At 60.2% G+C, this 55621-nt stretch carries 57 protein-coding genes and 1 tRNA gene (2 of these 58 only partly in view); 38 read left to right on the top strand and 20 right to left on the bottom strand.

The genetic code is table 11. The features are described from left to right. The 5 genes from uvrC to QYQ99_RS03300 all read left to right on the top strand — a co-directional run. On the top strand, positions 1-1685 hold the 3' portion of the coding sequence (gene uvrC / locus QYQ99_RS03320; RefSeq protein ID WP_302091416.1) for an excinuclease ABC subunit UvrC. Its footprint begins 268 nt before the window's first position; 1685 of the gene's 1953 nt are visible here — the last part of the coding sequence; its start codon lies off the left edge, out of view; it ends in the stop codon at positions 1683-1685. A 60-nt stretch (positions 1686-1745) separates the two neighbouring features. Beyond that, positions 1746-2309 (top strand): CDP-diacylglycerol--glycerol-3-phosphate 3-phosphatidyltransferase, encoded by a 564-nt coding sequence (pgsA, locus tag QYQ99_RS03315; RefSeq protein ID WP_003066269.1) that lies wholly within the window; start codon positions 1746-1748, stop codon positions 2307-2309. A 407-nt stretch (positions 2310-2716) separates the two neighbouring features. Next, a complete protein-coding gene (locus tag QYQ99_RS03310; protein ID WP_003056615.1) occupies positions 2717-2989 on the top strand; it encodes an HU family DNA-binding protein in 273 nt (90 codons plus the stop codon). Positions 2990-3003: 14 nt separating this feature from the next. Then, positions 3004-3079, top strand: a tRNA-Val gene (locus QYQ99_RS03305). Positions 3080-3239: 160 nt separating this feature from the next. Beyond that, positions 3240-4364, top strand: a complete 1125-nt coding sequence (locus QYQ99_RS03300) for a site-specific integrase (RefSeq protein ID WP_302091415.1) — start codon at positions 3240-3242, stop codon at positions 4362-4364. Here QYQ99_RS03300 and QYQ99_RS03295 read toward each other — a convergent pair. The 17 genes from QYQ99_RS03295 to QYQ99_RS03215 form a co-directional block, all read right to left on the bottom strand. Further along, on the bottom strand, positions 4312-4563 hold the full coding sequence (locus QYQ99_RS03295; RefSeq protein ID WP_080554151.1) for a helix-turn-helix domain-containing protein: 252 nt from the start codon (positions 4561-4563) through the stop codon (positions 4312-4314). The two genes, QYQ99_RS03300 and QYQ99_RS03295, sit on opposite strands and share 53 nt — an antisense overlap. 14 nt (positions 4564-4577) lie before the next feature. Continuing rightward, complete coding sequence (locus tag QYQ99_RS03290) at positions 4578-4808, bottom strand: hypothetical protein (protein WP_302091414.1); 231 nt, start codon at positions 4806-4808, stop codon at positions 4578-4580. Then, positions 4805-5029: a hypothetical protein gene (locus tag QYQ99_RS03285; protein WP_302091413.1), complete on the bottom strand. Its 225-nt coding sequence runs from the start codon at positions 5027-5029 to the stop codon at positions 4805-4807. Before QYQ99_RS03285 ends, QYQ99_RS03290 begins: the two co-directional genes overlap by 4 nt. A 308-nt stretch (positions 5030-5337) precedes the next feature. Continuing rightward, positions 5338-6117, bottom strand: a complete 780-nt coding sequence (locus QYQ99_RS03280) for a hypothetical protein (RefSeq protein WP_302091412.1) — start codon at positions 6115-6117, stop codon at positions 5338-5340. 65 nt (positions 6118-6182) lie between these two features. Next, positions 6183-6428, bottom strand: a complete 246-nt coding sequence (locus QYQ99_RS03275; protein ID WP_302091411.1) for a hypothetical protein — start codon at positions 6426-6428, stop codon at positions 6183-6185. A gap of 45 nt (positions 6429-6473) precedes the next feature. After that, a complete protein-coding gene (locus QYQ99_RS03270) occupies positions 6474-7442 on the bottom strand; it encodes a phage Gp37/Gp68 family protein (RefSeq protein ID WP_302091410.1) in 969 nt (322 codons plus the stop codon). A 92-nt stretch (positions 7443-7534) separates the two neighbouring features. Next, positions 7535-8119, bottom strand: coding sequence for a hypothetical protein (locus QYQ99_RS03265; protein WP_302091409.1), 585 nt, complete (start codon positions 8117-8119; stop codon positions 7535-7537). Beyond that, positions 8119-8637 (bottom strand): class I SAM-dependent methyltransferase, encoded by a 519-nt coding sequence (locus QYQ99_RS03260; RefSeq protein WP_302091408.1) that lies wholly within the window; start codon positions 8635-8637, stop codon positions 8119-8121. Before QYQ99_RS03260 ends, QYQ99_RS03265 begins: the two co-directional genes overlap by 1 nt. Continuing rightward, positions 8634-10040 (bottom strand): hypothetical protein, encoded by a 1407-nt coding sequence (locus QYQ99_RS03255; protein WP_302091407.1) that lies wholly within the window; start codon positions 10038-10040, stop codon positions 8634-8636. Before QYQ99_RS03255 ends, QYQ99_RS03260 begins: the two co-directional genes overlap by 4 nt. Before the next feature lie 407 nt (positions 10041-10447). Continuing rightward, on the bottom strand, positions 10448-12244 hold the full coding sequence (locus QYQ99_RS03250) for a DNA cytosine methyltransferase (protein WP_302091406.1): 1797 nt from the start codon (positions 12242-12244) through the stop codon (positions 10448-10450). Positions 12245-12359: 115 nt separating this feature from the next. After that, positions 12360-13553, bottom strand: coding sequence for a recombination-associated protein RdgC (locus tag QYQ99_RS03245; RefSeq protein WP_302091405.1), 1194 nt, complete (start codon positions 13551-13553; stop codon positions 12360-12362). Positions 13554-13583: 30 nt separating this feature from the next. Continuing rightward, positions 13584-13871 carry a hypothetical protein gene (locus tag QYQ99_RS03240; protein WP_302091404.1) on the bottom strand — a complete coding sequence of 96 codons (288 nt, stop codon included), beginning with the start codon at positions 13869-13871 and terminating at the stop codon, positions 13584-13586. Continuing rightward, positions 13868-14086: a hypothetical protein gene (locus QYQ99_RS03235; RefSeq protein WP_302091403.1), complete on the bottom strand. Its 219-nt coding sequence runs from the start codon at positions 14084-14086 to the stop codon at positions 13868-13870. The genes QYQ99_RS03240 and QYQ99_RS03235 overlap by 4 nt, the downstream gene beginning before the upstream one ends. After that, positions 14079-14417: a hypothetical protein gene (locus QYQ99_RS03230; protein ID WP_302091402.1), complete on the bottom strand. Its 339-nt coding sequence runs from the start codon at positions 14415-14417 to the stop codon at positions 14079-14081. The genes QYQ99_RS03235 and QYQ99_RS03230 overlap by 8 nt, the downstream gene beginning before the upstream one ends. Positions 14418-14480: 63 nt before the next feature. Beyond that, the gene (locus tag QYQ99_RS03225; protein ID WP_302091401.1) at positions 14481-14660 is read right to left on the bottom strand and encodes a hypothetical protein; all 180 of its coding nucleotides are present in this window, start codon (positions 14658-14660) and stop codon (positions 14481-14483) included. 1 nt (position 14661) lies between these two features. Beyond that, positions 14662-15231 carry a 3'-5' exonuclease gene (locus QYQ99_RS03220; protein ID WP_302091400.1) on the bottom strand — a complete coding sequence of 190 codons (570 nt, stop codon included), beginning with the start codon at positions 15229-15231 and terminating at the stop codon, positions 14662-14664. 791 nt (positions 15232-16022) lie between these two features. Continuing rightward, entirely contained in the window at positions 16023-16634 is a 612-nt protein-coding gene (locus QYQ99_RS03215; protein ID WP_302091399.1) for a VWA domain-containing protein, read from the bottom strand. A 666-nt stretch (positions 16635-17300) separates the two neighbouring features. Here QYQ99_RS03215 and QYQ99_RS28345 point away from each other — a divergent pair. Together QYQ99_RS28345 and QYQ99_RS03210 are read left to right on the top strand one after the other, a co-directional pair. After that, positions 17301-17621: a helix-turn-helix transcriptional regulator gene (locus QYQ99_RS28345; RefSeq protein WP_080758201.1), complete on the top strand. Its 321-nt coding sequence runs from the start codon at positions 17301-17303 to the stop codon at positions 17619-17621. After that, on the top strand, positions 17590-17835 hold the full coding sequence (locus QYQ99_RS03210; protein WP_302091398.1) for a hypothetical protein: 246 nt from the start codon (positions 17590-17592) through the stop codon (positions 17833-17835). The genes QYQ99_RS28345 and QYQ99_RS03210 overlap by 32 nt, the downstream gene beginning before the upstream one ends. A 6-nt stretch (positions 17836-17841) precedes the next feature. On the opposite strand, the gene QYQ99_RS03205 is transcribed toward QYQ99_RS03210, so the two are convergent. Then, entirely contained in the window at positions 17842-18390 is a 549-nt protein-coding gene (locus tag QYQ99_RS03205; RefSeq protein WP_302091397.1) for a helix-turn-helix domain-containing protein, read from the bottom strand. A gap of 85 nt (positions 18391-18475) precedes the next feature. Here QYQ99_RS03205 and QYQ99_RS03200 point away from each other — a divergent pair, with 85 nt between their 5' ends. The 16 genes from QYQ99_RS03200 to QYQ99_RS03125 all read left to right on the top strand — a co-directional run bounded on the left by QYQ99_RS03200 (position 18476) and on the right by QYQ99_RS03125 (position 34867). Then, positions 18476-18733 carry a helix-turn-helix transcriptional regulator gene (locus tag QYQ99_RS03200; RefSeq protein WP_302091396.1) on the top strand — a complete coding sequence of 86 codons (258 nt, stop codon included), beginning with the start codon at positions 18476-18478 and terminating at the stop codon, positions 18731-18733. Then, complete coding sequence (locus QYQ99_RS03195; RefSeq protein WP_302091395.1) at positions 18726-19169, top strand: hypothetical protein; 444 nt, start codon at positions 18726-18728, stop codon at positions 19167-19169. Before QYQ99_RS03200 ends, QYQ99_RS03195 begins: the two co-directional genes overlap by 8 nt. After that, positions 19166-19846: a phage antirepressor KilAC domain-containing protein gene (locus QYQ99_RS03190; RefSeq protein ID WP_302091394.1), complete on the top strand. Its 681-nt coding sequence runs from the start codon at positions 19166-19168 to the stop codon at positions 19844-19846. The genes QYQ99_RS03195 and QYQ99_RS03190 overlap by 4 nt, the downstream gene beginning before the upstream one ends. A gap of 67 nt (positions 19847-19913) precedes the next feature. Beyond that, entirely contained in the window at positions 19914-20921 is a 1008-nt protein-coding gene (locus QYQ99_RS03185) for a hypothetical protein (protein ID WP_302090070.1), read from the top strand. Continuing rightward, positions 20918-21478 carry a hypothetical protein gene (locus QYQ99_RS03180; protein ID WP_302091393.1) on the top strand — a complete coding sequence of 187 codons (561 nt, stop codon included), beginning with the start codon at positions 20918-20920 and terminating at the stop codon, positions 21476-21478. Before QYQ99_RS03185 ends, QYQ99_RS03180 begins: the two co-directional genes overlap by 4 nt. Before the next feature lie 143 nt (positions 21479-21621). Further along, positions 21622-22038: a DUF1064 domain-containing protein gene (locus QYQ99_RS03175; protein WP_302091392.1), complete on the top strand. Its 417-nt coding sequence runs from the start codon at positions 21622-21624 to the stop codon at positions 22036-22038. Further along, positions 22035-22292 carry a hypothetical protein gene (locus QYQ99_RS03170; RefSeq protein ID WP_302091391.1) on the top strand — a complete coding sequence of 86 codons (258 nt, stop codon included), beginning with the start codon at positions 22035-22037 and terminating at the stop codon, positions 22290-22292. Before QYQ99_RS03175 ends, QYQ99_RS03170 begins: the two co-directional genes overlap by 4 nt. After that, positions 22283-22618, top strand: a complete 336-nt coding sequence (locus QYQ99_RS03165; protein ID WP_302091390.1) for a hypothetical protein — start codon at positions 22283-22285, stop codon at positions 22616-22618. The genes QYQ99_RS03170 and QYQ99_RS03165 overlap by 10 nt, the downstream gene beginning before the upstream one ends. Further along, positions 22612-23208: a hypothetical protein gene (locus QYQ99_RS03160; protein WP_302091389.1), complete on the top strand. Its 597-nt coding sequence runs from the start codon at positions 22612-22614 to the stop codon at positions 23206-23208. The genes QYQ99_RS03165 and QYQ99_RS03160 overlap by 7 nt, the downstream gene beginning before the upstream one ends. Then, positions 23208-23399 (top strand): hypothetical protein, encoded by a 192-nt coding sequence (locus QYQ99_RS03155; RefSeq protein ID WP_302091388.1) that lies wholly within the window; start codon positions 23208-23210, stop codon positions 23397-23399. Before QYQ99_RS03160 ends, QYQ99_RS03155 begins: the two co-directional genes overlap by 1 nt. Then, complete coding sequence (locus QYQ99_RS03150) at positions 23399-23590, top strand: hypothetical protein (RefSeq protein ID WP_302091387.1); 192 nt, start codon at positions 23399-23401, stop codon at positions 23588-23590. The genes QYQ99_RS03155 and QYQ99_RS03150 overlap by 1 nt, the downstream gene beginning before the upstream one ends. A gap of 28 nt (positions 23591-23618) precedes the next feature. After that, on the top strand, positions 23619-24029 hold the full coding sequence (locus QYQ99_RS03145; RefSeq protein ID WP_302091386.1) for a hypothetical protein: 411 nt from the start codon (positions 23619-23621) through the stop codon (positions 24027-24029). Between the two features lie 108 nt (positions 24030-24137). Next, positions 24138-25736 (top strand): hypothetical protein, encoded by a 1599-nt coding sequence (locus QYQ99_RS03140; RefSeq protein ID WP_302091385.1) that lies wholly within the window; start codon positions 24138-24140, stop codon positions 25734-25736. Between the two features lie 9 nt (positions 25737-25745). Further along, on the top strand, positions 25746-33806 hold the full coding sequence (locus QYQ99_RS03135) for a PLxRFG domain-containing protein (RefSeq protein ID WP_302091384.1): 8061 nt from the start codon (positions 25746-25748) through the stop codon (positions 33804-33806). Positions 33807-33956: 150 nt separating this feature from the next. Next, the gene (locus QYQ99_RS03130; RefSeq protein WP_043009141.1) at positions 33957-34259 is read left to right on the top strand and encodes a hypothetical protein; all 303 of its coding nucleotides are present in this window, start codon (positions 33957-33959) and stop codon (positions 34257-34259) included. Further along, a complete protein-coding gene (locus QYQ99_RS03125; protein WP_317628159.1) occupies positions 34256-34867 on the top strand; it encodes a lysozyme in 612 nt (203 codons plus the stop codon). The genes QYQ99_RS03130 and QYQ99_RS03125 overlap by 4 nt, the downstream gene beginning before the upstream one ends. A 74-nt stretch (positions 34868-34941) precedes the next feature. Here QYQ99_RS03125 and QYQ99_RS03120 read toward each other — a convergent pair whose 3' ends face one another. After that, on the bottom strand, positions 34942-35289 hold the full coding sequence (locus QYQ99_RS03120; protein ID WP_302091383.1) for a hypothetical protein: 348 nt from the start codon (positions 35287-35289) through the stop codon (positions 34942-34944). 62 nt (positions 35290-35351) lie between these two features. On the opposite strand from QYQ99_RS03120, the gene QYQ99_RS03115 reads away from it, so the two are divergent. Then, positions 35352-35753 (top strand): crAss001_48 related protein, encoded by a 402-nt coding sequence (locus tag QYQ99_RS03115; RefSeq protein WP_302091382.1) that lies wholly within the window; start codon positions 35352-35354, stop codon positions 35751-35753. A 406-nt stretch (positions 35754-36159) separates the two neighbouring features. On the opposite strand, the gene QYQ99_RS03110 is transcribed toward QYQ99_RS03115, so the two are convergent. Further along, the gene (locus tag QYQ99_RS03110) at positions 36160-39351 is read right to left on the bottom strand and encodes a tetratricopeptide repeat protein (protein WP_302091381.1); all 3192 of its coding nucleotides are present in this window, start codon (positions 39349-39351) and stop codon (positions 36160-36162) included. Positions 39352-40538: 1187 nt separating this feature from the next. On the opposite strand from QYQ99_RS03110, the gene QYQ99_RS03105 reads away from it, so the two are divergent. The 14 genes from QYQ99_RS03105 to QYQ99_RS03040 form a co-directional block, all read left to right on the top strand. Continuing rightward, positions 40539-40967 (top strand): hypothetical protein, encoded by a 429-nt coding sequence (locus QYQ99_RS03105; protein WP_012838659.1) that lies wholly within the window; start codon positions 40539-40541, stop codon positions 40965-40967. After that, positions 40957-42405: a terminase large subunit domain-containing protein gene (locus tag QYQ99_RS03100; protein ID WP_302091380.1), complete on the top strand. Its 1449-nt coding sequence runs from the start codon at positions 40957-40959 to the stop codon at positions 42403-42405. Before QYQ99_RS03105 ends, QYQ99_RS03100 begins: the two co-directional genes overlap by 11 nt. Further along, positions 42402-42884 carry a hypothetical protein gene (locus tag QYQ99_RS03095; protein WP_302091379.1) on the top strand — a complete coding sequence of 161 codons (483 nt, stop codon included), beginning with the start codon at positions 42402-42404 and terminating at the stop codon, positions 42882-42884. The genes QYQ99_RS03100 and QYQ99_RS03095 overlap by 4 nt, the downstream gene beginning before the upstream one ends. Then, positions 42884-45145 carry a portal protein gene (locus QYQ99_RS03090; protein WP_302091378.1) on the top strand — a complete coding sequence of 754 codons (2262 nt, stop codon included), beginning with the start codon at positions 42884-42886 and terminating at the stop codon, positions 45143-45145. Before QYQ99_RS03095 ends, QYQ99_RS03090 begins: the two co-directional genes overlap by 1 nt. Positions 45146-45155: 10 nt before the next feature. After that, complete coding sequence (locus QYQ99_RS03085; protein ID WP_302091377.1) at positions 45156-46118, top strand: hypothetical protein; 963 nt, start codon at positions 45156-45158, stop codon at positions 46116-46118. After that, positions 46118-46342, top strand: a complete 225-nt coding sequence (locus QYQ99_RS03080) for a hypothetical protein (RefSeq protein ID WP_302091376.1) — start codon at positions 46118-46120, stop codon at positions 46340-46342. Before QYQ99_RS03085 ends, QYQ99_RS03080 begins: the two co-directional genes overlap by 1 nt. 143 nt (positions 46343-46485) lie before the next feature. Beyond that, the gene (locus QYQ99_RS03075) at positions 46486-47610 is read left to right on the top strand and encodes a N4-gp56 family major capsid protein (RefSeq protein ID WP_302091375.1); all 1125 of its coding nucleotides are present in this window, start codon (positions 46486-46488) and stop codon (positions 47608-47610) included. 70 nt (positions 47611-47680) lie between these two features. Next, on the top strand, positions 47681-48130 hold the full coding sequence (locus QYQ99_RS03070; RefSeq protein ID WP_302091374.1) for a hypothetical protein: 450 nt from the start codon (positions 47681-47683) through the stop codon (positions 48128-48130). Between the two features lie 85 nt (positions 48131-48215). After that, positions 48216-48845 (top strand): hypothetical protein, encoded by a 630-nt coding sequence (locus QYQ99_RS03065; RefSeq protein WP_302091373.1) that lies wholly within the window; start codon positions 48216-48218, stop codon positions 48843-48845. A 3-nt stretch (positions 48846-48848) separates the two neighbouring features. Then, entirely contained in the window at positions 48849-49565 is a 717-nt protein-coding gene (locus tag QYQ99_RS03060; protein WP_302091372.1) for a phage adaptor protein, read from the top strand. After that, positions 49565-50125, top strand: a complete 561-nt coding sequence (locus QYQ99_RS03055) for a hypothetical protein (protein WP_302091371.1) — start codon at positions 49565-49567, stop codon at positions 50123-50125. The genes QYQ99_RS03060 and QYQ99_RS03055 overlap by 1 nt, the downstream gene beginning before the upstream one ends. A gap of 9 nt (positions 50126-50134) precedes the next feature. Further along, positions 50135-51814, top strand: a complete 1680-nt coding sequence (locus QYQ99_RS03050) for a hypothetical protein (RefSeq protein ID WP_302091370.1) — start codon at positions 50135-50137, stop codon at positions 51812-51814. Beyond that, a complete protein-coding gene (locus QYQ99_RS03045) occupies positions 51814-54687 on the top strand; it encodes a phage tail tip fiber protein (RefSeq protein WP_302091369.1) in 2874 nt (957 codons plus the stop codon). The genes QYQ99_RS03050 and QYQ99_RS03045 overlap by 1 nt, the downstream gene beginning before the upstream one ends. A 17-nt stretch (positions 54688-54704) precedes the next feature. Further along, positions 54705-55621, top strand: the beginning of a protein-coding gene (locus QYQ99_RS03040; protein ID WP_302091368.1) for a pyocin knob domain-containing protein. It continues 928 nt past the right edge of the window; 917 of the gene's 1845 nt are visible here — the first part of the coding sequence; it begins with the start codon at positions 54705-54707; its stop codon lies off the right edge, out of view.

Genomic DNA, 55621 nt, shown 5'->3' with positions numbered 1-55621 from the left:
TGTACCCCAAGTACAACATCCTGTTCAGGGACGACAAAAGCTATCCCTATCTCAAGATCACCGGCGTGGCCCACCGTGACGGCAAGGAGGGCGAACCTGCGTTCCAGGAGTTTCCGCGCATTGCCTACTACCGCGGCGCCGTGGACAAGAAGCATCGCTACTTCGGCCCCTATCCCAGTGCCTGGGCGGTCAAGGAGAGCATTCAGCTGCTGCAGAAAGTCTTCCGGCTGCGCACCTGCGAGGACACGGTGTTTGCCAACCGCAGCCGCCCCTGTCTGCTCTATCAGATCAAGCGCTGCACCGGCCCCTGCGTGGATCTGATATCGCCCGAGGCCTATGCGCTGGATGTGCGCAACGCCGAGGCCATGCTGCGCGGCGAAACCAGCGAGCTGCTGCAGCAGCTCGAAGCGCGCATGATGGCGCATTCCGACAGGCTGGAGTTCGAGCAGGCGGCCGAGGTGCGCAACCAGCTCACGGCGCTGTCGCGCGTGCTGCACCAGCAGGCGATCGAAACCACGGACGACAAGGATGTGGACATCCTGGCCGTGCGTGTGCAGGGCGGCCGTGCCTGCGTGAACCTGGCCATGGTGCGCGGCGGCCGCCACCTGGGCGACAGGCCTTACTTCCCGGCGAATCTGGGCGATGCCGCGTCGGTCTACTCCAGCGAGGAAGAGGTGGACGCTGCAGCCGAAGCGCGAGCCGTGGAGGAGCTGGTGCTGGAGGCCTTTATCTCCCAGCACTATGTCGGCGTGGCGGTGCCGCCCACGCTCATCGTCAGCCACCCCGTGGAAAAGCGACTGGTGGAGCTGCTGACCGAGCAGAGCGGCGTGCGCATCACCGTGGTCCAGCAGCCGCGCGAGCAGCGCCGCATCTGGCTGGAGATGGCGCAGAAAAATGCCGACATCCAGCTGGCCCGGCTGCTGGCCGAAGAAGGCTCGCAACAGGCGCGCACGCGTGCGCTGGCCGAGGCGCTGGACCTGCCGGTCGAGAATCTCGACGAGCTGACCATCGAATGCTTCGATATCTCGCACACCAGCGGCGAAAGCACCAAGGCCTCCTGCGTGGTGTTTCATCACCACAAGATGCAGAGCAGCGATTACCGCCGCTTCAATATCGAAGGCATCACCGGCGGCGACGACTATGCGGCCATGCGCCAGGTGCTCACGCGCCGCTACAAGCCCGTGGCCGAGGCGCAGCGCGAGGCGGGCGGCGCCGAGCTGAGCGGCAAGCAGCCGCATCTGCCCGATCTGGTGCTGGTCGACGGCGGCAAGGGCCAGGTCAGCATGGCGCGCGAAGTGTTCACGGAACTGGGCCTCGATCTGTCGCGCATCGTGGGCGTGGAAAAAGGCGAGGGCCGCAAGGTCGGCCTCGAAGAGCTGGTGTTTGCCGATGGGCGCGACAAGGTCTACCTGGGCCATGACTCGGCGGCGCTGATGCTGGTGGCGCAGATCCGCGACGAGGCTCACCGTTTCGCCATCACCGGCATGCGCGCGGCCCGCGCCAAGGTGCGCACGGGCAGCAGCAGCCTGGAAGACATTGCCGGCGTGGGGCCCAAGAAGCGGGCGCGATTGCTGCAGCGCTTTGGCGGTGTGCGCGGCGTGGCCGATGCCAGCGTGGACGATCTGATGACCGTGGAGGGCATTTCCGCAACGCTGGCCGAAGAAATCTACAAGGCACTGCATTGATGCAGGCTGCGCGAGCGCGAATCTGCGCTGGCGCTGCGTGCTCGTGACACAATGACACCCATGTTCTTCACCATCCCTACTGTGCTGACCCTTACGCGGATCGTGGCGATTCCGCTCATCGTGGGGGTGTTTTACGCGCCGCTGGATCAGGCGACCCGCAATCTCATCGCCACCGTGATGTTCATTGTGTTCGCCGCAACCGACTGGTTTGACGGCTATCTGGCGCGCAAGCTCAATCAGACGTCGGCATTCGGTGCTTTTCTGGATCCCGTTGCCGACAAATTCCTGGTCTGTGCATCGCTGCTGGTGCTGGTTCATCTGCAACGCGCCGATGTGTTCGTGGCGCTGATCATCATCGGCCGCGAGATCGCCATCTCGGCACTGCGTGAATGGATGGCTCAGATCGGTGCCAGCAAGAGCGTGGCCGTGCACATGATCGGCAAGGCCAAGACCATGGCCCAGATGGTGGCCATCCCCTTTTTGCTCTATGACGGAGTGGCGTTTGGAGTGATCGATACCGGCGTCTGGGGGCAGTGGTTGATCTGGATTGCAGCGGTGCTGACCGTCTGGTCCATGGTCTACTACCTGCAAAAGGCATTGCCCGAAATTCGTGCCAGGCTCTGAAATCCGCCACGAATCTCTTTGAAAGCGCTTGTTCATCAAGCGCTTTTTGCTATTTGGTGGGCCGCTTTCGAAACCGCAAAAAGATTCTGCGGCGGCACCTCGCATGACTTGATCTGACTGCAGATTTTGTCAATTGTTGTCAATCGGTGAAGCCGACACGGAAGAAGCTTGAAAAAAGCCGCTTGGGAGGGCCGAACCCGCTCAAAAACCGCATAGAATCTGGTTCTGTCGCTGGAATGCGCAGCGCGAGTTGGCGTCAAAAATGTCAGCGGCTTCAGGTAAAAATGGGCTTGCCCATACGAAAAAACTGATAGGCTGGCTTCCGTCTTCATCGCGACTGGTTTCTTGCTGCGCAAGACTTGCGTTTGCAGAGACATTCCATTCACTTATTTCTCGAGAGGCATCTTGTGAATAAAACCGAACTGATTGAGCACATCGCTAACAACGCCGATATTTCCAAGGCCGCAGCTGCGCGTGCACTGGACTCCACCATCGACGCAGTGAAGAAAACACTGAAAAAAGGTGGTACAGTATCGCTTGTTGGTTTTGGCACATTTGCTGTTGGCAAGCGTGCAGCTCGCACCGGTCGTAATCCCCGCACCGGCGATTCCATCAAGATCAAAGCGGCCAAGGTGCCTAAATTCCGTCCGGGCAAAGCATTGAAAGATGCTCTGAACTGACAACCAGTTTTAGTGGGTCCTTAGCTCAGTTGGTAGAGCGGCTCCTTTACACGGAGTAGGTCGGCGGTTCGAGACCGTCAGGACCCACCACTAAAAAACTAAAGAAATCAAGGGCTTAGAGAAATCTAAGCCCTTTTTCTTTGCCCTCTCTACCAACCCAAATAGCCGCCACAAGCCGCCTCTACCAACCGAAAATCGTTGTCTACCAACTCTGCAGGGATTAGTATGGCGCTCCTTTTCGGGAGGCTAGATGGCAGGCAAGAAGCAGTTCGCAAATGGATCGTGGCAGTACATCTTCAAGAGGAAGGGTGTACTGGACAAGCCGCTGTATCTCACGTTTTCCACAGAGGCGGAAGGCGATGAATATGCGGCCAAGTTGGAGGCGTTGCTGGCGCGCGGCATCGTTCCTCTTGAGCACCAACAGACAGAGCAGGTTTTGACCATCGCTGACCTCGTTGGCGATTACGAGCGCGAGGCCCATCCCTCGCCCAAAGATATTGCGTCGCTGAAAACCATCCTGCCGGTCCTCGGCACGGTGCGCTTGACTGAAATCAATGCGGCTTGGGTCGATCAATGGATCGCCAAGATGAAGCGCATTGATAAGGTAGCGCCCACTACGATTCATGCGAAGGTCGGCGCACTCGCTCGCGCCACGGACTGGGGCATGCGCAAAGGCTTCCTCACGATGCCTGACCACGCACTTCGTTCGCTGCCGAGTGGCTATGCCCAATACACCAAGGCTGACGCGGCCGTGGCCGGCGTGCTGCGAAAAGACAGTGAACGGGACCGACGGCTTGAGCCGGGAGAGTGGGAAAAGATCTTGGGGGTGATCGCCACGGGAGTGCTGCCCCGCACACAGCGGCCCCTCGTGCTTGAGGGGCGGCGGGACAAAGTGGCGTTGAAGTGCATCACAGTGCTGGCAGTGGAGACTGCAATGCGGATGCGCGAAATGTATACGCTGCGCTGGAGCCAGGTGGATCTGCCGCAAAAGACAGTTTTCCTGGACAAGACCAAAAACGGGGACAAGCGGCAAGTCCCGCTGTCGTCCGTGGCACTAGCGGAACTGCGCGCGTTCCAGCCAAGTGATGCCGACCCTGCTGACTTGGTGTTCCCCTTCCTGAAGGGGGAGGAGTCAGCGAAGAAGCTGAATGACACGACAGATTTCTTGTCGCGCCTTTTCGTGGATATTTTTGAGCAAGCCGGAGCGGCTGGGCTGCTCTTCCATGACCTGCGCCACGAGGCGACGAGTCGCCTGTTTGAGCGCACCAAGCTCAGCGAGACGCAGATCATGAAAATTACTGGCCACAAGAGCCACAGAATGCTCATGCGATACGCAAACTTGCGCGGATCGACCTTGGCCGATGACCTTTGGTAAGCCGCTCTGAAGTCTGGTCCAGGATGACTTTTTCTGCATAGCGGTGCACATCACTGGTTCGCATCACGTAGGCGCGACCAATGCGGCCGGCGGGCAGCACGCCGCCGGCAATGAGTTTTTCAATGGTGGAACTATGCACCTGAAGAATCTCGGCCGCTTCTGTGACGGAGCAGGTGAAATTGTTTGTGGCTTTAGTCATAGTGCTATCAAAAGTTAAGCCCCTCTCGGGGCTTTCTGTTTTTCAGGGAGTGCGAAGTAGGCTCGGCCGGCCTGGGTCGGTTGGTGGTCAGTGCCTGCCAACATTCCGGCGCGATGCAGGGCGTGTAGCGTGCTGCTGCCTTTGATGCTGATGCTGTTGCGGGTCAGGCTGGTGGCCAGCGGGCGGCCGTGGATTGCGTTGTGCAGCATGGTCCGCATGGCAGGAGAGAGTCGTGGTTGATTCATGCTGGTCCTCCGATCTGGCGTATGCAGCCCAGATAGACCAGGTTGCGCCAATAAGGCAGCTTGCTGCGACCGGGTGCATAGAACTCGTAGCGCTGGCCGTTCTGTACCCAGATGCAATGCCAGCGTCGTGTCGATGTGCGTATGAAGCGGATTCGTGTATGAGCGGGGCTGAGCAGCCAGGCCACCAGCGCAGAGACGATGCAGTTGCTAGGAAATCTCATGGCATTGGCTCCCCAAGACTCGTTGCACGAATTGCCTTGTGAACCCTCCGGCCGCCACGTCATGTGGGCAGGTAACGAGGCAGGCCTTGAGCACTGCGAAAAGGCTCATTTGCATGGCTTTGCTCCTTTTGAGTTTTGACGTGTGTGAGCCTCAAAGGCTTTGAGATAGGCATCCCAGAGTTGCTGGCCATCGGTGCAGCGCGCCTGCTTTCCCGGCGCGGCCCCAGCGGCTATGCAGGTAGCGCACTTGAAGTGGTGGGAGATGTAGGCTTTGTCTTCTGGAAGGCCCACGGTGCTGGCGCTGGCCTTCACGGCTTTTGCGCTTCCGCCTTCTCAGGCATGCGCTCCAGGATCTTTTTCATGAGCCGGTCCAGGTTGTCCTTTGCCTCCTGAAGCTCGCGCATGTCGATTACGTCGCGCAAATGGCGTATCGCGGAACTGATGACATAGGTCGATGCACCGGGCGGCAGGCCAAGGATTGAAATGAGCTCGGCATGCTTTGCATTGACCTCGGCCATCATTTCCTCCTTGCGGGCCTTCATGCTGGCCAATTCGCTGTCGGCTAGAAGTCGGGCGCGCTCCACGCGCTCCCTGTATTCCTCTGGTTTGGCGATCAGCGCGGCCAGTTCTTCGCCCATGCGCTGGCGCGCAATCTTTTCCAGCTTGTAGGCGCTGGGCGCCGCTCGGGGAGTCTTGGGCTCTCCGTTGAACCCTATGGGGTGCAGATCCATCACCAGGCGCAGCCACGCATCACGCGGCAGGGTGTCCATCGCCTGTGGCTTCGGCTTGCGCACCGACCGCCAGCCCTTGCTGCTGCGCACAGTCAATCCGGTGCCATCTGGCAATTCGCTGGGCTTGATCATTCCTTCAGGGACTGCGAACCAGACAGCGTGCGAATGGTCCAGATACTTGCGCCACTTCCCGCTTGTTACGTCGCTCAGAAAATCAGAGCGCGAAACCTTGATTTCGTAAGTGTCGGCGCGGAAATTCGCAAAAGATTTCATGACCGTGAAAACATCGGGCCTGCCGCCGTGGAACTGGCCCATGGTGATGTTCTGGAAAACCATCCGGTCGGTGTTGCCGCGCAAGTGGCTTTCGAGGTCGTTGCAGAGGCCTTGGTGAGTCCATTCGGAAAGCAGTGCACTCTCTTTGCTCATGTTGTTGCTCCTGTCGTGTACTGGCCCAGTTCGCGCTTGAGCTTTTCAAGGAGGGATGGGTGCATGAAGATGCCCATGGGCGTTTGGTAGGCCACGGGCGTGCGTTCTTCGATCCGCACGGGCCGCCATGAGCGGCGGCGCTTCTTTGTGGGGTGCTTCTTGACTTCCCAGTGGTGAGAAACACGCTCGGCCAGCGGGTGAGAGAAAACGGGGATTCCGTTGAATGTCAGAGACTGCTGCATTGCGGCGCTCCAAAAAAGAACCCCGCACGGTGGCGGGGCTGGTTGTCAGGTCTGTGGGAACTCGTCCCAGGTGCGGCCGTCGAGCAGGCGGCCTGCAGCCTTCTTGCCGATTCGGGCCATTTCCTGGCCGTCTGCAAAGGTGTGCCACTCTGGTTTGTCAGTGAATGGGGCAGCGCCTTTGATTACCAGCTTGTCGCCAGACGGGGAGCGCTCCAACTGGGCCGGTGCCCATTCGCCCCACTGCTTGAACAAGAATGGCACGCCTGCCGCCTGGCACTGATCGCGCAGCGCGCGCGCCCAGTCGGGGTGCATCGGGCGCGCGCCAGGCCCGGACTCACCGCCGACGATTACCCAGTCCAGCAGCGCCACGCTTCCACGGCGAAGGGCAGCAGCGCATTTGAGCGGGTCAGCCATTTCTTTCCATGTTCCCTTGCAGACTTGCTCTTCGGCCAAGTCGCAGGCGCGCTCCAAGTCCACCGGCCCGAGCAAAGGCTCCATGCTCAGGAAGTTGGGCAGGCCCAGTGCTAGTAGCTTTGAAATATCGCGGTCAGCCTCGGGCTGGTTCACGATGGATGCACCGATCCGCACATTCGGTGGTGTGCCATCGAGAAACATTTCACCCAGCATGGTCCCGGCGTTGCCAATTCGTTTTGTCAGCAGTAGCCAGTCGAGATTTGGCGTGTCCAAAATGAGCGTTGCGAGGTCATCGCGCCACTCGGCAGGCACCTGGTTGTCGAACACATCGGCTAGGGAGGCGCAGAAGACGCGCTGCCGACGGCCGTGCTCAGCAAAGAATGCCTCGTGGTTCGCGTTCCAGGCCAGAGGCTTGTTCCAGTTGCTGGCGCTGGTGCGGCGGCGCGGCGCGCCTGGCCCCCAGTTGATGGCCTGACCACCGGCATAGCGCGCGTTGCGCGTCTCGGCATAGCAGTGGTCGCAGCCCGGGCCCACCTTCTGGCAGCCTTCCCAGGGGTTAAACGTGTGGTCTGTCCACTCTATCTTGGTGTTTTCGGCCATGCGGCCCTCCAGAAATGAAGAACCCCGCTCAGTGGCGGGGCTCGGGGTTGCGGTTTTGCTGCTTCTCTTGGCGAGCGCGGCGTATCTCTCGTTTAGATGGACGGGCCATTTGGCTTCTCCTGAATGCCGAATTCCGTGCCGTCTGCGTTCCACATGGGCACATAACGGCACTGGTCGCAACGGTGAAAGTCGTAGTACCCGTTTCCATCAGCGCGATACGTGCCTTTCTTGCAGTGCATACACTGCAAACCAATGCGCGATCGGTAACGCGCATCTTTGGCCTCGATAAGAGCCTCTTGCGCGGCAATGATTTCGCCATCTGTCAGGGGTTGGGACTCCTGCCCTGGTGGTGTTGGCGCTGCGGCCAGCATTCGCATGTAGATACGCCGGTTGTTTGAGTCCCAGCGATCTGGTGCACACGGATGGCTTTTCTGGCTGCGAACAGTTGCAAGCTGGGCTTCTGTCGGCTCAATGGGAACCAGCTTCCAGCCCTGAACCGTCGACTGCTCAACGGGTGCGCGCCGTGCGAGCGAGTAGTCCGTAGGGATGACGGCTTTGACCGTCTTGCAGCCGGGGCAGACATGGCGGTATCCCTTTCCTGGCGGGATGTAGAGGCCTGTCGGCGGGTTGTGCCCCGGATGGATACACGTTTTGTCTGAGGGCAGGTCGAAGAACATCACTCGCCCCCTTGTGTCTGCTGGGCTGCCTTCATAAAGACGAGCCAGTGCGTCATTCCTGAGCGCCCGCTAACTTGCCCGAACAATGGCTTTTCCGGCGTGAGCGCCAAAACTTCCTTCACCTTGACTTGCGTTTCGTTCCACTTGAACACCAAGGTGCCTCCCGGCTCCAACACGCGGAAGCACTCGGCAAATCCTTGGCGCAAGTCTTCACGCCAGTCTGTCCCCAGCTTTCCGTACTTGGCTGCCAGCCACGAGCGCGGCCCGGCATGGACGAGGTGGGGCGGATCGAAGGCCACAAGCTTGAATGCACCATCAGGAAAGGTCAGAGCGCGAAAGTCCATGAGGAAGTCAGGTTCGACTCGCAGAACGCGCTGGCCAGATGCATTGCCCCGAGAGTTATCAGTCACGGTGATGGTTTCGCTGCGCTGGTCAACGAACATGGCGCGAGCGTCTTGCTTGTCGAACCACATCATTCGGCTGCCGCAGCAGGCGTCGAGAACTGCGGGAATGCTCATTGCTTGTCACCTCCCTGCTGGGCTGCCTGGGCGGCGCTCCGAGCCCACCAGTCTCGGGAAGGGTCTTCGGCGTTGTCGGCCTCCATGGCTACCATCAAAGCCAGCAGCGCCAGGCGAGTACGGCTCGATTTACCGCCGCCACCGCCGCCCGGATTGCAGAACTCCACAGAGCCCACCCCTCCGCCGCCGCAGACGCTCACGTATACGTCGTTGTCGTTGTCTAGGCCCACGCGGATGGAGTCGCCGGGGCTCATGTCATCAAAACGACCCACATCGCGCGCCTTGGGCCATGTGATTCCCGCATCCCGCGCGTCTGCCTGCGCCTGGGGTGTTGTGTAGAGCGGCTGGCACTGTGCTTTCAGCCCTGGCGGTGGCTCAGTGGTAAATGCTTGGACGCTCCCCAGCTTGTGCGTGTAAAGCCACGCTACAGGCTCAGCCTGCGCCGCCGGTGCAGATGCTCCAGCCAGCAGGGCGCGCAGCTTGGTTTTGATCAACTTCACAGTGTCCCGCTCTTGAGCGGCGGCTTTGTCCGAAAACTCCTTCGGTTGTTCCGTATAAATCAGGACTGCCATCGAGGCCCTTTGGACGGATGCCTTCTCTACCAGCTCCATAATTTCGCTGATGGCTGCATCAGGCTCAGGCAGCACCACTGGCGCGGCAGTTTTAATTTGGTGTAATTCCACCGAGTTGGCTGCCGGGGTGGCGGCAAGCGCGGCTCGGGCTTTCCACACATCCCAGCCAAACTGGATGTAGTCATCGTCTCCCCCATAGAACCCGTCTTTAAAGGAGAAGTCAGAGGGGACGTAGTGATGGTTGTCGATCAGTTCGCGCTCAAACGCCGCGCGCTCATCAGGCACTGCCACGGCTGCGGGCGCTGCCTGGGAAGCCTCCAACTCTGAGATGCGATTGCGCAGGCTGTCGATCAGGTCGAAATCAGGAACCTTGCCGATAGGTGGCTTCCACAGCTCGGCGCCGTGATATGTGTACCCAAGGTTCTGCAGTGTCTTTATGGCTGCTGTCGCTTCTGGCTGCGCTGCCTGGGACGCAGCAAGGTTGAGGCCAGCTGCGAATGCCGAGGCAAACGCACCGCCGACATCCGGCACGATCGCGTGCTGCTCGCAGGTTTTCAGGTATTCGCTCAGCGCAGCTGCTCCAGAGGCTGGGACATCGGCTGCGGTTGCGGGCTCTGCAAAGCGCTGTGCAAGGGCTACGCGGATCTGGCCGATGGATTCAGCCGGGTACAGCTTTGCATTGCGCAGGCGGCGCGACTCTTCGGGCGGCAGGCCTTCGCATATGGGCTTGTTCGCTAGGGCGGCGAATCCCATATCTGCGAGCTGTGCTGCGGTGACTGCAGCGATTTTCAGGGCGTCATTGATCTCGCCCAGAGTGACGATGTTCTGCATGTGGGTGGCTCCCAGAGTCTGCTGTTTAGTCATAGCTGCTTGAGCTGCTGCTGGAATCACTGGAACAACTAGAGCTCCCTGAGTCCCAACTTGAACTGCTGGCGCTGCTACCACCACAGGAGCCCCAGTCATGGGATGGGCTTGGTGACGGCGCAGGAGATGGAGAGGGCGCGGCATGGTGTGCGTGATACAGAGAGCTCATCAACGGGCTGCTAGCGTTGAACGGGCTCAGTGGGTGCAGCGGGTTGCTCACGTCGTTCGCAGGAGCGGGTGAGGGGGCAGCGCCGCTGGAGTAGCGAGGTGCGGGCTTCTGCTCTTGAGGTTTGCGGCGTAGAAAGCGCGGAATGAATCGCATAGTGGCTCCCAGAATGAGAAAAGCCCGCGGCTGCGGGCTGGGGTGTTGGTGGTCAGGCGACTTTTCGGAGCTGGCCTGCTTCGCTGTAGTTGAGGCTGACGATTTTTCGCATGGGTAGGGGGCTAACACTGTTGCCTGCCATCTTCACTTGGGCTGTTTTCGTCAAGGGCTTGCCTGCGGCCGTGCGGTCGATGATGTAGTCCGGTGGGAAGTCCTGAGCGTTGTAAAGCTCGCGCGGCACCAGCATGCGCAGCGTGATGTCTACGATTACCCAGGGCTCGCCCTTGAGCCAGACGGTCACCAGTGCCAGGCGGTCATGCGTGGTTACCGTCGTCATCGGATCGCGCAAGTCTGCCCATTGCCCGCCGCTGCCGTGGTACCGCATCAGGAATGCAGCGCATCGCAGGGCGCCTGCCTCATGCTCGGGGCTCAGGCTCTGCTGCTCCAGCTTGGCGGTAATCAGCTGCTGCTGGCTGCCGCTCGTCGTGACCGTGGACATGCCTTCTCGCAGATCCCTTGCCGGCGTGGTGTTGAACCCGCCATTAGCCTGAACCATGAAGGCAGTCGCAAGACTCTGGCCCCCACCGCTGGCAGTGATCGTGCCGATGGGTCCCCTGATGTCGTTGGTGCCGTGGCTGCGGCGCTTTGTCGCGCCGGTGCCCTCACCATGTCCCGCTTGTACAAGGTAGGCTGAAGCCGTTGCGAACTTGTTGCCGCCAGCAACCACGGTACCCAAAGCCTGCCGCAGATCCAGAGCGCGCGGCTCTTGGCCTTCTCGCTCGCCGTAGCCCATCTGAACCAACGAGGCAGCAATCAGGCCTATCGTTGTGCCGGTACCGGGTCGGACCGGGTTGCCGCCAGCCGTCACCGTGGGCACGGGCTCGCGCAGATCCACGCCGACAGAGCCGGTGTTGAATTTGGTAATGAAGGCCGCGTTTGCTGCAGCAGGGGCGATGAATGGATCCTTACTGCCGATCACATACTTTTGCATGCCATGGGCAATGCGGCGCATCGTGGCCTCGGCCAGATCCTTCTTGCGGCCGAATATGCTGGTACCGGGAATGCTCCAGTCGATGCAATCAGCGGCAGGCGCATGCGGCTTGAGCGCGCCTACGGGCTTCTTGGCATGGGTCTTCTCGGGCCAGACGATGGGCAGACCGTCGCGGCGGGCGATCATGTAGAGCCTGGTCCGGGTGCTGTGGCAGCCAAGGTCTGCATTGCAGATCACGCGCCATTCCACCTTGTAGCCTAGATCCCGGAGACTCTGCACAAAGCGATTCCAGGTCTTTCCCAGTTGCTTCTTGTCGGGCACGAGAAACTGGTTATGACGCGGAACACGCTCGCCCGGATCTGCCACGCGGTAGGTCGTTTTGCCTTTGGCGTCCTTGATCTTGTCCAGCGTGATTACTCGGCCTGTAGCTGGGTCGCGCTTGGCGATCAGACGCGACCATTGCAGCATCTGCTCGACATTCTCCAGCGTGATTACATCGGGCTTGGTGACCCCAGCCCAGCGAACCACAATCCAAGCAAGAGACCGGATCTCGGTCGAGCGAGGCTGCCCGCCGAGTGCCTGGCTGTGATGCGTGCAGTCCGGCGAAGCGTGCAGCAGGCCCACCGGCCGGCCGCCTGTGACAGTGCGCGGGCAAACTTCACGGATGTCTGCGCGATGGTGGCGCGTCTGAGGGTGATTGACTGTATGCATGCCGATGGCGTCGGCATCATGGTTGATCGCATCATCAACCGGGCGGCCGATGGCCTGCTCAATGCCTGTGCTGGCTCCACCGCCACCGGCAAACAAGTCAATGACCAGCTTGGCAGCCAGGGCCAGCACAAATTGAGGGGTAAGCATAGGGCTCCAGAAAGCAAAAAGCCCGCTCAGTGGCGGGCTGTGATTCATTGATGCAGACAAAAAGCCCAATTCATGAAGATCTATGAATAGGCTTGCAGCTGCTGGCGCTGGGCGCCTAGGTGGTCGGCTCCAAGAGGGTGCGCTTGCCGCTGGCATCCATGCGCGACACCAGTCCCTCGACCTGCATGCGCTCCAGCAAAGCGGCGGCGCGGTTGTAGCCAATCAACAGCTTGCGCTGCACATAGGAAATGCTGGGCTTCCGGTCCTTGCGCACCAGCTCCACGGCTTCGGCATAAAGCGGGTCCGGACCATCGCCAGCAGCTTCGCAGTGCGGGGCGGGTGCGGCCCTGGCAGTGCGAGCAGGCGGGGTTTCCGCAGCGGGCGCGTTCTGAAGCGATGCAGGCAGTCCGTCGCCCAGCGCGGTGCGGCCTTCTCCACCCAGGACCTCGATCAGATCGGGGATCAGGCGCGACAGCTCACCGGTGGCAATGGCTACATCGGTATCAAATCCGCTGTCATCCTTGCTGTTGCCGTCCATGACTGCATCCAGCAGCGTGATGTTCTTGATCTGCAGGCCTTCGGTCAACACAAAGCTCACGCGGTCGTCCCAGGTCATTGCCAGCTTGGTGGGCAGCTTCCCGTGCTCGATGTGCTGGCGGACTTCATCAATATCCAGCGGGTGACGGGCGTAGCGCACCACAGCCTTGGACTCGTCCGCAGCCTTCAGCTCCGTTTCGCGGTCGGCGGTGAAGCCGGCGGGCGGCTCCTGCGTCATCAGCCAATGCGCCATGGCCGCCTGTGGGCTGGTCTGGGTATCCAGCAGAGCCAGGGCGAAGCCTGGCAGGCCTTCGACCAGCAGCGTGACCACCTCATCAGCGCGGCCCTGGGCGCTGGTATCGAGCACCAGCGTGCGCGCCTGCGGGTCGATCCAGACCCACATGCTGCCCTGCTTGGTGAAGGCCACGGGCAGCAGGTCCAGCTTGGCCTCGTCCTTGAGATCCTTCTTTTCCTTCTTGCCGGGCTTGCGGCCTTCGGTCTTTTCGATGTGCTCGGCTTTCTCGTTGACCTTGCGATTGAGCACGCTGGCCGGCAGCACCTTGGCCTCGGTCATGAAGCGCATTACCAATTGACCGGCCACGGATTCGACCAGCGGGCCGTGCTCCTCTCCGCGCGGCGGCACCCAGCCCACGGAGCGCTCTTGGGTGGCGCCGCATTCCTCGAAGACTGTCTTTCGCAGGGCATCCTCCAGCTCCTGCAGGTCGGCTTGCCAGCTCTCGGCATAGCGGTAAATGATCATGTTCTTGAACATTTGAGCTCCAAAAAATGCGAAACCCGCTTATCAGCGGGCGGTTTCGTTAGCGGGTTCAGGGAAAGGGACTCGCGTGCCGTTGGGGTAGTTCAGCTGTCCATGGGCCCGGCTGGGCAGCTCAAAGGCGCGGAATCGGGAATCTGGGATGCCCGGTGTGCGCTTCAGCTCCTCGCCGTCATAGCAATCCGAGGGTGGCGTGTAGCTGTCGCTGTCCGGCTGATGCTGCTGGGCTTCGCGCTCGGCACGCTCTGCAGGGGAGAGGACTTGCCAGCCGCGCACGGTGAAGTCGCGGCTGGCTTCGCTGGGGGATCTGCTCATTGAGTCACTTTCAGGCATTGAACGGTCTTTTCATCCAGCCACTCGGCGTGCATGCCGGGGCAGGCGAAGGCATCGCGCGCAGCCATGTGGACTGCGCGGGCGGTGGATGGGGATTCGGTGGGCTCTTCATCTGCCTGGGCAGGGCCAGTGACCCAGAACAGCAGCAAGAGCACAGAGCAGGCGGCCAGCGCGATTGCGCAAAGGTGCTTAGACATTGGTTTCATCCTCTTGAGGGTCGTCATCGCAATGCAGCGCACTGCGGTGGATGAGCAGAGAGCGATAGCCGGGGCTGTCGCCGGATGTCGTGCAGTCGATCTGGTGGACAGTGCCGCCTGCACGGGTGCGGCTTGTGACTGCAAAGGCAGGAAGCCCGGGCAAGTGCTCCAGGCCTGGGATGGGCTTTTCACAAAGCAGCGGTGTGTGGCCGTTCTGCTTTGCCATGCGGGCTGCGACCTTTGGGGATACGCCGATGGCCTGACCCAGCCGCGCGGCGGTTGCTCCGGAGCCGAAGACTCTCAAGAATTCAAAGGGATCTTGAAAACGCATTGAAATGACCTCTACCGCATATGCTGCAAGCGCGAGCAGCTATCAAAATTGATTCGATCGCGCTCACATGGGCCAGGCATCAGGCGTCTGGGCGATCACCACGGCCGCGCCGATCAGGCAGAAGAGGCCGAACAGGGTCAGCGCCCACTGAAGGGCAATCAGTAGCTTTGTTCCAGGGCCGGGGCGATCAGCAGCAGGGCCGCTATCAGCAGCACGAGGGCGATGGTGGAGATGCGCGGCCATTTCACAGCTCCCCCTTGTTGGTGAGGCTTTGGTGCAGGGTCAGCGCCTTTGCCAACTGCTTTGCTTCGTGGCGCGCGTCATCGACGGCGATGTGCTTCACCCCAACAAACTCGCCCACATCCTTGGCGGCGGGGTGCAGGTCCAGGATGGTTCGCATGTCGCGGTCAAAGAACAATTCCCAGGGCGGTGGCTGGTCGTACGTGTCGTAGAGGCTGCGCAGGATCACGTTGTCGAAGACGGAACCATTGCCCCAGACCTTCACCGTTTTGGGGTCAGCAACGCTGTTAACCCAGGCTGCGAAGTCGCGCAGCGCTTGGCCTGGCAGTGTTGTTTGTGCGGCCATGATTGAGGCTTCGCGGGCTTCACGAGACTGCTGGGCCCACCAACGCATGGTTTCTGTGTCTTCATGACGCGGGAACTGCAGGTGTTGAGCCAGTGGGATGTGGAATTCGCTGGTCAGCAGTTGCAGGTCTGGGCCGATGGCTACCGCGCCGATAGACGCGACGATGGCATTCGGCTTGGTGCTGCGGGTTTCCAGATCGAGCACGATATGAGGGGCTTTGAGGATCAAGGGAGTCTCCTGTTGGCAAAGAAAAAGCCCGCGAGCGATTGCTGCGGGCTTGAATAAAGAGCCGGTGACCTTTCGGGTCTGCCTGGGGAATGGTTCAGAGAGGGAGGGAGGAGATAGGCCCCAGGCCCGGCAAAAAAGGCGATGGCGCAGCTTCCTTCTGCCCGATGAGGGTCAGGCAGAAGAAATGCGCACTTGGGTTAATAAAAGGTGCTGCGCCATCTGGTGTGACTACTCTCGCCAAGCTCGTAATTGCCGTCAGCTCAGGCCCATTCCTGAACTGCCGTACCTGCTCGAGCAGTCACGCCAGATAGCCCCCGCTACTTTCCCGGGGTGGTCATGATGGGCACCTAAGACCGGTGCAATTACCCTCTTGCAGTATTCCAGCCGGGCCTTGCAGGCCTGGTTTGTAAGAACCGGGGAGCCGACCCCCGGCACCATCACGGCGATGGACTGGGCCGCCTAGACCTAGCGCGCAAGGCGCATCGGTGTAGCCCACGGAGTCGAACCGTGTCCAGTCCACCTGCGTGATGGCCCCGCTAAAGCCCTGCGGGGGAAGGCACATGCAGGCCGCATGCTGGCTAAACGCTCACATTGAGAACTCCTCTTCAAGCCATTGCCCGACATTGGACAGACTTGAAACCCCGGATCCGCTCCGGGTGGGCGTGTAGCTGCTTACTTGAACCAAGCCGCAATGGCCGACTTCATTGCAGCCACAGTGCGGTACTTCTTCCCGCACCAGAAGCCGGCGGCGAACACCGCCAGCACAAAGATCAGCAGGATCAGGTCGACCATCAGTCTTCGATGGCAGCGGCCACCAGCTCGGCCGTGGAGGCGAACGCATCAGCTTCGGCCACGGTCTTGACATCCACGATGTCGAACTTGGCGCCCTTCAGGTCGTCGTCCAGCGATTTCAGGTAGGCCGTTGCATCGGCATCGTCACCCACCTGGATGAACAGCACAGTGCAGTCGTTATCGTTGGCTTGACTGTTCGCCTGTTGAATGATGCGCTGGGCAGCAGCAGCCTTGTCGTCGGGCACGCCGTCGGTGAAGACGATGATCATGTCCTTCTTGTCGGACTTGCCCGCCAGCGCAAATGCCGCATCCAGGGCTTGAGCCAAGGGGGTGGTGCCGCGAGGGCCGTGAGAGGCGAACACTTCGCGAGCCTTGTCAGCTGTCACGCCGTCGAAGGATTCAACCTTGCTACCGAACAGAACCAGGCCCAGGCCGTCTTGATCGATTTGCTGGGCATCGCGGATCATGGCCATCGCCGATTCCTGCACGGCTTGCCAGCGAGTGGTGCTCGAGCCGCGCTTGACGGGCTCGCCCATGGAACCGGAAGTGTCGATAGCGATCACGAAGTCGTATTCGGAGAGCTTGTTGATGATGGCTTGAGCTGCGTTCATGGAGAGAGTCTTTCTATCTGCAGGGGAGGGCCGCCCTGCTATCGGCTTAAAGAAGTCAAGCGCTCTCTGGTGAAAGAGCTTGGAGATTTGTTGGGTCTGGCCGTTTCTTTCCGACCTGTCAGCCTTGCGGCCGGGCTTTGCTTGTCTTGGTATCCCGAAACACCTCAACAGGTTTTTTTTCTTGGCATCCCGTCTGCCTCACCCCCGTACCGTCCCAGGGTCTGGACTCTCAGCGTCGGCACCTTCTTCTGCTGGTGCCACATCTCGTTCGCGTTGCCTGATCCCATCCGGGGGCAGAGCGCTACTAGCCTTGTGTGAGTGATCCTTTCACCCCCTTGCACTTACGTGTCTCTTGGAAGTGCGGCCGATCTCGCCGCTTTCCCGTTTGGTAACCCGGCCGGCCCGGAAGAACGGAGCGCCACGCTTTTGTGGTGCGCGACATCGAATCGCTGTCGTTGAATAAATTATTAGTCGGAATCATAAAAAACACAACAGTCGGACTAATTAAATCTGGCAATTTTTTTTGTGACCTAAACAAGTTGTTGTTTACAAACGGCTTTTGGTGGGCGCAACCCACGGTTGCGCAACTGTGCGTTGCGCAACCCAAAGTTGCAGTTGCAGCGCTCAAAGCACTGTGCAATACTGTATAAAAAACCAGTAACGCTAATGAACACCGATTCAAACATGCTGTTCGGAAGTCGCCTTAAGAGGGCGCGCATCGCCGCCAAGCTATCGCAAGACTTCACGGCTCACGCGCTGGGTGTGACCCGCCAGGCCGTGTCGAAATGGGAGACGGGGGCAAGTTGGCCCACGGCGCGGCAGCTTGGGGAATTGGCAACGATGTATTGCACATGCGCTCATTCGTTGCTGTTTGGCGAGCCGTTCAAGCAGGTGACGGTTCAGGATTTGATGAGGGGCCAATGCAGGCCCGTGCGATCACAACAGGAGAGAGAGAATGGACGCGAAAGAGTTGCTCGACCAGATTGAGGCGTACAAGGAAAAACACCCCCGTGTGCGATATGTGCCGGAGGTGTATGCCGCGACGGTGGCGAAGCTGGCTGACCAACTGACTGCCGAACAGCTGGCAGATATGGTTGCCCTGGGCGCGCTGATTAAGAGCCGCTGCAGTGTCTTGATTCCCGTCTACAAGTTTGACGAGATTCCCGACCACATCTTGGGCAAGGGCCGCCCCGTAACCTAATGCACCTCAGTGCTCTGCGCTCTCGGTCTTCTTGCGGCTGGCCCTTGGCGCGGGGGGCAATTTTTGCTTGGGGGCAGGCACACCAGGGTAGGGGTTAGCTGCAGACCTTACGGGCATAACGGAGTTATGCAACTGGTTCGTCAAGCTGATCACTTCATCCTTGGCCTGGTCGTGCAGCTCACGGAACATCAGAACCAACTGCATTTCCAGTTTTGAAAGCTCTGTGATGTCCATGCCGCCGGATCGGCCGGCTTCTTGGCCAGGCTGCAAAACAGCCTCACCAATTTCACTCGCAGCTGCGGCGATGGTGGCGCTGAAATCGCTGATCTGGCACCCAAGTGCTTTGCTGAATTTTGCAGCTGCAGCAGGGTTCAAAGGGATCTTGCCGTTTAGGTATTGGCTGACGGCGCTCTGTCCGAAACCTACTTGATCGCTGAATGTGTCCTGGCTGGATTGCAGCCCTTGAGCGCGCCGGTCAGCTTTCCAACGCTGGAACAGTTGTTTCAGGCGCGCAGCGTCTGCTTTCTGCTCTGGAGTCAAAGGAAGTGCTGGCATAAGCAACTTAGGGTATTAGTGGGGCTCATTAATTCAAAACAGTCCGACTGTTGATTTAGTTATCAGTCGGACTCATAATTGAGGGATGCACAACCTCAAATCGATCCGGGAGCGCTTGGGATTGACCCAGCAAGCGCTGGCCGATGGCCTTGGATGCACCCAGGGGAACATCGGGCACTACGAAAAAGGGCAGACCGTCTCGCCAGAAGTCGCCCGCCGGCTGATTTCTCTCGCTGCCAGTCACGGCCTAGAACTCACGTTCGATCACATCTACTCAGACAAGCCACTGCCTGAGCTGGCTCAGCCATCCACCCAAGAAAAGGAGGTGGGCGGCAATGACTGATTCCACCAAGCGCATCGCGCAACTCCCGCACCTGTCCAAGGCTCAGAACACGGCGCTTGCTGCTGTTCTGGACGCGCTCAAGGGCCTGCCGCCCGAAGACGCTCAAGAGGTCTTGGATCACGCCATTGCTCATCTGATCGGAGATGAGCACACGCCCATGTTTGCCCGCGGCATTGCTGGACCCTTGGGCAAAGTAACCCATGAACTGAAGACGAAGGTCGATGAAGTGACCTTTCACCGGTTTCGCCGAAGCTGCGCACTGCTGCAGACCGACACTTCCGCGCGCCTTCGCGATGCCGTCTATGTGCTGGAGTGGCAAAAGCCTTACCGACAGATGGTTGCAGAGAGGATGCTTCATGAGGATGAGCATAGCCAGGGACTGCTGGCGCTGGTAGGCCACATTCAGGCCCCCGAATTCGGAGGGCGTGGTCGATGAATCTGAATCCGACACTTTCACCAGTGGCCGTGCCGCTGACGATGAGCAGCCGCGAGATTGCAGATTTGGTCGAGGCACGCCATAACGATGTGGTTGCCACCGTCTTGCGCTTGTTCAGCAAGGGGCTTTTGCGATCAAGTCGTAAAACCCGCCGCGAGGTAACCGGCGGTCGTCCGATTGATGTCTACGACCTGATTGAGCGTGACACGCATCTGGTCGTCTCTGGCTATAGCGACGAGCACCGCGCCCGAGTTATTGACCGCTGGCAAGCGCTGGAGGCCCGGCAGAGCCCCGCACTTCCAAACTTTGCAGATCCGGTGGCCGCAGCACGCGCCTGGGCGGACGCGAAGGAAGGCGAGCAGATCGCCGTTGCTCAGCTGGCGCAGGCCGTACCCAAGGTGCACTTCTTCGACAAGGTGGTTGAGCGAACCACGCTGATGACCGCCACGCAGATTGCCCAGAAGCTGGGCATGTCTGCCATCAAGCTGAACAAGCATCTGGACGAGCTGGGCATCTATGCCATGGGCGTGAAGCGCGCTCGCGTTTTCAAGCAGTGGGTGATCGACAAGGGCTACGGCGAGCTGAAGCAAACGGAGCTTGGCTATTCGCAGCCCCTGTTTACTACCGCTGGCGAGGCATGGATTGTCGAGCGCCTGATCAGCGAGGGGGTTGCCTGATGGCGAAGCAACACACCAACCCCAGCACACACAAGGCGCGGCTGGCGCAGGAAGGCAGCGCCAGCACATGAGCCTTTCCGCATCCCTGACCAATGTCGGCCATCCCGTTGCCTATTACCCGCGCCTGGCGCGCTTCTTCGGCTCCGTGAACGTGGCCATTCTGTTCGCACAGCTGCACTACTGGAGCCAGCGCGGCGAGAGCGATCTGGGCACGCACAAGAGCTCTGAGCAGTTCAGCGAAGAGACAGGCCTGTCCTACCGTGAGCAGGTCACCGCGCGCAAACAACTGCGCGAGGCTGGCTTTTTGGTCGAAACACACCGCCGCCTGGAGCACCGGGTCTATTACCGCCTGAATCTGGAGGCCGTGGACGCTGCTTTTGACGCCTGGACCGAGGCACAAACAAAAGCGCATTCCCCGAACGACGAAAACGCAGTTCGGGAAAACACAAATCCGCAATTGGGGAGTGACGCCAAAAGCAGTCCGGGGGCTGCTGATTCGTCGCTCGACGAACTGCGCCAAACGCAGTCCGTTAATGGTACAGAGACTCCACATAAGACTCCTACAGAGACTCCCTCTATTGCAGCCAAGGCTGGCGCCAAGGCTGCGAAGGGGAAGGAGCCGAAGAAGCCGAAGGAGGCCAAGGAACCCAAAGAGATCAAGCCGATGATGGTGAAAGCGCCCAACGGCGTGACCCATGTCATCCCCGGTGAGCTGCGCTATCCGGGCGAGAGCACCAAGAGCCACAAAACTTGGGTGGCCTATGCGATTGCCTACCAGGGCCGCTACAAGGACTGGCCCCTGTGGAACGAGTCCGTTGCAGGGCAAATCATCAAGTTCATCGACAAGGTGGGAGCGGAGCGGGCGCCCCGTATCGCAGTGCACTACGTGCGCCGTGTCGAAGAGAAGTTCATCTGCGATCAGCTGCATCCCGTGGGCCTGCTGCTGAGCCATGCCCAGAAGTGGGCCACCCAGCAGAATACCGGCGCGAGCACACCGCCCCCATCCCTGGCCCCGGCCGCGAGCCACAAGTTTGCTGGCGCCGGCAAAGCCATTTTTGACGGGATCGAGCTATGAACCGCAGCTACGAGATTGCAGACCTGGCGCAGCACGCCCTGCAGGGCGCCGAGCAGCAGGGCCAGGCCCAGCGCCCGGAGGCATCCATCCGCACCCGCAAGCTGTTCGTGGTGCTGCAAAGCGCCTACGGCACAGCCTTCCTGGCCAAGTTCAGCACAGGGGAGCTCAACGAACGCCGCGAGGACAAGGGCATGCGGGCGGCGCAACTGGTCTGGGATGCCGCCCTGGCTGAATTCGCGGATGACGTAATCGAGACGGCCTCTCGGAATGCCCAGCGCGAGAGCCCCGAGTTCCCACCCAGCCTGCCGCAATTCGTGAAGGCCTGCGAAGCCCTGACGCCACGCAAGACCTACTTTGAGGAGAACGGCCTGCTGGCGCTGCCTGCACCCAAGGTAGAGCGCCTGCTGGACGTACCGGTCGAGCTCAAGGGCGATAGCAAGGACTGGGCTCGAAAGATCGTCGCGCGCATCAACCATGGCGACCAAACGGTGACGCGCCACAGCCGTATGGCAGCGATGGAGGCCCTGGGCCTGAACCGGCAGCAGGAGGGCAGGTGATGAATGCGAAACGATCAACCACCGCACTACCTGGAAGCCAGGGACCATCTCGTGCAGCTGGCAATGACGCCGGGATGGTGGCACTACTCAAGGCAAAGGGCTTTGGAGTTGGAAGAGGAATCCGTGACACGTGGGCACGGCCTGTGGCCGGGAATGCGGGAAGCCGTGCGAGCGGAGCTCAAGCGCCTGGGGTTCAAGCTGCGACCAAGCGATCTGGAGCCGGTGGAGCCAAGTACGGCAACAAGAAGACCGTCACCCCTGATGGGGTGAAGTTCGACAGCAGGGCCGAGGCACGCCGCTGGGGGCATCTGTGCATGCAGCTGCGCGCGGGAGAAATCAGCGAGCTGCGCCGCCAGGTGGCCTATGAGCTGGTGCCCGCCGTGAAGTATTCCGACGCGAGCCGGGTCAAACCGGCCATTCGCTATGTGGCCGATTTCGTCTACATGGAAGAGGGCGCCGAGGTCATCGAGGACGTGAAGGGCGTGCTGACTCCCGAATTCAAGCTCAAGCGCCATCTGATGAAGGCTCTGCTGGGCCTGGAAGTGAGGTTGGTCAAATGATCCAGCCTTTGAACCCCGCCTTCTTTGGCAAGGTCGTGCCGCTGGCTGGCGAACGCAAGCCCCCCAGCGCCTCGCGCGTCACCCGGCTGGTGTGGCCGGAGTATGAGCGCCTGGCGGACGGCCGCTACCTCATTGAGCGCTGGATGGAGAACCGCTGCTGCAACCGGGTGCAGGCTGGCGCTCGCACTGTCTACGTTTGTAACGACTACGGTTTTCTGGTGCCCGTAGAGGACTGGGGGCGTGCATGGTACTGATCGTCCGCAAAAAACGGACCTTGGTCCGCACTCGCTTCAACCGCCGAACCGCCGCTGTAGCGCGAAAGCAAAACAGCGTGCTGGTGGAACTCTATTCATTCTTGCATGCCGCAGTGTCAGGGATTCAGCTCGCCCTTGGGTGTTGCTCGCTGGAAAGGGCGCGCTGCATATTGCAGGAACGCTTTGTAGGTCGATACGGTGTGTATCAGGTGCGCTATGAGCGCTTCGACTGGGGAAAGACCTTCGGCGTTTGCATTACCGCTCCGGATGGAAGGCGGCTGGCTGCATTTCTGGATGCCCGCACCTTGGAGGTGCTGCCATGCTGATGCGTCGCGCGCCCCTCAAGCCCGGTAAAGGCTTCAAGTCTCGCGGCGGCTGGGCTGGCGCTGGGCTCCGTGATGACCAGGATGAGGGTCACCACTACGAGCCCGGCCAGGCTGACAGCCGAGAGCAACGCTTAGCCGATCGCGCTGCCCGTCAGATCGAGAGCGCCCTTGCAACAGCAGACCTATTGCCCGAGAACGTCACCATGGAGCACGGAGCTGGGACGACTGGCATAGCTGTGTTGAAAGAGCACGCCATCGAGAGCGAGCCCTACCGCCGTCTGGTGGCCGAGCTGCCTTGCTTTTGGTGCGGCATCAGCGGCTATAGCCAGCATGCCCATCTCAACTACGGCAAGGGCTTGGGCCTGAAGACAGACGACCGCACGGGGTTCCCACTTTGCTGCAGCCGCCCAGGAATCGAGGGCTGCCATGTTGCCTATGACAACTATCGACTGCTCGAGCACGGAGGCCGCGAGGCTCACCGCGAATACGGCATTGAAGCCGGCCGCTTTACCCGCGAACAAATCCTGAAAGCTGGGCTGTGGCCCAAGAAGCTGCCGCTGTGGCAGGAATCCCCAAGAAAAACAAACTGATGGCCAGCTCCCCCCATATCTACAAGCGCTTCATTCTCCCGTCTGGAAAGGTTGTGGAGGTCCGCCGCATCGAGCAGGGCGCCAATCCTGAGGCCGTTGTCCGCGAAGTGAACGAGAACGATCAACTTGCGCCGCGTGAGGACACGCTAACGCTGCGCTTTCTTCTGAACCATTGCAAAAAGGCGCTCTGATGAATCAACCCCAATCCAATACCCCATGGCCAGACGGAACCCCTCGCAGCCGGGGCAATGCATTTGATGTGCTGTATCGCTCGCGCCATGCTCCGGACAGTCCGGAGCCTGACTCCCGCCGCAAGGCCGGCGCCAAGCACGGCAGGGCGCTGCCATTCAGCTTGCCCGGCACCCGTGCTCGCACACGTTGAACTCCGTTGCAACAGAAAGATAAATGACATGGATCATTTTGGAATCGGCGCAGCAGTCTTGGGCTCAATCAGGATTTACATGCAGTCGGCACGCCGGACTGGCCGCACTACCTCTTTGGTAGAGAGCGTCAAGGATGGGGACCGCATCTGTTTCGCGTGCAGCGATGAGGCGAGGCGAGTGGAGCGATTGCTCAAGGAGCGGGGCGTGCAAGTTGCGTGCATCGTTGTTGACCCCAAAAGCCCACATGACATCTTCGAGAAAGGCACATCTCAGGGGCGCACGATCTTCGACCATGACTGGGTGGAGCAGTACTACTTGGGAGCTATTGAGAAGGCGAGTTTCAACATTGACCAGCTCCAGAAGAACGCGTCTGGATATGGCGAGGCGCATCGGGAAACCCGCCGACGGGCGGAAGAAGTGGCTCGCTGGCGTCTGTGACCCGTGGAATTCCTGAATTCCATACCCCCTTGAAATCACCTCGGCACTGTCGTTTCATAGCGCGCGCCGAGGCCGTTTGTGTGCGCCTGCGGTATGGCAGGGGAACACATGGCAAGCCCAATCATTGCATTCCTGGCGGGGGCCGGTACCGGCTATCTGAAGCAGCGTGACGTCGAAGACCAGCGCAAGCGGGACGATCAAGACCAGCAGTTCAGAAATGAGCAGCGCGAGGTCTGGCGCAAGCAGCAAGCCGAAGCGGACTCGCTGAATCAGTCCCTCAAGCAGGCCCAGGCCCCTGCTGAAGTCATGGACGGCCCTTTGGGCGATCAGAGCGCGGGCCCTCCGGTACCTGCGGCATTGACCCAGGGCAGCACTGGTCAGCCAGTGCCGCAAACCTTCCGCATGGTTGCGCCAGGGGTCAACAAATCTTTCTCCACCGCTGCGGAAGCCCAGCAGGCCCAGGCCGATTACGCCAAGCCCGAGGCAATGAATCAGCGGGTGGTGGCGGCGTATCGTGGCGCTGGCCTGGCCGACAAGGCCCTTGAAGTCGAGCGCAACATCAAGCAAGGCCAGTTTGCTGACCTGCAGTTCAATGAGGCACAGAGGGCCGCCGTCGCCAAGGACGCCGACAGCAGGCTACGTGCTGCGCTTGGCGGTGGAGCCCAAGGCCTGAGCTCATTTGCCAGCGAATCCGGCTTGTTCGGCGGTGCGAAGGTGGGCTTCGATACCGGCAAAGACGGCAAGGTGCAGTTCTACACACTGGGCGCAGACGGCACGAAGGCTCTGCTGGGCCAGCCAGTGGATAACACCCAGGAGGCACTGAACGCCCTGGTGTCTCCCCACTGGAAGAGTCTTGACACATCGCATTACCTGGACATGCTGCACCGCAACTCCCAGGCCCAGCGCGCCCAGGCGAACGACGACCGCAATTACGCGCTGAATGAGCGCAGGCTCAATGCGGACATCAGTCATCGGAGCCAGCAACTGGCTATCGCTGCCGGCAAAGCATCCGGCAAGGCCGCAGGAGGCGCTCCGGAGATCGATCTTCTCTATGGCTTTGATCCTAAGCAGGCCATGGGAGAGGCGTACAACCGCGCCGCCAAAGCTGCGGATGCTGCTGCTGCCGAAGGAAAGCCAATGACCCAGCAGCAGGTTGCCCAGTATGCCCAGAATGATTTTGAAGCAATGCGCCGGGCAGCAGTCAATGGCAATCAGCAGCGCTTGGCTGCATCTGCTGTTTCGAGTGCGTTGAATTCCGTCAAAGACGACCCCGCTGCCTATGCGGACACATATAAGCAAGTCATCGCCAAGGGGCTGAACCCTCAGCAGTTGGAGCGAATGGGCTTCCCGTCCCCTGAGAAGGCCGCAGAAAAGTCTTCCACAAAGCCAGCCATAGCCACACCTACTGCAATGAAGGGGCCGAATGCCCAGGTTAAGGACGCAGTCCGTTTCTCTGTTGCCTCCTCGGTCGGGGACGGCCGTGAACAGGAGGCTGCTAGTCGAGCGGCTTATCAGCAGTTTTTGGACAACTCCAACCCCAAGGCCATTGCAGCTCACCAAGCCGAGTTGAGCGAGATGAAGCGACGGGAGCGCCAGGAAAAGGAAGCGCGAGACGCCGAACGCGAAGCCGAGCGCGCCGCTCAGAGGCGACAGATCGGAGCCGGGGCAGAAGCCCTCAAACGCGGCACGGCCGCTCGTGACCAATAAGGAATCAAGATGGCAAGCAAGAAGACTCCGAAGCTCTCCTATGAATCGGTAACGCTGAAGGACATCCCTGATGGGTTCTTCAGCGGGATGTATGACCCTCAGGATGAGCAACCTGCTCCGGCGGCTGACGCCCCCAAGAGTCGCGGCCTGCTGGCCGTGGCGAATGACACGGTGATCGAGGTTGCCAACGCGGCCGCCGGTGGTCTGTCGTCTGCTGCCAACTTCATCAAGCCGGGCAATGCGGTATCGGGCTGGATTGACAAGAACATCATCCAGGCCGGTGAAGAGTCCCAGAGCGATGTGGTCAAGGCGTCAAAGAAGAAATTCCGTGAAGGGGTGGATAAGGCCGACGGGGTGATGGGTGAGCTGGGGGCTGTGGGCCGCTACATTGCCGAGAACCCTCTGCTGGCTGCTGCTCAGGCGGCAGGTTCCTTCGTGGGGCCCGGTGCTGCGGTCAAGGGGGCGGGCATGGCTGCCCGTACAGCAGGCCTGGGAGCCAAGGGTATCGAGCGCGCCGGCCGGGCCGGTGGTGTTGCCGCTGGCGCTGCCATGGCTGGCGGTGATGCCGCAGGTACCGCCTATGACCTGGCTATCAAAGCAGGAGCAACGGAAGAAGAGGCCACTGCCGCAGCGCGCCAAGCCAGCGTGATTCCGGCCCTGGTGGGGGGGGCTGGTGGTGCCTTCGGTGCTGAAAAGCTGCTGGCGGGGGCAAAAGGGTTCGGTGGTGGTGCTGCTGCGCGAGCAGCCAAAACCGGCCTGAGCGAAGCCGCCCAGGAGGCCGTGGAGGAGGGTGTTACCCAATACGAGGGCCAGCGCGCTGCTGTTCCCTTTGATCCGAGCATCGACCCATCCAAGGGGGTGGCAGCTGCCGCCGGTATGGGCGCTGCGCTGGGGGGTATGACGGGGGCGGGCACTTCGCTGCTTACCGGTGGGCATGCGCCCGTCACGGATAACGCCCTGGATTCAGCCATCAATCAGCCTCAGCTGACTGTGGAGCAGGCACAAGCCGCTATCGACTCTGTATCAAATGGCACAGCTTCGCCTGATCAGCTGGCCCTGCTGGCGCAGTTGCAGGCCGACCGCACGGGACAGAACAACGTCAGCCCCACCATGGACATGGATGCACTGCAGCGTAATGGCGTGCCTCCCATTGGCCTGCTGGACGAGGTGGCCTTGAGCCGCGAGGGCTTGGGCGCCCCGGTGCAGGTCGTGCCAGAGCGCGGCGCGCTGTCACGCGCGGCCAACCTGTCCGCAGTGACTCAGCAGGCAGCCCCCTTGACAACAGCCGCGGAGACGCAAGAACAGCAACAGTCAGCCCAGCCCACTGAAGGCGCAGACATGGAGACGGGGGAGATTTCCCCCGAGGCCCGCGTCGGCCAAATCCAGGAGCATCTGGACTTCCTGGCCCAGATGGGGCGCAGCCAGGGCTGGACCAACGAGTCCCTGGCCCAGCGCACGGCTTTGCAGCAGGAGCTGGATCTGCTCTCGCCCGCCCAGCGCATGGCGGATCTGCAGAACCAGGCTACAGAAGCGGAGGCACGTGCCGCCGATTGGGCTGGACGTCAATACCGCCCCAACCCCACGGAGCTGCCCGAGCATGCATCCAAGGGTGGCCCGGCAGACATTCAAGAAGCGAACGAGCAGCGTCGGCTGAAAAACATCCAGCAGGCGCAACAGGAAGCGGCGGCAGCCCGGGCGCAGGTCGACCAGGTTGAAGGCGAAGGTAACGCACAGGCACAGCTGGCCGCGCAGCAAGACCGCGCCGCGCGCGTGGCCCAGGCCGCCCCGGACATCCTGAACAAACAGGGCAAGCCCTTCACGGTCAAGCTGCCAGCAGTGAAAGCGGCTCAGGCGGCTGGCGCTGGATGGGAGCCCGTGAAGGTGGAGGGCGGCTATGTGGTGCGTCAGGTGCAGACCACGGACACCCCAGCACCCGCCGCACCCGCCAGCCCCAAGGCAACAGCGCCGGCCGTTCAGGAGGCAACGGCCAAGGCTGAGGAAATCGCCCGTGAGGGCAATGCCCAGCGCCAGCAGGTGGCGCTGGCCGACCAGGACGCAGGCGCTCTATGGGATGCCATGCAGCCCGATGCGCAGCGCGCCGTGCTGGCGGCCGTGCCCAAGATGGCAAAGGTCATCCGTCAGAACCTGGAGGGTAAATCCTGGGAAAAGATGAGCGCTGGCAACCGCGAAAAGGTGCTGAGTGCTATGAATTCAGAAGCTGCAGCCGCCCAACAGCAAAAGGAATCCGAAGAAAAGACAATCGAGGGCGAAGACCTTGGCAACGGGTGGGCCGCATTTGCCCCGGACTCGGGCACCAAGGCCGTGCCTCGTGCCCAGATGCCGCAGATCAAGGCCGAGCACCGTGGCGCCATGGTCAATTTCATGAACGCCAGGGGTATCGCGCACCAGGAGGAAACCGTGCCTGCCGCGAGTCTGAAGCCCACGCAGGCCGAGTTTTCGCGCGAGAAGGTGCAAAAGGCGCTGGGCTACGAGGGCGGCGACCGCTCCATTCTGGTTTCCCAAGACGGCCATGTGCTGGACGGCCACCACCAGTGGATGGCAGCGCGCGAGCAGGGCAAGGATGTGAAGACGATCCGCCTGGATGCGCCTATCGAGCAACTGCTGGAGGCGGCCCACGAATTCCCCAGTAGCACCACCAGCGTGGGCGCCGGGCCTGCTGCCCCCGTGGCTGCGCCCAAGTCGGTACCGCAACGCATGAAGGAGGCCAGGGCTGCCAAGGAGGCAGGGGCCAAGCGCGCGATCAAGCCGAGCAAGCAGGATCTGACTCCGGCACAGGAACTGGCCCAAGGGCAGATCGAGAATCGAGAGCGCCAGAAGAATGAGGCATGGGCCAAGGTCAAGCAATTGCGTGCCGCCGTAAAGGGGGGCACTGCCAACCGGTTGCAGTTGCTCAAGGCAGAGGATGCCCATCGCCAGTTGGTGCGCGAAGTGGATGGCATGCGCGCGACCGAGCATCGCCACACCGCTGAAAAAGCAGCAGAAGCCTCAAAGCCAACTTTGGCAACGGACACTCCAGCCTTTAAGCATTGGTTTGGCCGCAGCAAGGTTGTCGGAGAAGACAAGCGCCCGATGGTGATGTACCACGGCACGAGCGCCAGCGAGGACGGACAGGCCTTCAGCATGTTCGATACCTATGCATCGAACTACGGCCTTATGGGGATGGGCGGCTACTTCACCGCCGATCCAGAGGTGGCAAGTAGCTACACCAGCAAGGGGAAGGGAGTTACGCCGACCGTCTACCCTGTTTATCTGTCGATTAAGAATCCTCTTGATATGGATGCTAAGGCTGATCCGGCGACTTGGCGTAAGCAGTTCCCGGACGCCGAGATCCACCACGATAGCGGCGAGACAAACGAGTCTTGGTATCGAGCTGCAGAGGAAGCGTTGAGCGATGAGGGATTGCCCAAGTGGGAGGGGGCCGAGGTCATGCAGAGCGGTCTGCGCGCGATGGGCTTTGACGGAATCACCCATATTGGTGGTGGTCGTGTGCAGTCCGATGGTGTGCGACACCGCGTCTATATCGCCTTTGATCCCGAGCAAATCAAGAGCGCGACAGGGAACAACGGCAACTTTGACCCCGAGAAAGCGGACATCCGATTCCGCCGCCAGGAGTCCGAACAAGCTGCTGGTGCTGATTTTGATGTGGAGGGCTTTCTGCAGGCCATGGATGACGGCCAGCCCGTGGCCGAGGCCAGGGCTCAAGCAGTGAGTGCGGTACAGAAGACTGTAGATGCCATTCGTGCGGGCTGGGCCAACGGCCCCGAGGTCACAGTGGTGTACGACATGGCCGATCCTGCAATCCCGGCAGCCGCGCGCCGGGCCGACCAGGCACAGCGCAGTGGAGGCGCTGATGGCGACCCGGAGGGCTTCTACTACGGCGGCAAGGCCTATCTGCTGGCCAGTCAGCTGCACACCGACAAGGATGTGGCCCGGGTGCTGATGCATGAGGCGCTGGGCCACCATGGCCTGCGCGGCGTGTTCGGTGCCGGACTGGACAGCGTGCTCGAGCAGATCGTGGCTGTGCGCCGTGGTGATGTGCGCAAAAAGGCGGTCGACTATGGCCTGCTGGATAAGAAGAAGCTCGGAGACGTTGCGCTGGGTGATGCGACGGCGGACCAGATTTGGAATGCCATGACACCCGAGCACCGTCTGCAGGCTGCAGAGGAGGTGCTGGCCGAGTGGGCTCAGAGCCGCCCCGAGATGGGGTTTGTTCGCCGTGCAGTGGCTGCGATCCGCTCTTGGCTGCGCCAGCATGTGGCAAGGTTCAAAAATAGCGAGGTAACTGACGACGAGATCATCCGCTCCTATATCCTGCCTGCCCGTGGCTGGGTGGAGCGCGGTGCTGGCGCTGGAATGGCGAGTGACATCGCATTCAGCCGCACCAGCGCGACCAGCATGCCAGACGCGATCATTGGCAGCACACTGGGCACTGCCTCCTCGCATCCTGACTATGCCGCCGCCAAGGCCGGGGATATTGAGGCTGCCTTTCGCCTGGCCCAAGACATCGTGAATCCCGAGCTGGTGGCTAAGGTGCGTGCAGCGATTGGGGATACCAAGCCCGTGGTGGTACCAGTTGCGGCCGAGGAGGCCACAGGGCGCAACAGAATCCCTGTGGCAGCAGCCGGGGTGCTGGCCCAGCGTCTGGGGCTGTCCACTTCTGGAGCCATTGTGCAGGCCAATCGTGCTCACCGCACTGGCATGGACGGGCTGGATCGCATCTTTGCGCCCGTGGACTTCGCCGGCAAGGTGGAAGCCAAGCCCTACTTGCTTGTGGACGACACTCTCACCCAGGGCGGCACGTTCGCGGCGCTGGCCAGCCATATTCGGGAAGGTGGCGGGACCGTGGCCGGGGTCATTGCATTGACCGGCAAGCAGTACAGTGCAAAAATTCATCCCTCTGCAGAATCTCTGGCATCTCTCCGGCAAAAACATGGTGACCTCGAAAACGAATTCCGCGCCGCCACCGGCTACGGCTTCGACTCGCTCACCGAGTCGGAAGCCCGCTATCTCGCGCGCTACGAACCGGCTGACCGACTCCGAGATCGAATCTTTGCAGAAGGACACCGAGGCCGCGCTGGCGAAGATCAAGGAAATGCTGGCCCAGGCTCACTAGAAGACGGCCCGCTCTTCAGCCGTTCGCGCCTGGCCGACATCAAGGACAGCGCGCTTTCCCAGATCGACAGCATCCTGAGCCACCCCGGCAAAGTCTCCATGTGGGACAAGACCGTGGGGACCATGCGCCACCTGGCCGAGCGCAACCCGTTTTTCAAACCCGTCTACGAATCCGCCCAGCAGAACATTGACGATGTGAGCATGCTCGCCAACGATGCCGCCGACCAAGCGCCGCGCATCCTGCCTCGAGTCGACAGCATGGGGGACATCCTGGGCAAGAACCGCAAGCGCCCGGTATCTGCTGCTGACAACAAGGCCGTGGCCCGCCCTCTGTTTGAGGGAACGCTGCTGTGGGGGCGCGACATCAACGGCCAGGCCACCCTGGTGGAGGATCTGACCAAGAAGTACGCGAACCTGGGCGTGCACAACAAGGCAGCCATGCTGCTGAAGGCCAACCGGATCGACGCAGGCGTGCTTGCCATGTGGCAAGGCCTGCCCGTGGCCCAGTTTGAAAAGAACATCAACTCCCGCTTTGAGAGCAAGATTCTCAAGGCTGGCGTTGTATGGAGTGATAAAGAGCTGCAGTCTCAGTTTGGCGCGACCCCGGATCAGATCAGTCTGTACCGGGAAGCGCGCGCGGCCATTGATCGCTCCATCGACATGACGGCCCGCGCCGACATGATGCGGACCCTGGGCGATGAGTACGTCGCCATGCGTGATGCCGTGCTCGAGCAGCCGTCCATGGATAGCGCGGCCCAGCTGCTGCTGGACACCTTGGAGCAGGACTCCAAAGCCAACCCCGACAACCGGGACCGCCTGGCGGAGATGCAGCAGGATGTGCGTCGCCGCCTGGATATGGCGACCGACCTGCAGCAGGCCGGCTATGCACCGCTGTCGCGCTTCGGCCGCTACTTCGTGGATGTGGTGGACGCCGCCGGCGAGCGCCAGTATTTCGGCATGTACGAGACGATTCGCGAGGCGAACACAGCTGCGCGCGACTTCCGCCTGACCTTCCCTGGCGCCAAGGTGGAACAGGGAACCATGACGGAACAGACGTTCAAGCTATTCGCCGGTGTGACTCCCGAGACGCTGGAGCAGTTCGGAGAAATGCTGGGTCTGAAGTCCCAGGGCAATGAAGCCCAGGACAAAGCGTTTCAGGAGTACCTGAAGATCACCAAGAACAATCACAGCGCGCTCAAGCGCCTGATCCATCGCAAGGGTACGGCGGGCTACAGCCAAGACGTGGGCCGTGTCGTGGCGAACTTTGTCTACTCAAACGCACGGGCAGGTGCGCAAGGGCTGAATGCAGGACGGATGGAAAAGGCCATTGCTGCCATCCCGCAGCAGCAGGGCGAACTGCGCGACCTGGCTATGGGCTTGCGCAGCTACATCCAGGATCCCCAGGAGGAGGGGCAGGCCGTGCGCGGCATGCTGTTTGCCCAGTACCTGGGCGGCTCGCTGGCTTCGGCATTTGTGAACATGACCCAGCCTTTCCAGGTGACGCTGCCATGGCTGAGCCAGTACGGCGGCATGAAGAAGGCCGGGGCGCAACTGGCCCGCGCGCTCAAGGACATGGGAACCAAGGGCTTCCAGTACGAGGCCGACCTTGCCAAGGCCCTGCAGTCTGCCGAAGACGATGGCGTGGTCAGCCCGCAGGAAATCCACCAGCTGATGTCGCAGGCCCGCGGTGCGGGTGCGCTGCGCGCCGGTGATGGGACGGCTGCAGGGAATGCTCGAGCAACTGCAGCGAATGCATGGGAGCGTACCAAGGTGGCATGGGGCCAGCCCTTCGCCCTGGCCGAGCAGTTCAACCGCCGCAGCACCTTCATTGCCTCTTACCGCTTGGCGAAGGAGCAGGGCATTCAGAACCCTTCTGCATTCGCGCGCAAAGCGGTGCTGGATACCCAGTTCGTCTATTCCAAGGCTGTGAAACCGCAATGGGCACGGGGAACCATCGGGGGCACTATGTTTGCCTTTAAGACATATAGCGTGTCCTACCTGGAGCTGATGCAGCGCATGTGGACACAGGGCCCAGCAGGAAGCCCAGAGCGAGCAGCTGGCCGCCGCGCCGTGGGCTGGTCAATCGCCATGCTGATGCTGATGGGCGGCGCCGGCGGTCTGCCGTTCGCTGAAGACATCGAGGACCTGATCGATGCCGGCGGGCAGCTGATGGGCTACAGCATGAGCGTCAAGCAGTGGCGCAAGCAGTTGATGCAGGAGGTGTTGGGCAAGGAGCTGGCTGATTTCATCGAGCAGGGTGTGTCGGGTCTGCCTGGCGCGCCGGTGGACATTTCTGGCCGCCTGGGCATGGGCAACCTTATCCCCGGTACCGGCCTGTTCCTAGAGAAGCGCGACCACAGCCGGGACATGCTGGAGATCATCGGCCCGGCGGGCGACTTGATCCAGCGTGCCGCCACAGGCGCCCGCAAGGCGCTCACGGGGGATATTGCTGGCGCTGCTCTTGAGGTATCGCCCACCGCCGTGCGCAACTTGGCCAAGGGCTACGACATGGCCGACAGCGGGGTCTACAAGGACAGCAAGGGCCGCAAGGTCATCGATGTGACGTTGGGCGAGGCCGTGGCAAAGGCTGTCGGGTTCCAGCCCAAGTCTGTGGCAGAGACTCAGGAGGCCACGGCTACCGAGCAGAACCTGATCGGGCAGAACCGTGCCATGAAGGAGCGCCTGACTGCAGACATGGCTCAGGCCGTCTATGACAAGGACGTGAAGCGCCAGGCCGAGATTCGTGAGCGCCAGCAGGCCTGGAATCGTCGAAACCCGGAGAGCCCTCTATTCATCGACAGGCGCTCAGTACGTCAGCGGGTGATCAAGATGCGCCAGACCAAGGCCGAGCGGGTTGCAGCAGCTGCCCCGAAGTCGATTCGCGCGAGCGTGCGTCAATCTTTAGCGGAAGCGCAAGGGGGCACCACAGCCCCTTGATCCGAGGTGTGGGCGTGAAGATAATGCGCCCACACACTCACTGCCCGGGGCGTGCGGTTCCTACCAAGGAACCTCGATGCCCATCACACACACAACGGCGCCGGCCGCATACGGACATGCCGCAACCTCTCATACAGGAGGGGCTGCAGCATGAAGAAAATCCTTACTGCATGGCTGGGCCTGCTGGGGATTCACCAGCATCTGAGTGCAGAGCAAAAACAGGACATTGCTGGCGCTGCCTACCAGGCAACACCTGGCGCAGGCACTGCAGTGAGCTTTCGCCTTGCAGGCCTGCCGCTGAGTGACTGGCTGGTGCTTGCTTCCATTGCGTTTGTGGCGCTGCAGGCCTCTTTCCTGATCTGGAAATGGCGGCGTGACTATCTCCGCGACCAGGAGCGCCAGCGTCTGCAGCAGCGGGCCCGCGAGGCCTGCGGAAAGGACGGCGCGCCATGAGCATGCCTTCCATCCTCAAACAACGCCTGGTGCAGACCGCGCTGACCATCATGCTTCTGGGGGCTGGCGCTGCCAGCATGCTGCCGCCTGGGGAGCCCCAGCCATCCGAGGCGGTGCTGCTCGCTATGGACATTGGCGCCTATTACGAGAGCAGCGGCCGACACATCGGCACTCCCTACGTGGACAAGGTGGGCAAGGGTCAGCCGCTGACTGTCTGCAATGGGGTAACGGGCCCGGAGGTCGTGGCTGGGCGTTACTACACCAAGACAGACTGCATGCGGCTTGAGCTGCCAATGTACTTGGCTGCAGAGGCCGCGGCGAAGCGCATGTTCCGCCACTGGAGCACCTACAACGTGTGGGTGCAGGCCAGCCTCATCGACATGATCTACAACTTGGGCGAGGCGCAAGTGGCCGGCAGCACGATGCGGGCCCTGGCCAATGCCGGGGATCTGGATGGTGCCTGCGCCCAGATGCCCAAATGGGTGCGCGGCACGGTCAACGGCAAGAGCGCCGTGCTGGCCGGGCTGGTGGATCGGCGCGGCACGACGGCCGAGCTGTGCTCGAGCTGGGGCCGGGATGGCCACTTCATGGCCGGGGTACTGCCATGACAGTGAGGGCAATTACTCACATCGTTGCGGCTGCACTCGCTGGTACCGGCGTCTGGTACTTTCAGGAGGCCCGTCTAGGTGCGGACCTGGCCGACGCGCGCCTGCAGGCCAGCCAATACCGCGAGCAGATCGCTGATGAGCGCACGACCGCCGCCCGGCGCGTGCTGGCCGTCGAACGCGCGGTCAATGACAAATACCAAGGAGCCTTGAATGACGCCATCCAGAAGCAGGCCGCTTTGCAGGCTGCTGCTGATCGCGCTCGCCGTGAGCGTGACGGCCTGCGCCAGCAACTGTCCGATGCCGAGCAGCGACTTGCTGACGCTTCCCCCGCCGCCCTCATCGAGTACGCCAGAGCCCTCGGAAAAGTATTCGGACAGTGCAGCCAGCGATACACGGAGCTGGCAATCCGAGCTGATGGCCACGCAGCTGATGCAGCAACCTGCCGCGCAGCCTGGCCAGTGATTCCCCAAACCAAGGAAAACCAATGAGCAAAATTGCAATCACCGAACAGATGGTCGGCCGCTTCCTATCCTGGCCTCTGCCGACTGACTTTGCGCCTGACTGTGGCATCACCTTCACCCGCTCGCCACACGCTGGCATGAACCCCACGGGCACGAACCTACTGCACTTCGGCCAGGCCAAGGCGATGCTGGAACACTGCATCAATGGTGGCAATTCCAGCGTGGGCGCGTTGCCGCCCCATCAGCAGCGCGTGCTGGATGAGAAGCAGGAGCTGGACATCCGAATCACCAGGCTGGACGAGTTCATTCTGCGCAATGCCTTGTTTCGCCAGCTGGACCCCGATGAGCAGGCCTGCATGCGCCGCCAGCTCGATGTGATGCGCGAACTGTCTGTGATTCTGGGCGAGCGCATTTCAGCTTTCTGAGCCGAACGATCCACCAGGTCTTTCCCTCGTGATGGGCGGAGCAGTCCACTTGTCCTCGGAGAGGTATAAGACAGTCACTGCCAGTGACACATGTAATCGGTCATCCGAACTGATGGCCAATTTGTCGATGTAGTGACCCGCCTTAATGCACTGCGATTGAATAAGTGCCGAACACTAGATGAGGCAATTCCGTTATTTTTAGGAAATGCCTCTAAGTTCTGTTGTTATGTATTGAGTGCTAAGGTTTCAATGTGATTTAACGCTTCTAACTCACTTCCAAATGGGGAGCCATCACTGTAAAGTGAGATCGACTTCCCATCGGAAATATACCAGCCTTCGCGTATGCAAAGTTCATTTGCTTCATCGGCCTCGATCAAAATAGGATATAGATTATTTTTTAAATTTTTCATGATAGTTGAAATTTAAGATTTTGCGTGCGCCAAATTTTGTAGGCGGAAATGAAATTTTCTACTTCCGATGTATCTCCATATTTTTCAGAATCTAAATTCAGTTCGTTTGTTATATCAATTGATTCTATTGGGGTATTGGAAAGTAACGTAATTTCCTCAGTTGGCAAAATACGGACATCCAAGCCTGAAGCCATAAGGTGTTGTCCGAGTAAAGTTTCTGCGGGTCGATTGGAAAATCCCGGAATATAATCGAATTTTTTGTACTTAATTAGAAATTTCCAGACGGAGGAGTATGCGTTCATAGCACTTCCAGATGCTATGGCGAATAGATCGCTGATTCCATCTCCATGTGTGCTATTTACGTAGACTAGGTTAGGGTTTGCTGCACATGCCGATATGAATTGTGCGATTTCTGGAAATCTAATTCGAAGATCTGGACGCATGCGAATAACGACATCATAGTCTTCGTTTGTTTCTAGTTCAGTTGCAAGACGTAGGTTGTTGCAGGCGTGTATCTTGTAAAACATCTTTGCCTGATTGGGCTTGCCTTGGTGTAATATCGCTTTATCAAGATTTACGCGATCAAGAAATATTTTCTCTGACTCGATGGAAATTTTTTTGCACTTTATGAGGGATGAAATCCTGTCATTTGTCACTTCAGTGAAAGTGGGTTCTGTGAGCTTTTGTGTGGCGGTCGGAAAGCGTTTACGAAATGCAGAGATATGGCGAAGGTGTGATGGCAGTGCTTGAGTCAGTTCGTTGCCGATGAAACGTTGGATTATTCTAAGTTCGGGTGGGGAGCTAGGTTGTTGATCCCAGGTGTGAATGAATACATCAGCCTTTAAGGGTGCTACAATATTTTTTTGAATATGGCTGCAGTTTTCTTCAAATGCTCTAAGTTGGCCGGAAATGCATAAAGCAACTTTAGGCATTCGGATAGATGAACTAATTTTTGGAGGTTGAGAGAGTTGCAGGAGTTCGATTGCTGCTTGGCTAGTGCTATAGCGAGAAATAGCTGATTTTGCTAGCGATGCAAGCTCTGTATTTCCATTCCAAACCGCTAGATTCGCCTGACGTATTGCGTCAAACGTTGCAAATGAATTGGAAGAAATTTGATCCCAGTGCAAGTTCATAAGGGGTGTGGTTGACGCACCTTTTACTGAGTCTCGTGCTCTGCACCTGAGCACAAGATACTCACTGTCATTAGCACCATCCCGTACGTGATTTTCTAGCAATTGGTGGGCTTCATCGATTAGTCGCCAATGTAAAAAACACCTCGCAAGCTTCTTTGCATAGTCAAGGTTTGTAGGATGTGCAAAATATGCTGCATGCCGGAAAAAGAAAACTCTATTGTCATAGCCAGACTCATATGGAAGTGGCTGAGTTGCAGCATCAAAGAAAGATGTATCTCGACGGCCGGATCTGAAAATTTCCCAGTAGCCTACTTCAATAGCACGATAATCGTTATTTGATACTGCTTGTTCTAACGCGGTTTCTGCACTATTATTTTCGTAGAAGTGCCAATTTTCAAATGCGACAGAGCTTTCTGAGACACAGCGAGCGAGCTCTTTGCTTAATTCATTGAATAGACTTTCATGTGTTCTCGCAAACTCTAATATTTCCATAGAAGCATTAAAGTCCATCATCTGCACACTTGCAGAGAATGCCTCCCGCAGACATCTTTCGTCTTTGGAAGCAAGAGGGTCTGCGAAGAATGAGCTTACCGCCAATGTCCAGTGTCGCATATAATTTTGCGCACGCATTTTTCTGTGTGTCACGAGTGGCGCAAGACCGATTGTTTTTTCGGCGAGATCTATAGAGTCTAATGCATCTTTTCGAAGACCCAGATTAAACATCCCATCAAATTGGGCAAGGTAACCGCGTGCTTTCAAGGGCCAAGAAGCCGTAATGTAGCGTCCTAACGCTGCAACATTAATCCAATTCCCGCGCCTTGATTCGCTTTGGATCAGAGTCTCGCTTTCGCTTAAGCATGGCTTAAGATGATGCAATATTGCAGTTCTGGATTTTATTAGTGATGAAGTTGTGTCACTTCTGAAAATTTCTCGTTCCGAGAGTGGGAGACCTTGTGTTTTGTCGAAGCTGAACTGTGCTATCAAGGATATTTCGGGTGGGCTTTTTTTGTTTTCCATTATTTTTGGTGATTTAGCACTTAAGATTTCAAGCAGCGATATGGCTCGCTTATTGTTCGGATCATGGTTTAGAATGTAACTAATATGATCAAAGCCATATCGGAATGCTTCCATTTGAATTAGAAGCTCCGTAAGTGCAAATCGTGCAGAAAAATGTCGCGGCTGAATTCTTACGCATTCTTGGTAAGCTGAGATAGCCTCACTCTTTCTGCCGAGCTTGGTCAGTAGAAGGCCTAGGTGGTAGTGGGCGTGATCTAGGGATGGGCAAAGTTGTAAAGCGGATTCTTGCTCGAATAATGCATCCTCTATTTCTCCTGCTTGATAGAGAGCAATTCCGTACTTGTGCCGTGTGACCGAATGCGTGGGCCAGAGGGAGGCCGCAAATTTTAATTTGTCGAGAGCCGTTTCTATGTCATTGTCTAATAATGCAATATGACCATTGAAAAGGCTTTCACAGAATCCATTTTTTTTATATTCAACGGAGCAAGGAATATTGATTGGTGCCCCATTTTCACCGAAAGATCTTATGAATTCAATAAGATTGAAATTCTGTCCGATAAATGTTGAAACTGCATGCGGCGCATTATTTACTGCGATTGTTATAATATTGCTGTATGTGGAAATTAAAGAAGCTTGGTAAAGATCAACCAAATCGGTGTCGCCAAATACATGTGTGACGGCCAGTTCGGAGCTTTTTAATAATGGTCGTAAATCTGCATATTTTGGATTTGGCGGCTTCTTTGACAGTAGTTTGCTTCGCGTTTCACGTTCGTAAAGTAAAAATTCACCACCGAAAGAAAGGCAGCGAATTTTTATCCCTGGTAACATTGGCTTCAAAAGACATCCATACAGCATTGCTGCATAGCCGCCCATCGATGGCCCTAGCAAAATTACCTCTTGTGGCTCAGTTTTTTTTATGATCTCAAGAAGTGCTTGCGTTGACTCTTCTACGTTGGCGCCAAGAGTTGGGATTCCATGAACGTACCATCCATTATTTTCATCGTTAAGGAATATTTTACTGCCGCTAATAGTGGCCATAACCCGCCAAAACATGAATTTTCCGGGCTCGATGTCTACGGATGAGAAAATTACATAGGTTCGTTTTACACTGTCGTCATTGACAATTTTCAGAAATTGGGATTCGTTAATTGGGGAAAGGCTATGTGTTGGCATTATTCAGCTGATTTTTATCAATTTTTTTTTTCTGCGCGGACTGAAATGCCTGATAGATTTACTAATTATTAACAGGCAATCTTTAGTACAGTACATAATGAAATAGGATCGGTCGATATCAACGCGAGTGTGGCGATCCATTTAGAGCGGTAGCTTGTTGCGCCGAGACGCGTTGTAGGAGCTTGAACTCCATAAATTGCATCCCTCTATGTGACTGGTCACAGCTAACTCTTAGCATGGCGGATTTAAGTTGGATGTGCAATGGTCATGGATACAGTGAAAAACGGTTGACTGCTGAAGTGCTAAGATCAAAATTCAAGGTATTCGGGACTGTATCATCGTCGCCTCAATGTTCTGCAACGGCGACTTGTGGTCTCAGCAACAATGACCTCATATGGTTCATGTCCGAAGCCGTTCATGGCTGTGTATTTTCGCAGGTACTGCTGGAGTAGCCACATCACATCTCTTCTGAACTCTTGTTGTCAAGATTTGGCAAGATCCACAATGCACACCGCAACACCATCGTCTGGTTTAGCACTGTTTGTGCCGAGTTGTACTTCTTCCCTTGATCTGCGATGTGTTCTCTCTGAGCCTTGCTGTAGGCAGAAGATTGGCGAAATCCATCCCAGGCGTCATCCTGACGTTGACTAGATCGTAGCACTGACATTTCCGTACGTGTAACGCCCACATTTGTTGCTCCGAAGATTGAGCAGCGAATGACTATTGGTGTGTATTAGCGTGTTCAGACCCCATTGCTTTCTTATTCATCTTGTCGTTTCATTGCCCCCGCCCAATGAAGGGTGAGCACCATACATGACTTGAACAAGAAGCGCGCGTCACCTGATCCAAACGCCAAGACGGCCACGAAGCCCATCTTAACGCGCGCCCGTACTGCCTCATTCAAGGCCCCGGCTTCCAGCAAGAAGCTGCCTGCGGCCACCAAGACCACCCCGCCCAAGAAAGCAGCCAAACCCCTGACGCCATTTCAGAAATGGTCGTCGGGTGTTGGTGCGCTTGACCAGTTCCTAGCATTCGTTCTGGAAGGCGGCCACATGGCCGATTTCTGCCGTCAGCACGAGTTTGCCTATACGACGATGCTGGACTGGATCAACGCCGACAGCTCACGCGCCGAGATGTACGCACGTGCGCGCGAGGATCGCTCGGACAAGCTGGCCGACGAAATCGTGGCGATATCGGACGAATGCGAATACGCACCGATCACGGACATGAGCACGGGCGAGACGATTGCCGTGGCCTTTGACAAGACGGCGGTGGCCCGCAACAAGCTGCGCGTGGATGCGCGCAAGTGGATTGCCGCCAAGCTCAAGCCGCGCGTCTATGGCGACAAGGTGCAGGTCGAGGGGACTGTCGACCACAAGGTGATGAGCGATGACGCTTTGCTGCAGCGCCTGGCAAAGCTGGGCGTCTCTGTAGCCAGCATCGTGCCGGTGGGCCCAACGGAGGGTGGCGATGCTGGCTGACTCCGTTCTGCACCTCACCCCAGAGCAGCGCATCGAGCTGGGCGGTCTGCTGGACGAGCTCGAGCGCCGCCGGCGTACTCGCATGCTCGAAACCATGTTCCCGGATACCGGGGCATTGCGCCGTGCGCTCTATCCCCGCCATGTGGAGTTCTTCGAGCTGGGCGCAACCTGCAGCGAGCGGGTTTTCATGGCCGGCAACCGTGTGGGCAAGACCATGGCCGCCGGTACCGAGCTGGCCTACCACCTGACGGGACGCTACCCCTGGTGGTGGGCAGGCCATCGCTTCACCAAGCCCGTGCGCGCTCTGATCTCTGGCGATACCCACGAGACAACGCGCGACATTCTGCAGCTCAAGCTGTTGGGGTCCACCACGGACAAGCCGGAGAACTTCGGTACCGGGCTGATTCCTGGCGATTCGATCACGGGCATCGTGGCGCGCTCCCATGTGAAGGGCGCAGTCGAGCGCGCGATGATTCGGCACGAGAGCGGTGGCGAGTCGGAGCTGTGGATGCGCAGCTATGTGCAGGGACGCGAGATTTTCCAGGGCTTCGAGCTGGACATCTTCTGGGCCGACGAGGAATGCCCCGAGGACGTTTACGAGGAGGGCCAGGTGCGTCTGATGACGCGCGAGGGCATCTCCATGCTGACATTCACGCCGCTGTCCGGCCTGACAGCTTTGGTGCAGCAGCTGACATCGCCCGATCCCGAGGGCAAGGTGATCGGCCGCGCGGTGGTGCAGTGCGGCTGGGACGATGTGCCCCACCTGACCGAAGAGGCCAAGGCAAAGTTGCTGTCCCGACTGATGCCCCACCAGCGCGATGCGCGGACCAAGGGTGTGCCAGCCCTGGGTGCGGGCGCGATCTACCCGGTGCCCGAGAGTGACATCGTGGTGCCGGACTTCCAGATCCCTGATTTCTGGCCCCGGGCCTACGGCATGGATGTGGGCTGGAACCGCACGGCTGCCGTCTGGGGCGCGCACGACCGCGACTCGGACATTGTGTACCTCTACAGCAACCACTATCGCGGCCAGGCCGAGCCATCGGTGCATGCGGCATCGATCAAGGCGCGCGGCGATTGGATACCGGGTGCCATCGACCCGGCATCGCGCGGCCGCAGCCAGCGCGACGGCGAGCAGTTGCTGAATGACTACGTGAACCTGGGCCTGCAGTTGACCCCCGCGCACAACGGCGTGGAGTCGGGCCTGTACCAAGTCTGGGAGCGCATGAGCACGGGCCGCCTGAAGGTCTTCAAGTCCATGCACGACTGGCTCAACGAATACCGTATTTACCGGCGCGACGACAAAGGGCAGATCGTCAAGAAGGACGACCACGCCATGGACGCGACGCGCTATCTCATTGTGACGGGGCTAGGTCTGGCCACCGTCAAACCCCGTGCCGCCGGTCAAGCGCGGCGCAAACTGTCCTGGAGGGTGACATGACCTCAATTCTCGGCCCACGCGGCACTCCCATGGTCGAGCTGGGCGGCGAGCGCGCCTGGCGCCAGCGCGTTCTTGGCGATGTGGTCTGCAGCTTTCAATGGCTGGACCTGCGCGCCGCTGGCGACGAGACAGCGGACGGGGACCCTGAGCCCTGCATGGTGCTGTTTCCGGCTTTCCGGCGCATGGAGACGGGCTCCTATGTGATTCCCCAGCGCAATGCCTATGCCTATGTGGATGCCAAGGGCAACCCCACGCCGCAGTTCATCAAGACCGCGGCGCTGGCCGCCGAAACCATGGGCTTCACGATGACGGACCGCAGCAGCATCCGCCGCATGCTGGACATCATCTGCGAGGGCATGCCCGACCTGGTGGATATGCCACTGGAGCAGCCGCCCAGCCTGGAGGTCAAGCGCCACCGCATGGGCATCGAAGTCACCGCCCGGGCCTATGGCAAGGATCTGCATAGCGAGGTGCTGTGATGTTTGAAGTGCGCGACATTCCCACCAGTGCTCGAGCAGCAGATTCCTCGACTAACGCCGATCAAGAGCAGCCCGCCGAGCGCGCGGCTGCGGGCAATGACGAACTGACCAGGCAACGGCACCTCACGCTGATGGAGCTGCTGAAGTACGAGAGCGAGCGCCAGGGCGAGGAACGCCAGCAGATGCAGATCGATGAGGACTATCAGGATCATCTGCAATGGAAGCCCGAGGATGCTCAGGCGCTGATGGAGCGCGGCCAGGCGCCGGTGGTCTTCAATGAGGGCCGGCAGACCATTGAATGGATCTGCGGTACCGAGAAGCGCATGCGCAAGGACTATAAGGTGCTGCCCCGTGAGCGCGATGACGAGGCCATGGCTGAGGTCAAGACCAAACTGATCAAGTACACGGACGACGTGAACATGACCCAGTGGCATCGCAGCCGTGCCTTCCGCCAGGCGGTGACGGCGGGCGTGAGCTGGCTGGAGGAGGGGGCCAATCGCGACCCCGAGGCCGAGCTGATCTATTCAGGCTGGGAGGACTGGCGCAACGTCTACAGGGACAGTCATAGCCGCAACATCGACTACAACGTGGACGCGCGCTATCTGTTTCGCCGCCGCGTGGTGGACCTGGACTATGCCGTGGCCCTGCTGCCCGACAGCCGCGATCACCTGCTGTCTCAGGCTGGACGGCACGACGATGTGGACCCGGACGGTATCTGGTACCTGGGCGAGCGCCTGACCAGCGCCAGCGAGACGGAATGGGGCACGGCCAGCAGCATCTACGGAGCGCGCGCGGCCTATATGTCCCGTGCTGGCTACTACGACAACAGCAGCCGCCGGTCGGTGGAACTGCTGGAGTGCTGGTACCGCATCCCCGAGCGGGTGCCTGTATTTGCGGACGGCCCTTTCGCGGGCAAAGTGTTCAACCCGGCCGATTCGCGCCACGCCTTCGAGCAGGCCCAGGGCCGCGCTCGCCTGTATGAGGCTGTGAAATTTCGCATGCGCCTGATGCTGTGCACCAAGGACGCGCCCTGCCTGGATATGGCCAGCCCGTTCAAGCACAACCGCTTTTTGATGGTGCCCATCTGGGGCTATCGCCGTGCACGCGACGGTCTGGCCTATGGTGCCTGGCGCGGCATGCGCGACATTCAGGACGACCTGAACAAGCGCCGTTCCAAAGCCCTGTATGCCCTGAGCGTGAATCGCATCATTGCCGAGAAGGGGGCGGTGGACGATTGGGATGATCTGCGGGATGAAGCGGCGCGACCTGACGGCATCATCATCAAGAACCCCCTGAAGGAGTTGAAGTTCGACAGCAACATGGGCGACTTCCAGGCCAATGTGGAGCTGGCGGCTCAGGATGCGCAGCTGATCCGCAACGCTGGCGGCGTGACCGATGAGAACCTGGGGCGCGATACGAATGCGAACAGCGGGCGTGCGATTCTGGCCAAGCAGGATCAAGGCTCACTCACCACCAGCGAGTTTTTCGACAACCTGCTGCTGGCCATTCGTCAGGCCGGCCAGCTGCGCCTGAGCCACATCGAGCAGTTCTATACCGAGGAAAAGGTGATCCGGATCGTGGGTGAGGGCCAGCGCCCCATCGAGTGGATGACGATCAACCAAGAGGACCCGGCCACGGGCAAGATCCTCAACGACATCACGGCACGCGAAGCGGATTTCATCGTGGATGCCCAGGATTACCGCTCCTCCATGGCCCAGGCCGCACTGGAGCAGATGTTCGGACTGCTGGGGCAGATTGCCACTTATGCACCACAGGTGGTGCTGTCAGTGCTGGATCTGGTGGTCGAGAGCGCTGACATCCCGGGCAAGGAAGAGTGGGTGGCGCGCATTCGCAAGATCAACGGTCAGCGCGACCCTAGCAAGCCGCCCTCTCCGGAAGAGATGCAGGCCGAGCAGGATGCACAGGCCAAGCAAGCCGAAGCCGAACAGCTGGCCAGCGAGACAGCGCGAACGCAGCTTTCCAAGATGCAGACCGAGATCGAGCTGGCGCAAGCGCAGATCAAAAAACTGGGCGTGGACGACATCCTGAAGAAGGTGCAGGCCATGCTGGCCGCGCTGGAAGGAGCCCAGATCGTGAGCGCCCAGCCCGGCCTCGCGCCTGCTGCCGACGAAATCACCGCTTCGGCCGGCCTGGCTGATGACGGCATCAATCTCCCCGCGCCTGCTGACGCCATGCCCTTGGCTCAGCCCCAACCCCAACCACTGACCCAACCAGTCATCCAACCGGTCCCCACCGAATAAAGGAGCCCTTATGTCCATGTTTACCGAAGAAGACCTCGCAGGCCTGAGCGAAGCAGAGCGCGAAGCTGTGCGCGACCTGGCAGAAGACGACCAGGATCTGCAGGTCCCTGAGGGTGAGTCTGGTGAAGCCGGCGCGGCTACTGCTGCCGCTGCTGATGATGAAGACGAGAGCGCGGCCGCAGCAGCCAACAAGCCTGCAGAAGATGCTGACCCTGGGGCCGATGACACGGCTGCCGGCGCGGCCCCTGACGCCAGCGAAGCAGGCGCGGCTGACGATGACGCGGACGCGCCAGCCCCTGCAGCGATGCAGCCTGTGACGCCTGCTGATGCGGACGAGCAGCGCAAGACTCTGCGCGCTGAAAAGGCTACGGCGCTGCAGCAGCTGCTGGATGGCGAGATTGACCAGGAGGCTTACCAAGAGGTGGAGTCGCGTGTGCAGGACAAGCTGGACGATCTGTCGCGCGCGGCTGCGGTGGACATGGCGCGCACCCAGATGCAGCAGGACGCCATGTTTACCGAGTATCACCAGCACCTGGGCGCGGCACAGAAGGAGCTGAAGGCTGCGGGCATCGACCTGGAGGGTGAGGCAGGCGAGCAGTTCGACCGCGCTATTCGCCTGTTTGCTCAGGATGCGGTAGACCGTGGCCTGACTGATGCGGCGGGCAACATGGCCGCTTCGCGCGACGCGCTGGCCGAAGCACAGGCGCTGATGCTGCGCCGCTTTGGCAAGTCTCAGGCCGCGCCTCCTGCTCCGGCTGCTGCGCCAAGTACTTCCCCGAATCCCCCAGCCACGCGCAAGCCGGCTGCTGTTGACCGCTCGACACTGCCGCCCACGCTGGCCGGGGTGCCTGCTGCAGCCGACGCTTCGGTGGGCAGCGAGTTTGCCCATCTGGATGGTCTGGAGGGCACGGCGCTGGAAAAAGCCCTGGCCCGCATGACGGCCGATCAACAAGAACGCTACCTGGGGGCCTGATGTCCGGACGCAGACTCATACGACAGATCAAGGCAGGCGAGAGTCTGTCTTTCGACGGCGGCCGCGTGGTGGTTACGCTGCGCCAACGCACGGGCCAACGCGCTGAGTTGAGCCTGCATCTGGAAGACGACGTGGTGGTGGACAAGCCCACGCATGCAAGGGGTGATGAGCCCCGGGGCCACAAGCCGCTGCATACGCGGCGCCACGCCCCCATGGGTACTTGATTTCCTGGAATTCAGGATTATTCTTTTTTCCTAGCTGCGGCGCCTTTGTTGGCGCCATCTTCATGCAGCAGATCGCCGCCGGGGGCAGTTGCCCGGTTCAAGCGCAAGACGCGCTCAGTGCTCGCAAGGGCAGGAGTTGCGTTATGCGTACTTTGATCGGCGTCAACGACCCGCAAGCCGTCAAGAAGTGGGCCTCTCTGATGGCCGTGGCCATCAACAAGGAAAGCTATTGGTCTCGCAAGTTCGTGGGCAATGGCAAGGATTCGCGTCTGCCCATCCAGCGAATCGATGATCTTCAGCAAGGTGCCGGTGACGAAGTAACCGTTGACCTGCTGATGCCCATCAACCAGGAGCCCGTCATCGGTGACGAAACCCTGGAAGGCAAGGAAGCGCCGCTCAAGTACTACACCGACCGACTGCGCATCGACCAGGTGCGCGGCGGCGCGGATCTGGGCTCGCGCATGACCAAGAAGCGCACCCTGCGCGACCTGCGCAGCGATGCCAAGCGCGCGGCGACAGACTGGTGGAAGCGCCTGCAGGATGAGCTGTACTTCATCTACCTGTCCGGCTCGCGCGGCCATGGCTCGGGCTTTGTCTGGTCTGCCAGCAATCCCTTCTTCCAGATCAATCCCCTGACGGCACCCGACAGCCAGCACATCCTGTTTGGCGGCGCGGCCACGTCCAAGGCCTCGCTGACTGCTGGCGACACCTTCAAGCTGCGCCTGATCGACAAGGCCGTGGCCAAGGCTGAAACCATGGGTGGCGACGGTACCGACGAGCTGTCGATGATTCCCGTCTCCATCGAGGGCGGTAGTCACTACATCTGCCTGATGCACACCTACCAGGCCGACGCGATGCGCCAGGATGCGGGCACCGGTGGCTGGCTGGACATCCAGAAGGCAGCCGCGGCAGCCGAGGGCAACAAGAACCCCATCTTCCAGGGCACGCTGGGCATGTACAACGATGTGGTGCTGCACAAGCACCGCAACGTGATCCGCTTCAACGACTACGGCGCGGGTGGCAATGTGAACGCCGCGCGCGCGCTGTTCCTGGGCGCCCAGGCCGCGCTGATCGCCTACGGCGACAACGAGACCGGCACGCGCTTCCGCTGGACCGAGGTGTCCAAGGATCACGGCAACAGCGTTGCCATCGGCACCCACGCGATTATGGGCGTGAAGAAGGCCACCTACAAGTCCAAGGACGGCAACGTCCAACGCGACTTCGGCGTGATGGCGCTGGACACCGCTAACACTGACCCCAATGCCTGATGAGCCCGCGGCCCGCGCCGTGGGCCGTGGCTTCACAAGCCCTTTCTCTCATCAGACATAGGAGCTTCAAATGCCTAAATATCAATCCGATGTTGCGACCGGCAAGAAGGCTGTGCCGCAACCCTTTGACGCCAGCGTGCTGACGGTGGCCGTCGACCTGACTCTGCCTGCTGCGGCTCTCGTTGCCAACGATCTGCTGGAGCTGCTGGACATTCCCCCCAACGTGCAACTGGTGGCGGTGGACGTGGTGGCGCCCCAGCTGGACAGCAACGCGGCCCCCACGCTGGCTTTCTCGCTGGGCGTGATCAATGCAGCCGGCACTGACCTGGCTACGGTCTACGACACGGGCCTCAAGCCCGGCGTGGGTACGGCGGGCTCCACTGCCACGGCCAACTCGGCTGCGCTGGCATTCGCCAACCGCGACACCGTGCGCAAGCTGGGTTTGAAGGTGACCACAGCGGCCGCGACTTCTGCCACCGCCGGCAAGCAAGTGCTGGCACTGGTCCGCATGCGTTATTGAGCCGCGCAGCCCCAGGCAATGAGTGTGTAAAGGGGCTGCGCCGTGCGCGCGGCCCTTTCTTTATTGAACCGGCAAGGAGTGCCACATGACCGCCATCCACGCATACCGCCGCAAGGAGTCCACGACCGTGGAGCTCTACGGCCAATCCATTCAGTTCAAGCCCAACGACAAGAAGGACGTGGTGGCTGAGGTGCAGCACGAAAAAGCCGCCGCGCGACTGCTGTCCATCTCCGAGGCCTATCGCCTGTATGAGCCTGTCGAACAGGGCGGCACTGTCGCCCAGCAACTGACGGCCAGCATTGGCGCAACCGTTCCCGCTGATGCCGAAGAGCTGCAGAAGGTGGTGGCCGACCAATCCAGCCGGATTGAAGCGCTGAAGCGCCAGGTACAGGAGCTGAACCAAGCAGCAGCTGCCTCTGTCCCCGCGTCCGCCTCTGGCTCCGGCGATTCAGGCGCTGGCGATGGCGCCGACAAGCCTTTGGAGCAGGCCTCTGGCGAGGGCCAAAGCACCAGTACGGATGAGAGCGCCAGCGAGTCGCCCTATGTGTTTGCCAACGAAGCGGGCGAAACCATCGACATCAGCGAATGGACGGCGGCTCAGATCCGCGCGTTTGCCGAGTCCAACGAAATCAATCTGCCCAAGGGCAACAGCGTGAAGGTGGGCGAGCTGCGCGACCAACTGGCGGCCGCCCTGCGCGCAGGCTCCAAGGAGTAATCCATGCCCATTGCAGCCAAAGAAGTAGTTCAGCGCGGCGTGGTGACCACGCAGGACACCACCTCGATCCGCTGGCCGGTGGGTGAGTGGGTGCGCTACCTCAATGATGGTCAGCGTGAAATCATGCTGCACCGCCCTGATGCCTTCAACAAGAGCGCGGTGATCGATTGCGTAGCGGGTACCAAGCAGGCGCTGCCGGCCGATGGTGCCAAGCTGATCGATGTGCAGCGCAATTCCACCGCTTCCAGCAAGCGCGCCGTGCGTATCTGCAGCCGCGAGATTCTGGATGCGCAGATGCCCAACTGGCACAACATTGCGGGCGCGGCGGAGATCGTGCATTTCATGTACGACCCGCGCGAGCCCAAGGCCTTCTGGGTGTACCCGCCGGCCACGATTGCGGCCAAGCTGGAGATCAATTATTCGGCCACGCCCACGGATATTGCGGAGCCGGATGCCGGGTCTGATTACACGGCAGTGGTGGGCAATATCTCGGTGGCGGACATATACGCCAACTCCCTGCTGGATTACATGCTGTACCGCGTGTATCTCAAGGATGCTGACTATGCAGGCAACGGCGCGCGAGCCCAGGCGCATTACGCAGCGTTTGCTACGGCGCTGGGGATTGACCTGAAGGCCACGCTGTCCGCCGCTCCCGTGTCGGTGGGCAATCCGAACTTCCGCCAGGGCAGCAGTGCCGCGACGGTGCCGGTGGGCCAGTGATGCGCGATTGGGCCGACTTCTTCCCCGACGTGCTGCCGGCAGTGGAGCTGGGCACGCCCGAGCCTACCGTGGTGCACCAGCTGCGCCGCGCGGCCCAGGACTTCTGCCACCGCACACGCGCCTGGCGCATGACGCTGGAGCCGATCACCACGGTGGAAGGTCAGTCTGAATACGCCATCCCGCTGCCCGAGCAGACCACTCTGGTGCGGGTGGAGGGGGCAGAGCTGTTGGGGCATGGATCTCTGGTTCTGTGGCGTCAGGGCCAGGGCCACGGCCAGTACCTGATGACACCGGACGCGCGTAGGGTGGGACTGCATCGCCCGGTAGCAGTGGATCTGGCCCTGGTGCTGGATGTGACGCTCAAGCCGGGCGATATGTCCATGGGCATCGACGACGCGGTGTTTGATCAATACAGCGAAGTGATTGCCCTCGGCGCCGTGGCGCGCCTGCGCGGGGATCCCGTGCTGCGCGGCGACTTCAACACGCGCTGCGAAACCATCAATGTCGAGGTGTGGCGTGGTCGGGCTGCGGTGCGGCCGCGCGTGCGCCCGTATTTCTGAGGGGTGGTGATGAAGGTTACGGTTTCTGGTTTCTCTGGCGCCGTGAATGCGCCGCACCCCAAGCTGCTGCCGGAGACGGTGGGCACGGTTTCGTGGAACCAGAAGCCGGGGCGCGGCGACTTCCGGCCCTGGCGCGATCCGCTGGATGTGGCGACGGTGCCGGCCGGCCGCAAGACCATTTACCGCTTTGGCCGCGATGTGGCCGAGGATGGGCGGTACTGGATGTCCTGGACGGGCATTGTGCATGCCGTGCGCGGCATGGTTGCCGACGACACGACCGAGCGAACCTATTACTCGGGCGATGGCTCCCCCAAGTGGACGGACAACACGATTGCGCTGGCCGGTGGCACCTATCCGGCGGCCTGGCGCAAGCTGGGGGTGCCCGCGCCCACTGCAGCGCCCATCCTTCAAGTGTCAGGAGGTAGTAGCGCGGAAACCGAAGTGCGTTACTACGTCTACACCTTTGTGACGGACAAGGGCGAGGAGAGCGCGCCAGGGCCTGTGTCGGCCGCGCTGACGGTGCCCATCGATGCGACGGTCAATATCTCGGCCATTCTCGGGCCACCTTCTGGTGCGTTTGCCATCAATCGCGTGCGGATCTACCGCACTCAGACCGGAACAACAGGGACCGCTGAATTCTTCTTTCTGCGCGAGATTGCTGCAGGCGTGGCGAGCACCACAGATGACAGGCGCACGCTGGGCGAGGTGCTGGAGACGGTGGAGTGGCTGGAGCCGCCCCAGGACCTGTCGTACCTGACGGCCATGTGGAACGGGATGATGGCGGGCATCAGCGGCAATGCGGTGCGCTATTGCGAGGCTTACAAGCCCTATGCCTGGCCTATGGCCTATGAGACTTTGCCGCCGGATGCCAAGCCGCTGGCGCTGGCCACCTTCGGGCAGCGGTTGCTGGTGCTGACCACGGCCGACCCTGTATTGGTGGCCGGGACTTCGCCCGATAGCCTGGACGAGCAGCCGCTGGAGGTGGGGCAGGCCTGCCTGGCACCGCTGGCGGTGGTGAGCTTTGGCCATGGCGTGGCCTGGCCGGCACCGGATGGCCTGGCCTACTACGGCGCCGGCGGCGCCAAGCTGATCACGAACGGGCTTCTGACGCGCGATGACTGGCAGGCCATGAACCCAGCCGGCATGGTGGCGGGCCTGTATGAAGGCCTGTTTCTGGGCTTTTATACCGACGCCGGCGGCGTGCGGCGCGGCTTTCTGGTGGATCCGATCAACCCCTCGGGCATCTTCTACCTGGAAAAAGGCTATGACGCGCTCTACCTGGACCGGCTGCAGGATGCACTGTATGTGCTGGATGGCACCAAGGTGCGCAAATGGGATGCGGGCGCGGCGCTGATGAGCGCACGCTTTGTGTCCAAGGTGTTTGCCATGCCGGCGCCGGCCAGCTTTGGCTGGTGCAAGGTGGTGGCAGACGGCTACCCGGTGACGATTAAGCTCAATGCCCTGGAGCTGAGTGCGCGCGAGGTGGCTGCGCATATCGCAACCTTCGGCCCGCGCTGTGTGGCGGTGAGCTCGGGCAATAGCAGCGGGGTGCAGTTCACGCTGTCGGCGCCCGGGCCTGAAGCCTTCCGCTTGCCGCCCATCCCTGCGCGGGCCTGGCAGATCGATCTGTCGGGCCAGCAGGCGGTGCAGGGCGTGGCCCTGGCCCAGGCGGTGGAGGAGCTGCGCTGATGGCTACCACCCCCCGCAAGGATTTACCCAGCACGAACGCGCCGAACTGGAACCAGCGCGTGACCGAGGAGCTGCGCGTGCTGATGGGCCGCGCCGGCAATGGCCGGGCACTGACGGCCAGGGATTTGATTGATTCCGGGATTGCCAAGCCGGCGGCGGGTGGCGGCCTGGTGCCCGGTGGTGCGGGAGAGTATCAGCCAGACTTGACTCCCCCACCGACTCCAACGGGTTTTGTTGCAAATTCTGCAATTTCAAACATCGTCATTGAGCACGATGCGCCAGCCTATACACAAGGGCACGGCCATGGAATGACGGTGGTGTATGGCGTCATCCACCAGCCTGATTCGCAGCTGCCAACTTTTGACCAAGCAGTAGAGCTCATGAGGTTTGCCGGGATCGTTGCGAGCTATTCCACCAATCCAGCTACTAAATGGCGGCTGTGGATCAAGTGGCTGAGCGCGGATGGTGTGCTATCGGTTGCGCCCGCTGGTGGAGTCAATGGTCTTGGGGTTGAAACTGGCCAAGACGTTTCCAAGTTGCTGGATGCGCTGCAGGGGAAAATCACTGAAAGCCAGCTCTATGAACATCTGGGAAGTCGCATAGACCTTTTGGACAAGGAGGATGGCCCGCTTGGGCGCAGCCTGGTTTCAGCGGCTCAGCAGCAGGATGCGCTCAATCAGTCCGTGCGCAGCAACATCAACCAGATGGCCGAGGGATTGCTGGAGGCGGCACTGGCCGCCGACAAGGCGCTCGAGCGCATCACTGATGCCGGCGTGTATGTCGATCCGGCAACGGGCCAGGTCAAGATTTATGGCCTGGAGCAGACCAACGAGCATGTGACAACGCTTCAGGTGCTGCTCGATGCGGTGCAGGGGCAGTTGGTGCTCAAGGCCACCACTGCCTATGTGGATGGTGCAATCGCCAATGCCACCCTGTCGCCTGCAGACTTGATTCTCTATGAGGGCCTGGATGCCCGCATTGTCGAAGTCACTCAACAGCTCGACAGCATCAACGGCCAGCTATCTCAGAAGGCCAGCGCCTTGGAGCTGCAGGGCGCCATGGTGCGCCTCACTGCCGCCGAGAGCAATCTGGATGCGCTCAATGGTCAGATCGCGCTGCGTGTCACGCGGGCTGAGTATGAAGCGGATCAGGGCTTGCTCAATGAGCGCATGAACAGCGCTGAGATTCAGCTGAGCGCCATCGATGCGCCAGCCATCACGGCGACGGTGATTGCCGTCAAGAAGGCCGAGCGCGATGCGCAGAAGTCCGCTGAGGCCTTGTTGCGCGACATCCTGAGTGGCGAGCAGACGCGCAATGTGGCCGACACTGCGCTGGCGTTTGCCCGTACAGAGCTCACAGCCAAGGTGGAGGAGGGGCTGTCTGCTGAAGCCACGGCCCGCACCGAGCTTGCGGCCACGGTGGATGAGCAAGCTGCGGCGTTGTCCCAAGAGTCGAAGGTGCGGGCTACAGAGATCGCTGCTGAAGCCTCGGCGCGGGAGCATTTGGCTGCGCGGATCGATGGTGATCTCGGGGAGGTGTCTGCTGCTATTGCCGAAGAAAAGTCCGTTCGCACGGACCAGACTGGATACCTGGGCGCCCTGTACTCGCTGCGCATGCAGCTTTCGCAGGGCGGCCAGCTGGTGGTGGGCGGCGTTGCCATCTCGGGTACCTCTTCTGAGGAGTCCGGTCCACGCATCGACTATGGCGTGATGGCGAATTCGTTCTGGATCGCGGCGCCCAGCGGCTCGCCAGTGGGGGTGAGCAATGTCAAGCCTTTCTCGGTGCAGACCACGGCGCAGACCATCAATGGGGTGGTGGTTCCGGCCGGTGTCTATATGGATGCTGCCTACATCAACAACGTGACGGTGCTCTTCGGGCGCTTCGGCACCTTGCTGGCGGACAAGATTCAAGCCACGGCTATAAGTGCCAGTCAACTCACGGCCGGGGATGGCGTGATCGGCGGCAGCCTGAAGTCGAGCAACTACGTGGCAGGTTCGAGTGGCTGGATGCTGCGCCCGGACGGCATGGCCGAGTTCTCGGGCGTCATCGTGCGCGGCACTGTGTACGCATGGGCAGGGCAGGTGGGGGGTATCACGATTGCCAGCAATGAACTGCATTCCAGCAACTGGAACAACGTCTATGGGCCGGGCGGCTTGGGCTGGGCGATTCGTGCCAACGGACAGGCTTATTTCAACGAGCTCAACATCAGAGGGCAGATCAACGGCGGCGCCTTTACGGGCTATGGGTGGCCTGCAGCCGGGCAAAGTGGCTTCCACCTGGGGCCAAACGGGCTGCTGATCGGTAATGCCAACAACAGCAAATACTTTCAAGTTACCGCCGAAGGGGACATCTACACGCCAGCTTTCAGGGTCGTTGGCGGTGTGATGACGGTCCAGCAGGTCGATGTCATTGACACCTTGCAGATTAGGAGTGGAGCGATCACTGCGGTAGCTCCACGTTGGATTGGAAGCGTTGCGTTTTTTGTCTCCACCAGCAGAACGCTCGATGACTTCGCAGTCTCTGCTGCGTATCAAAACATCATCTACCTGGAGTGGTTGAACAACATTGGCGGCGATGGCTTGTATCTGAATGCCTATAGAGGCAGCGGAGAAGACAGCCAGCTTGTGAACGTTGTTTATCCGGGGGCCTATGCCCGCGTAGAGCTGCTGTTTTACGCCAATGGCTCTTACATGGGGTCTACGTCCGTTGAGGTCTTTCAAGGGATAGGCAACTACGTCATCACCCCTCTGTACGCCGTACCCCTGGGGGCTACGCGCGTGCTCGTGAACATGCCACCGATTTCGCGCAATTCGCCCGAAGGTCAGCGCTCGCTGAACAACATCAAGATCACCACCATCTCGATCAAGAGATAACCATGAAGGACTGCTAAATGGCATGGTACAGAACGGGCACCGTCACGGTGACCAACAACAGTAACGTTATCACCGGAACAGGCACCGCATGGGTGGATGCGGTGTCTATTGGTGAGACCTTCCTGGGCCCTGATTCGCAGGTATATGAAATCACGTCCATCGTGAGCGGCACCAGCCTGCGCGTCAGCCCCAACTACAAGGGGCCGACGGCCGCGAACCAGAGCTATGCGGTGATGCCCACGCAAAGCTATATCCGTGACCTGGCCGCTCAGGCGGCAGAGCTTGTCAATAGCTACGCGACGGTGCGCGATACGGCGGGTAAAGGGAAGTTTGCAGCTGGGACCGTGGCTGCACCTAGCCTGCGCGCGACTGCAGATGAGGACACTGGCATCAATATGCCGGGGGCCAATGTCCTGCAGCTGGTTACGGCCGGCATTGCGCATCTGAGCATCGCTGCCGATGGCACGCCGTCGGGAAACGTCATGACCAAGGCCCCTATCAGCAGTGCCGTTCAGGGGGCACTTGATGCCAAGCAGAATATTGCCGCCACGCCTATCGCCAGTAATGCCAACCTCAACGACCTGACGGCGCCCGGCAACTATGTTTGTGGCGCCAGTTCCGTCAGTGCGACCATTCTGAACAAGCCTGCGGGTTTGGGTGGCGGTGCCTTCGGTATGGCGGTGTACGACGCGGGCGGATCGAGCGGCGGATCTGTACGCGTGCGCCAGGTCGTCTCCAGCTACAGCAGCGGGGCGCTCCCCAAAATCTGGACGCGCACGCGCAGCGATAACGGCGTCTGGACGCTGTGGGATCAGATACTCACCAGCAGCACGTCTGCCGAGCGTATCCTGATCGATGCAGGCACCGTGGCCGCACCGTCACTGTGCTTCTCTGCAGATCAGTCCACTGGCTTCTATAAGCCTGCGGGCGCCAT

The organism is Comamonas testosteroni, from assembly GCF_030505195.1.
GTDB lineage: Bacteria > Pseudomonadota > Gammaproteobacteria > Burkholderiales > Burkholderiaceae_C > Comamonas > Comamonas testosteroni_G.
This window is presented reverse-complemented; position numbering and strand designations above follow the sequence as displayed.

What these genes read in the sequence shown, in the direction of transcription:
- pgsA (WP_003066269.1), top strand. Translation starts at nt 1,746, where the DNA reads ATGTTCTTCACCATCCCTACTGTGCTGACCCTTACGCGGATCGTGGCG.
- QYQ99_RS03300 (WP_302091415.1), top strand. Translation starts at nt 3,240, where the DNA reads ATGGCAGGCAAGAAGCAGTTCGCAAATGGATCGTGGCAGTACATCTTC.
- QYQ99_RS03295 (WP_080554151.1), bottom strand. Translation starts at nt 4,563, where the DNA reads ATGACTAAAGCCACAAACAATTTCACCTGCTCCGTCACAGAAGCGGCC.
- QYQ99_RS03290 (WP_302091414.1), bottom strand. Translation starts at nt 4,808, where the DNA reads ATGAATCAACCACGACTCTCTCCTGCCATGCGGACCATGCTGCACAAC.
- QYQ99_RS03285 (WP_302091413.1), bottom strand. Translation starts at nt 5,029, where the DNA reads ATGAGATTTCCTAGCAACTGCATCGTCTCTGCGCTGGTGGCCTGGCTG.
- QYQ99_RS03275 (WP_302091411.1), bottom strand. Translation starts at nt 6,428, where the DNA reads ATGCAGCAGTCTCTGACATTCAACGGAATCCCCGTTTTCTCTCACCCG.
- QYQ99_RS03270 (WP_302091410.1), bottom strand. Translation starts at nt 7,442, where the DNA reads ATGGCCGAAAACACCAAGATAGAGTGGACAGACCACACGTTTAACCCC.
- QYQ99_RS03265 (WP_302091409.1), bottom strand. Translation starts at nt 8,119, where the DNA reads ATGTTCTTCGACCTGCCCTCAGACAAAACGTGTATCCATCCGGGGCAC.
- QYQ99_RS03260 (WP_302091408.1), bottom strand. Translation starts at nt 8,637, where the DNA reads ATGAGCATTCCCGCAGTTCTCGACGCCTGCTGCGGCAGCCGAATGATG.
- QYQ99_RS03255 (WP_302091407.1), bottom strand. Translation starts at nt 10,040, where the DNA reads ATGCAGAACATCGTCACTCTGGGCGAGATCAATGACGCCCTGAAAATC.
- QYQ99_RS03250 (WP_302091406.1), bottom strand. Translation starts at nt 12,244, where the DNA reads ATGCTTACCCCTCAATTTGTGCTGGCCCTGGCTGCCAAGCTGGTCATT.
- QYQ99_RS03245 (WP_302091405.1), bottom strand. Translation starts at nt 13,553, where the DNA reads ATGTTCAAGAACATGATCATTTACCGCTATGCCGAGAGCTGGCAAGCC.
- QYQ99_RS03240 (WP_302091404.1), bottom strand. Translation starts at nt 13,871, where the DNA reads ATGAGCAGATCCCCCAGCGAAGCCAGCCGCGACTTCACCGTGCGCGGC.
- QYQ99_RS03235 (WP_302091403.1), bottom strand. Translation starts at nt 14,086, where the DNA reads ATGTCTAAGCACCTTTGCGCAATCGCGCTGGCCGCCTGCTCTGTGCTC.
- QYQ99_RS03230 (WP_302091402.1), bottom strand. Translation starts at nt 14,417, where the DNA reads ATGCGTTTTCAAGATCCCTTTGAATTCTTGAGAGTCTTCGGCTCCGGA.
- QYQ99_RS03225 (WP_302091401.1), bottom strand. Translation starts at nt 14,660, where the DNA reads ATGGCCGCGCATCTCCACCATCGCCCTCGTGCTGCTGATAGCGGCCCT.
- QYQ99_RS03215 (WP_302091399.1), bottom strand. Translation starts at nt 16,634, where the DNA reads ATGAACGCAGCTCAAGCCATCATCAACAAGCTCTCCGAATACGACTTC.
- QYQ99_RS28345 (WP_080758201.1), top strand. Translation starts at nt 17,301, where the DNA reads ATGAACACCGATTCAAACATGCTGTTCGGAAGTCGCCTTAAGAGGGCG.
- QYQ99_RS03210 (WP_302091398.1), top strand. Translation starts at nt 17,590, where the DNA reads ATGGACGCGAAAGAGTTGCTCGACCAGATTGAGGCGTACAAGGAAAAA.
- QYQ99_RS03205 (WP_302091397.1), bottom strand. Translation starts at nt 18,390, where the DNA reads ATGCCAGCACTTCCTTTGACTCCAGAGCAGAAAGCAGACGCTGCGCGC.
- QYQ99_RS03200 (WP_302091396.1), top strand. Translation starts at nt 18,476, where the DNA reads ATGCACAACCTCAAATCGATCCGGGAGCGCTTGGGATTGACCCAGCAA.
- QYQ99_RS03195 (WP_302091395.1), top strand. Translation starts at nt 18,726, where the DNA reads ATGACTGATTCCACCAAGCGCATCGCGCAACTCCCGCACCTGTCCAAG.
- QYQ99_RS03190 (WP_302091394.1), top strand. Translation starts at nt 19,166, where the DNA reads ATGAATCTGAATCCGACACTTTCACCAGTGGCCGTGCCGCTGACGATG.
- QYQ99_RS03185 (WP_302090070.1), top strand. Translation starts at nt 19,914, where the DNA reads ATGAGCCTTTCCGCATCCCTGACCAATGTCGGCCATCCCGTTGCCTAT.
- QYQ99_RS03180 (WP_302091393.1), top strand. Translation starts at nt 20,918, where the DNA reads ATGAACCGCAGCTACGAGATTGCAGACCTGGCGCAGCACGCCCTGCAG.
- QYQ99_RS03170 (WP_302091391.1), top strand. Translation starts at nt 22,035, where the DNA reads ATGATCCAGCCTTTGAACCCCGCCTTCTTTGGCAAGGTCGTGCCGCTG.
- QYQ99_RS03165 (WP_302091390.1), top strand. Translation starts at nt 22,283, where the DNA reads ATGGTACTGATCGTCCGCAAAAAACGGACCTTGGTCCGCACTCGCTTC.
- QYQ99_RS03160 (WP_302091389.1), top strand. Translation starts at nt 22,612, where the DNA reads ATGCTGATGCGTCGCGCGCCCCTCAAGCCCGGTAAAGGCTTCAAGTCT.
- QYQ99_RS03155 (WP_302091388.1), top strand. Translation starts at nt 23,208, where the DNA reads ATGGCCAGCTCCCCCCATATCTACAAGCGCTTCATTCTCCCGTCTGGA.
- QYQ99_RS03150 (WP_302091387.1), top strand. Translation starts at nt 23,399, where the DNA reads ATGAATCAACCCCAATCCAATACCCCATGGCCAGACGGAACCCCTCGC.
- QYQ99_RS03145 (WP_302091386.1), top strand. Translation starts at nt 23,619, where the DNA reads ATGGATCATTTTGGAATCGGCGCAGCAGTCTTGGGCTCAATCAGGATT.
- QYQ99_RS03140 (WP_302091385.1), top strand. Translation starts at nt 24,138, where the DNA reads ATGGCAAGCCCAATCATTGCATTCCTGGCGGGGGCCGGTACCGGCTAT.
- QYQ99_RS03135 (WP_302091384.1), top strand. Translation starts at nt 25,746, where the DNA reads ATGGCAAGCAAGAAGACTCCGAAGCTCTCCTATGAATCGGTAACGCTG.
- QYQ99_RS03130 (WP_043009141.1), top strand. Translation starts at nt 33,957, where the DNA reads ATGAAGAAAATCCTTACTGCATGGCTGGGCCTGCTGGGGATTCACCAG.
- QYQ99_RS03125 (WP_317628159.1), top strand. Translation starts at nt 34,256, where the DNA reads ATGAGCATGCCTTCCATCCTCAAACAACGCCTGGTGCAGACCGCGCTG.
- QYQ99_RS03115 (WP_302091382.1), top strand. Translation starts at nt 35,352, where the DNA reads ATGAGCAAAATTGCAATCACCGAACAGATGGTCGGCCGCTTCCTATCC.
- QYQ99_RS03110 (WP_302091381.1), bottom strand. Translation starts at nt 39,351, where the DNA reads ATGGCCACTATTAGCGGCAGTAAAATATTCCTTAACGATGAAAATAAT.
- QYQ99_RS03105 (WP_012838659.1), top strand. Translation starts at nt 40,539, where the DNA reads ATGGCCGATTTCTGCCGTCAGCACGAGTTTGCCTATACGACGATGCTG.
- QYQ99_RS03100 (WP_302091380.1), top strand. Translation starts at nt 40,957, where the DNA reads ATGCTGGCTGACTCCGTTCTGCACCTCACCCCAGAGCAGCGCATCGAG.
- QYQ99_RS03095 (WP_302091379.1), top strand. Translation starts at nt 42,402, where the DNA reads ATGACCTCAATTCTCGGCCCACGCGGCACTCCCATGGTCGAGCTGGGC.
- QYQ99_RS03090 (WP_302091378.1), top strand. Translation starts at nt 42,884, where the DNA reads ATGTTTGAAGTGCGCGACATTCCCACCAGTGCTCGAGCAGCAGATTCC.
- QYQ99_RS03085 (WP_302091377.1), top strand. Translation starts at nt 45,156, where the DNA reads ATGTCCATGTTTACCGAAGAAGACCTCGCAGGCCTGAGCGAAGCAGAG.
- QYQ99_RS03080 (WP_302091376.1), top strand. Translation starts at nt 46,118, where the DNA reads ATGTCCGGACGCAGACTCATACGACAGATCAAGGCAGGCGAGAGTCTG.
- QYQ99_RS03075 (WP_302091375.1), top strand. Translation starts at nt 46,486, where the DNA reads ATGCGTACTTTGATCGGCGTCAACGACCCGCAAGCCGTCAAGAAGTGG.
- QYQ99_RS03070 (WP_302091374.1), top strand. Translation starts at nt 47,681, where the DNA reads ATGCCTAAATATCAATCCGATGTTGCGACCGGCAAGAAGGCTGTGCCG.
- QYQ99_RS03065 (WP_302091373.1), top strand. Translation starts at nt 48,216, where the DNA reads ATGACCGCCATCCACGCATACCGCCGCAAGGAGTCCACGACCGTGGAG.
- QYQ99_RS03060 (WP_302091372.1), top strand. Translation starts at nt 48,849, where the DNA reads ATGCCCATTGCAGCCAAAGAAGTAGTTCAGCGCGGCGTGGTGACCACG.
- QYQ99_RS03055 (WP_302091371.1), top strand. Translation starts at nt 49,565, where the DNA reads ATGCGCGATTGGGCCGACTTCTTCCCCGACGTGCTGCCGGCAGTGGAG.
- QYQ99_RS03050 (WP_302091370.1), top strand. Translation starts at nt 50,135, where the DNA reads ATGAAGGTTACGGTTTCTGGTTTCTCTGGCGCCGTGAATGCGCCGCAC.
- QYQ99_RS03045 (WP_302091369.1), top strand. Translation starts at nt 51,814, where the DNA reads ATGGCTACCACCCCCCGCAAGGATTTACCCAGCACGAACGCGCCGAAC.